Source organism: Rathayibacter sp. AY2B3 (assembly GCF_002931755.1).
Classification (GTDB): Bacteria; Actinomycetota; Actinomycetes; order Actinomycetales; family Microbacteriaceae; genus Rathayibacter.
The window spans coordinates 1-55930 of sequence record NZ_PSUG01000021.1 but is presented as its reverse complement, the minus strand read 5'-3'; the positions used below and the strand labels follow the sequence as shown (position 1 = coordinate 55930).

Here is a 55930-nt window from a genome sequence, read left to right as displayed (position 1 = left end):
CCTTCCTGTCGTCGGTCATGGCGCTCTCCCCGTGCTTGGCGGCGGTGCCCTCGTCGCTGGACTCGAGCAGGACGTCGAGCGCCCGGTCGTCGGCGGTGGTCTGGGCCGAGATGCCCGCAGCGTCCTCGCGGACCGAGGCGTCGGTCTCGTCGTCCTCCACCTGGTCGGCGTTGGCGAGGCGCCAGCGCCGGTAGATCATCGCGAGCAGGAAGGCGGACACCCCGAAGGTGATCACGATCGCCGTGAGGATCAGCGCCTGCGGCAGCGGGTCGGCCATCTCGGCGGCGATCTGCTCGTAGGAGCGCCCGTCGTCGGTGACGAACGGCGCGATGCCCGAGCGGCCGGCCATCAGCAGGATGAGGATGTTGGTCGCGTTCCCGACGAGCAGGAACCCGATCAGGATGCGGGTGAGGCTGCGCTCGAGCATCTGGTAGACGCCGGCCGCGTACATCACCGCCATCACGACGACGAGGACGAGGGTGATGCTCATGCGCCGTCCCCCCTGCCCGGCCCGCCGACGACGGTGGCGCCGGTGGGGAGCGAGGTCTCGAGCCCGTCGACGGTGCCCTGGCCGGGGCCGGGGGTGCTGTCCGTCGAGTGCGTGACGCCGTCGCCCGAGGGGGAGCCCTGCTCGGCCTCCTCGCCGTGGCGGTCGACCTCGCCGCCGAGGCTGCGGAGGATGTCGAGGGCGAGGCCGATCACGATCAGGTACACCCCGATGTCGAAGAGGGTGGACGTGCCCAGGTGGAGCTCGCCCAGCACCGGCACCTCGAGGTCGAGCCAGCTCGACTCGAGGACCTCGAGGCCGAAGGCCAGGGAGGAGACGGCGGTGCCGACGGCGAAGAAGAGCCCGAGTCCGAGGACCTTGCCGGCGTCGATCGGCGCGGCCTCGCCGAGCTCGAAGCGGCCGCCGGCGAGGTAGCGCGCGACGAGGGCGAGTCCGGCGAGCAGACCGCCCGCGAAGCCTCCGCCCGGGGTGTTGTGGCCGGTGAAGAGCAGGTAGACCGACACGATCATCGCGGGGTGGAAGAGCAGGCGCACCAGCACCTCGAGCACGATCGAGCGGTTCTCCGGCCGCAGCGTGCGTCCGGCGACGAGCCAGGAGCCGCGGTCGCCGTCGCGCTCGGCGTCGGCGGAGGAGGCGGTCAGGTCCATCGCGCGCTCGCGGCGGTCGTCCGCGCTCTGCGACTCGAGGCGGGGTGCGCCTCCGGCCCGGCTGGAGAGGAAGATCAGGCTCGCGACGCCGGTGGCGACCACGACGAGGACCGAGATCTCGCCCATCGTGTCCCAGGCGCGGATGTCGACGAGCAGGACGTTGACGATGTTGCGGCCCTTGCCCTCCTCGTAGGCGAGGCGGGGCAGCTCGGCCGAGATCGGCGTCGCGGTCCGGGCGCCGAGGGCGATGGTGGCGGCGAGGGCCATGACCGCTCCGACGGCGATGCCGATGACAGCGCGCAGGCGCTTGCGCATCGGCTGGTGCTTCGCGGCGATGCGGGTCGGGAGGCGGCGCAGGACCAGGACGAAGACCACGAGGGTCACCGTCTCGATCAGCGCCTGGGTGAGGGCGAGGTCGGGCGCGCCCTGCAGGGCGAAGAGGGCGACCATCCCGTAGCCGGTGGCGCCGGCGAGCAGCACGGCGGCGACGCGGTTGCGGGCGATCGCGCACAGCACCGCTGCGAGGATCATCACGGCCGCGACCGCGAGCTGGCCCGGGCTGTCCCAGAAGACGAGGTCGCCCGGCCAGGTGCGGTTGAGGGCGGCCGCACCGCCGACGCCGAGGACGAAGACCGCGAAGATCACCGTCAGGTAGCGGGGGAGCGAGCCGCGCTGGACGAACTCCGTGACCGTGCTGGCGACGCGGTCGAGCCAGCGGACGGTGGCCCAGTAGCCCTCGGCGGAGTCGATCCGGTTGGGCAGCATCGACTGGGCGCGCGCGACGGCGACGCGCTTGGCGAAGAGCAGGAGTCCGACGGCGATCACGAGGGCGCTGAGTGCCAGCGCGGGCTCGAAGCCGTGCCAGAGCGCGAGGTGGTAGCCGCCGTGGTCGGAGGCCTCCGCTGCGGCGGCCGGCTCCGGATCGGCGTCCGGGGCGGCGGAGCGGAGGGTGTCCGCGTAGACGGCGACGAGCGGGTCGAGGACGGAGGCGGCGATCCCGCCGATCACGCTGGCGGCCGCCAGCAGCACCGGGGCGGCGGTGAAGGTCCACGGCTCGGCGTGCAGGTGCGTGTCCTCGAGCCCCTTCTTGCGGGCGAAGGCGCCCCAGAAGAAGCGGGCGGAGTAAGCCGCGGTGAGGATCGAGCCGAGGACGAGGCCGACGAGCGCGACCCAGGCCCAGAACGAGCCCTGCTCGATCGCCGAGATCAGGCTCGTGAACACGGCCTCCTTGGCGACGAAGCCCAGCAGCGGCGGGATGCCCGCCATCGACAGCACGCCGACGAGGGCCGCGCCCGCGAGCACCGGCGCCTGGCGGCCCAGGCCGCTGAGCTTGCGGAGGTCGCGCGTGCCGGCGCGGTGGTCGACGATGCCGACGGTGAGGAAGAGCAGCGCCTTGAAGAGGGCGTGGGCGACGAGCAGGGTCAGCCCGGCCAGCGCGGCGTCGCGCGAGCCGAAGCCGACGGCGACGGTCAGGAAGCCGAGCTGGCTGACAGTGCCGTAGGCCAGCACGAGCTTGAGGTCGTACTGCCGGAGCGAGCGCCAGCCGCCGACGAGCATCGTCCAGACGCCGACGCTCACCACCACGGGCAGCCAGACGGAGTCGTCGGCGAAGCCCGGCGCTAGGCGCGCGACGAGGTAGATGCCCGCCTTCACCATCGCGGCGGCGTGCAGGTAGGCGCTGACCGGCGTCGGAGCGGCCATCGCGGCCGGCAGCCAGAAGTGGAACGGCACCAGGGCCGACTTCGAGAACGCGCCGAGCAGCACGAGCACCAGCGCCGTCGACACGATCGGGCCGGAGGGGGCGGCGGCGACGATCCCGGACAGGCTGGTGGTGCCGGCCTGCACGATCAGGACGATGATCCCGACCAGCATCGCCAGCCCGCCGAGAGTCGTGACCAGGAGCGCCTGGAGCCCGGCGCCCCGGCTCTCCTTGCGCCCGCTGTAGTGGCCGATGAGGAGGTAGGAGAGGACGCTCGTCGCCTCCCAGAAGACGAAGAGGATGATCACGTCGTCGGCCGTCACCAGCCCGTACATCACTCCGGCGAACGCGGACAGGAGCGCGGCGAACCGGCCCAGCGAGGGCTCGTCGCGGCTGAAGTACGTCGCGCAGTAGGCCAGGACCAGGGCGCCCACTCCGCTGACCACGAGGGCGAGGACGATCGAGAGCGCGTCCAGGCGGAAGGAGAGGGCGATGTCCAGCGCGGGGATCCACGGCACGGTCTCGCGGATCTCGCCGCCGTCGAGGATCGTCGGCAGGGCGGTCGCGGTGGCGGCGAAGCTCGCGGCCGGGATCAGCGCGAGCGCGTAGAAGGTCTTCGGCCCGAACCGGTCCACCAGCCAGGGGGTCACCACGGCGATCGCGAACGAGATCACGAGGATGAGGAGCATCACATGTTCCTCCCAAGGTGTACCCAGCGCATAAGTCGGTCAAGAATAACGGAGCGCCCTCACGCGGAACCTGAGTACGCGGAGGCTTGACGGCCCCGTCGCGATCCGCCAGGGCCCTAGCGTGGGGAGCATGGCACGCTCCCTCCTGCCCGACCAGCTCTGCCGACTCCGCGTCCACGACCTCGGGACGGGGGAGTCGACGACCGTCTTCGAATCCGACTCCGTCCTCGTGGAGGCGCCGAACTGGACCCCGGACGGCTCCGCCCTGATCGTCAACGGCGACGGCGGCCTCTTCCGGCTGCCGCTGGAGGGGACGGCAGCGCTCGAGCCGATCCCGCTCGACGGGGTGCCGGCCGAGCTCAACAACGACCACGTGCTCGCCCCGTCCGGCGGGCTCGCCTACGTCTCGGCGCGCGACGGGCACCTCTACGCGGTCGAGCTCGACGGCTCCGCCCCCGCCCGCCGCCTGACCGCCGAGCGCGAGGGCGCACGCTTCAAGCACTACCTGCACGGCGTCTCGCCGGACGGGGCGACCCTCGCGCTGATCGGCGGCGGCGACGCCTCCGGGCGGTGGCGGACCGACGTCTACACGATGCCGGCCGGAGGAGGCGCGCTCACCGCCCTGACCGACGACGAGCCGGCCGACGACGGCGTCGACGTCTCGGCCGACGGCCGCACCCTCGTCTTCAACTCCGAGCGGGCCGGAGGAGGGGCGCAGCTCTTCCGCCTCGGCCTCGACGGCTCCGGGCTCGTGCGCCTGGTCGAGTCGGACACGGTCGACTGGTTCCCGCACGAGTCGCCCGACGGCGCGCACCTGCTCTACCTCGCCTATCCGGAGGGGACGGCCGGGCACCCCGAGAACGTCGACGTCGAGCTGCGGCTGCTCGGCCTCCCGGGGCGCGCGACGCTCGAGCCCGGCCGCGTGCTGGAGCGCCTCCACGGCGGGCAGGGGACGATCAACGTCTCCGGCTGGGCGCCGGACTCGACGCGCTTCGCCTACGCCGACTACCCGCGGCGCTGAGAGTCTGAGTCCTTGCCGCGCATGCGCGGGAGGGGGATCGATCGTGGCGGGGAGCGGGTCTTGAATCGGGGGATGAGCATCGACAGCGCAGCATCCTCCTCCGTCACCCGCTCGCCGCTCGGCGACTCCGGCATCGACGTCTTCCCGCTCTCGCTCGGCGGCAACGTCTTCGGGTGGACCGCGGGGCGGCAGACCTCCTTCGACGTCCTCGACGGCTACACGGCCGCGGGCGGCGACTTCATCGACACCGCCGACGCCTACTCCGCCTGGGTCCCGGGCAACACGGGCGGCGAGTCCGAGACGATCATCGGCGAGTGGCTCGCTCAGCGCTCGGGGAACCGCGACGACGTGGTGATCGCGACGAAGGCGGGCCGCCACCCGCAGTTCACCGGCCTCGCGCCCGACACCGTGCGCGCGGCCGCCCGCGCCTCCCTCGAGCGCCTCGGGACCGATCGGATCGACCTCTACTACGCCCACTTCGACGACGAGGCCGTGCCGATGGCCGACATCGCGGCCGTCTTCTCCGAGCTGGTCGACCAGGGCCTGGTCCGCGCGATCGGAGTGTCGAACTTCAGCCCCGAGCGCGTCGCGGAGTGGCTGCGGGTCGCGGGCGAGGAGGGCCTGCACGCGCCCGTCGCCCTCCAGCCGCACTACAACCTCGTGGAGCGCGGGATCGAGGCCGACCTGCTGCCCCTCGCCCGCGAGGCGGGGCTGGCCGTCGTCCCTTACTCCGCTCTGGCGTCCGGCTTCCTGACCGGCAAGTACCGCGACGGCTCGACCCCCGAGGGCCCGCGCGCCGACGGCGCCTCCCGCTACCTCGACGGCCGCGGCCGCCGGGTGCTGGCGGCGCTCGACGCGGCGGCGGAGGCGCACGGCGCCGAGGTGGCGACGGTGGCGCTCGCGTGGCTCCGCTCGCAGCCCGGAGTGGTCGCGCCGATCGCCAGCGCCCGGGTGATGGAGCAGCTGCCGGCTCTGATCGCCTCGGCCTCCCTCGAGCTGAGCGCCGAGGAGCTCGCCGCGCTCGACGAGGCGAGCCGGGCGTAGCCGCAGACGGGCGGCCGCGGGGGCGCGTCCCCCGCGGTCATCGACGCTCCGCGGAGGTGCTATCGTCTAACGGTGCCAAATCGCGGGCACGTCCCGAGAGGGGCTGTCAGACCCGCGGGTGCGCCCCCTTAGCTCATTGGTAGAGCACTTCCTTGGTAAGGAAGAGGTAGTGGGTCCGATTCCCACAGGGGGCTCCGTTCCCCGCAGGCCAGGCCTGCGAAGAACGCGCGGCGGGGTAGCTCAGGTGGTTAGAGCACACGGCTCATAATCGTGGTGTCGCGGGTTCAAGTCCCGCTCCCGCTACAGCGAGAAGGCCCCGGTTCGCGCGTCGAGTCGGGGCCTTCGGCGTTCCCGGACCCGCGGACCGCGCGGCCCGCTCAGAGCCAGCCGTTCCGCTCGGCGATCCGCACGGCGTCGGCCCGGTTGCGCGCTCCGGTCTTGCCGATCACCGCCGAGAGGTGGTTCCTGACCGTCCCGGGGGAGAGGTGCAGCATCCGCGCGAGGTCGGCGATCGATCCGCCGGTACGCGCGGCGGCGAGCACATCGGCCTCCCGCTCGGTCAGCGGTGTGCCCCCCTGCGCCAGCGACTCCGCTGCGAGGGCGGGGTCCACCACGCGCAGCCCCTGCCCGACCCGGCGCACGGCGTCGGCCAGCCGGGCGGACGGGGTGTCCTTCACCACGAAGCCCGAGGCCCCCGCCTGCATCGCCCGGGTGAGGTAGCCGGGGCGGCCGAAGGTCGTCACGATCAGCACGCGGCAGGACGGCAGCGCATCGCGGAGGAGTGCGGCGGCGGCGATCCCGTCCAGGCCCGGCATCTCGATGTCGAGCAGCGCGACGTCCGGCGTCGAGGCGATCGCCGCGGCGACCACCTCGTCTCCGCGGCCGACCTCCGCGACGACGTCGATGTCCGGCTCCAGGGAGAGCAGAGCGGCGAGGGCGCCCCGCACCAGCGCCTGGTCGTCCGCGATCAGGAGCCGCAGGGCGCTCAACGTCCGCCTCCTGGGAGCGATGCCGTCAGGCGGAAGCCGCCGAGCTCGCTCCGTCCGACGGAGAGCCGTCCGCCCGCCGCCTCGACGCGCTCGCGCAGCCCCGCCAGCCCGGTCGAGCCGGTCCCGGCCGCCTGAGGACCCGCTCCGTCGTCGGCGATCTCGACCTCGCAGGCGGTGAGACGGATGCGGCAGCGCGAGGCTCCCGAATGGCGGACGACGTTGGTCGCTCCCTCCCGGATCACCCACCCCACCAGCTCGCGGTGCTGCGGGAGCACGGTGTCGGTGGAGGAGGGCAGCTCGGCGGTGATCCCCGCTGCGGTCAGAGCGCCGCGCGCGGCCGCCAGCGCCCCGCTCGCCGTCGTGGCGCGGAAGCCCGAGACGGTCGCGCGGACGTCGGCGAGGGCGCCCCGGGCGAGGGTCTCCACGTCCGCGATCTCGGCGCGGGCCCGTTCGGGGTCGGCGTCGAGGACGCGTCCGGCCAGCTCGGACTTGACCGTGATCACCGTCAGCGAGTGCCCCAGGATGTCGTGGATGTCGCGGGCGACCCTGCTCCGCTCGCGCTCGGCCGTCAGCACCTCCAGCTCGGCCCGGGTCTCGCGGAGCTGGTTCACCGTGGCGATCGTGCGCGCGAAGGTGGCCATCATCAGCGAGATGGAGAGGATGATCACCGGCACCACGAACGCGGTCTCGGTGACGCCGTCGCTCTCGAGGCGGACGGCGAGCGTCACGAGCGCGAGAGCTCCGACGAGGACCACGGTGAGGCGCCAGGTGAACACGCACATGCCCACGAGGACCCCGACGTAGGTCCAGAGCCCGGTCACGTCGCGGCCGAGCCACGGGAGGAGCGTGAAGGAGAAGGCGAGCAGCCCGAGGCAGATCAGCAGCCGGCCCCGGGTCGCCAGGGTCCAGGCGAGCGGCGGGGCGACGAGGAACCCGGCGCTGAACGCGGCGATGAGGACGACGCCGGCGACGCGGCCGGGCCACTCCGGGTCGTCGAGGACCGACGGCACGGTCGAGTAGACCCAGAAGAGCGAGAAGACGGCGCCGGTGTACCAGCGGAGCGCCCGCGGCGTCCACAGCGCCGTGCGCAGGGTCGCGCCCGGATCGGCGCCCGCCGCGGCCGGGCGGATCGGCCAGCCGGGCTCGCCGTGTCCGGAGGCGGTGGTGCTGCTCACGCGCTCACCCTAGGACCGAGGCGGCCCGCGCCGCGCATCCCTCATACCCGCTTCGTGTCGCGGCGGAAGAAGAACACCGTGCCGCCCAGGAGCAGACCGAGCCACACGAGTGCGTCGACCAGGGCGCCCAGGTCGAACCCCTCGCCGGTGAGCGGCGCCCGCGCGAGCTCGCTGATCCCGTAGACCGGGGTCAGGGCGGCGATGCTCTGCATGAATCCGGGCATGCTGCTCACCGGGTAGAAGAGGCCGCCGAGGAACGCGAGGACCACGATGACCAGGCTCGTGATCTGCGCCGCGTTCTCGCCCGGCACCATGTAGCCCACCATGAGGCCGAGCGTGGTGAAGACGGCGCTCGCGAGCAGCCAACCGGTCAGTCCGGTCGCGACCCACTGCACCGCCGAGAGCTCGATGCCGCTGGCGGCGCCGGCCGCGAAGGTGGCGACGACGGCGAGCAGGCCGAGCACCATCCCGGCGATCATCTTGATCAGCACGTTGACCACCGGGTTCAGCGGGGTGAGCCGCAGCTGCCGGCTCCAGCCCTGCGCGCGCTCCACGGCGACGGCCGCTCCCGTCTGCGTCGCGGACATCATCGCTCCGTACATCGACATCGACACCATGATGAACGCGGCGACCGAGACGCCGCCCGCCGCGATCGGGGTCGCGGTCAGCGGCTCGTCGCGGAGCGGATAGCCGACGATGAAGAACATCAGCACCGGGAAGAGGAGGGTGAAGAAGAGCGTCCGGCGGTTCCGCAGCCGCCGCAGGATCTCGATGCGCAGGTAGGTCGTGGTGAAGCCTCCCAGCGCCGGCGAGCGGCGGTCGAGGCGGACGCGGTCGGCGGCGGGGGTCGTGGCGGTCATGCGGACGCTCCTTCGGAGGTGAGGGCGAGGAAGACGCTCTCGAGGTTCTGGGCGGTGATCTCGACGTCGCAGGCCCCGGTGCGGGTGAGCAGGTGCCGGGCGAGAGCGTCGGAGTCGTCGGTGTGCACGGCGATCCGGTCGCCCTGCGCCTCGACGCTGGAGACCCGGGGAAGGGCGGCCAGGGCGGCGAGGTCGGCGCCGGGGAGGGTCGCGTGCACGATCCGGCCGGAGACGAGGTTCTTGATGCTGCTCGTCGTCCCGTCGGCGACGATCCGGCCGCGGCTCATCAGGACGATGCGGTCGGCGTACTCGTCCGCCTCCTCGAGGTAGTGCGTCGCGAAGAGCACGGTGCGCCCGCGCGCCGCGTCGGTGCGGATGGCGTGCCAGAACGCGCGGCGCCCCTCGACGTCCATGCCCGTCGTCGGCTCGTCGAGCAGGAGCAGGCCGGGATCCGACAGCAGCGCCATCGCGAACCGGAGCCGCTGCTGCTGGCCGCCGGAGCACAGCCCCACGCGGCGGGAGGCGAGCTCGGCGATTCCGGCCCGCTCCAGCACCTCGTCGATCGGCCGGGTGTCGGCGAAGAGGCTCGCGGTCAGCTCCAGGGTCTCGTGGACGCTGAGGTCCTTGAGCAGGCCGCCGGTCTGCAGGACGGCCGAGACGAGTCCGTGCGCGATCGCCGTGCGTGGCGGGCGCCCGAACACCGTCACCTCGCCGGTGTCCGGGGCCGAGAGGCCCAGGAGCATGTCGAGGGTGGTGGTCTTGCCCGCGCCGTTGGGGCCGAGGAAGGCGACGATCTCGCCGGGGCGGACGGTGAGGTCCACCCCGGCCACAGCAGCGACGGAGCCGAAGCTCTTGGTGAGGGCGGTCGCCTGCACGGCGAGGTCGGTCGAGGTCATGTCCTCAGCCTGCCGAGGCGCCCGCCCGAGTGCCCCGGTCCTCTGTCACCGATGGGGCGTGACATCCGTCACCCCTCGTCCCGGCTCGGGCGCTGGGGCGGGCCCGGCCGGCGGGCAGCGGTCAGACCGCGCAGCCCGCGAAGAGCACGTCGTCGGAGGAGACCAGGTCGTGGAGGGTCAGCAGCCGGTCGAGGTCGTGCCCCGCGGCCAGCGCGTTCGCGCGCTCGGCCGAGGTCTGCGGGGCGAGGCGCCCCTCCATGACGCCGCCGAGGGCGCGGACGGCGCACGCGGCGACCACTCCCTCCGGGGTGCCGCCGACGCCGAGGACGAGGTCGACCCGGCCCGCGGGGTCGGCCGCCTCGATCGCGACCGACACGTCGCCCTCGCCGCGCAGCTCGAGCGCGACCCCGGCCGCGCGCAGAGCCGCGATCAGCCCGGCGTGGCGCGGCTTGTCGAGCACGACGACGACCAGCTCCGCGACGGGCTTCCCGAGCGCCGCCGCCAGCCGTGCGGCGTTCTCGGCCGGAGGGAGATCGAGCGAGACGGCGCCCCGGCCCGGTCCGGAGCAGACCAGCTTGTCCATGTAGAACACGTCGCGCGGGTCGAACAGCGTGCCGCGCGGGGCGAGCGCGATCACGCTCACCGAGCCGGGGAGCCCCTCCGCCGTGAGCCGGGTGCCGTCGAGCGGATCGACCGCCACGTCGCAGGAGGGAGCGGAGGCGCGGCCGAGGCGCTCGCCGTTCGCGAGCATCGGGGCCTCGTCCTTCTCGCCCTCGCCGATCACGACGACGCCGTCGAACGGAGCGTCGGCGAGCACCGCCCGCATCGCCGCCACCGATGCCGCGTCGGCCGCGAGCTTGTCGCCGCGCCCGTACCAGCCGCGCGCCGCCTCCGCCGCCGCGCGCACGGCGCCGGCCACCGCCTCCTGCAGCTCGGGCGAGTAGGCGGGGGAGGCGATCAGCCGCAGCCGACTCATGCCCGGGCCGGCTGCGCCGTCGCGGTGCGGACCAGCCGCTCCAGGGTGCGCAGGCCGTCGGAGGAGAGCACCGACTCCAGGTGCCCCTGCACCGACGCGACGTGCTCGCCCCGCAGGGCGTTGACCACTCCCGTCTCCGGGTCGACCGAGACCTCGAGCCCCAGCCGGGGCGTGCGCGTGACGCCGGGGGCGACGGAGGAGAAGGTGTTGTAGAAGCCGATGGCCGCGTCCTCGCCGAACACGTCCACCGCCAGGCGCACGCCCTGGCGGGGCGCGGGCAGCGGCTCGACCGGGAGGCCCGCCAGCAGCGACAGCATCTGGTGGCTGAGGCAGACGGCGAGCATCGGCCGCTCCGCCTCGAGGCGCGCGGTCATCAGCGCGCGCAGGTGCGCGATCCGCGGCTCGGAGGCGTCGCGGGGGTCGCCCGGGCCGGGACCGAAGACGACGAGGTCGTCGCTCAGCACGTCGGCGACCTCGGACCAGCGCTCGACCCGGGCGTCCATCCCGAGATGGCGCAGCTGGTGGGCGAGCATCGTCGTGAACTGGTCCTCGTTGTCGACGATCAGCGCGGTGTGCCCGGCGAGGCCGGCGATGTGCTCGGGCGCCTGAGGTCGGAGCCAGAACGAGGCGAGCCGCTCGTTGCGCGCCTCGAGCGCCTCCTGCACGCCCGGCTGCGCGTTCAGATCGATGGCCGGCGGCACGTCGCGGTGCGGCAGGAGGCCCAGGGCGGAGAGGACGCCCGACGCCTTCGCGCGCGTCTCGGCGACCTCGCCCTCGGGAGTGGAGTGGCGGACGAGGGTCGCGCCCGCCGGCACGGTGAGGCGGCCGTCCGCGCGGAGGTAGGCGGTGCGGATGAGGATGGGGGCGTCGACCGTGTAGCCGTGCTCCTCCGGCTCGAAGAGGGCGAGAACGCCGGAGTAGTAGCCGCGCGGCTCCTTCTCGTACTCGGCGATCACAGCGCACGCGTTCTCCATCGGCGAGCCGGTGACCGTGGGCGCGAACATCGTCAGCCGCAGGACCTCGCGCACGTCGAGTCCGGTGCGGCCCTCGAGCAGGTACTCGGTGTGGCTGAGCCGCGACATCTGCTTGAGGAACGGGCCGAGGATGCGGCCGCCGTCCGGGCAGACCGCGCTCATCATCTTCATCTCCTCGTCCACCACCATGAAGAGCTCCTCGCTCTCCTTGACGTCGGCGAGGAACGCGAGCACCTCCTCCCCGGTGGGCCCGGCCGCGGGGTGGCGGAAGGTGCCGCTGATCGGGTTCATCATGGCGACGCCGTCGCGCACCGAGACGTGGCGCTCGGGCGTCGCGCCGACGGCGGTGACCGTCTGCGCGCCGCCGACGCCGGGCGTGTGGATAGCGAAGGTCCAGTACGCGCCGGACTCGTCGGTGAGCAGGCGGCGGAACCAGGCCAGGACCGCCTCGACGGGCGGCGCGTCGGTCTGCGCGACGAACGCGCGGTTGATGACGAAGTTGGCGCCCTCACCGCGCCCGATCTCGTCCTCGATCACCCGGCGGACGATGTCGGCGTACTCGTCGTCCGGCACGTCGAAGCCGCGCTCCTCCACCGGGATCTCCCGCTCGGGCAGCAGCCGCAGCACCTCCGCCAGCGGGACGCTCTCGCGCTCGCGCACCACGAGGTTGCGCAGCGGGGCTCCGTCGTCCTTCGCCGCGAAGCCGCGCTCGCGCACCTGCCGGTAGGGCACCAGCGTCAGCACGTCGTCGCCGTCGAGCGGGATGTCGGCCAGGCCCTCGACGTCGAGCACGTCGCCCGTGAACACGTCGACGGCGTCGCGGCCCTGGCGGAGGACCACCGCGAACGGCAGCGTCCCGTCGGAGGCGAGGATACGGGAGAGGAGCGAGGTCATCGTGGTCCTTGAATCGGGTCGTGCCCCACCCGGGCCCTGACATGCAGAACGACCGCCCGGAGGAGGCGGTCGCGTGCGAGGGGTCTGCGCGTCGGTCCGCCTAGGAGGCGGGCCACCAGGGGCTTCGGATCGACGTGCGCACGCGGCGAGTCTAGGGGAGAGCCGGGCGGCGGCCAAGCGGTGTCAGGCGGCCGGACGCTCGGTCGGCTCGCCCCGCAGGGTCCGGAGCAGGAGGGTCGCGCCGGCCGTCGCAGCGGGGGTGGCGACGACGGCGCCCCCGGGGATGAGGAACGCGAGGTAGACGGCGATGCCGAAGCCGAGGGAGACCGCGCGGTGCTCGCCGAGGAGGCGCCGCCGGTCGCGGAGGGAGAGGCCGCGGGCGTCGCCCGCGAACCCGGTGAGCTCGAGCGCGAGGGCCCTCCCGCCGACCAGAGCGCCCGCGACGAGCCCGACGATCGAGCCGACCAGCGGCACCAGGCCCAGCAGCACCAGGACCACGCCGATCCCGAGGGAGGTGGCGACCAGCACGGCGGAGTCGCGGAGCCCGCGGCCGACCCCCTGCCAGAAGGTGCTCTCGCGCTCGTCGGGCACGCCGCCGAGGTCGTCCTCGACCCGCCGCCAGATCCGCTCGTAGAAGGGGTCGCCGACGAGCAGGGTCACCGCGGCGAAGAGGACCACCCCGAGGGCGAGCACGGCGCCGACCACCGCGATCGAGAGCACCAGGCGGACGGTGGAGGCCGTGCCCTCGTCCCAGCCGTCGGCGAACGGGGTGAGCGCGGTCACCGCGTCCTGCACCCGCGTGAGCACCAGGACCAGCACGCCGACGAAGACCAGGCCGACGATCAGGGGCGGGATCGCGCCGAGGAGCATCGCCCGCGGCGAGCGGACCCAGGTGCGGAAGCCGCGGAGGAAGAGCCGGGCACCGAGGCCGAGATCGCGGAGGACGCTCATCCCCTGATCCTCGCAGGTGGGCCCGGAGCGGTGGTCCGGCAGGACGCCCGACCGCACGGACCGGCGCGGAGCCTCACACCCGCTCGAACGGAGCGAGCAGTCCCGCCATCGCCTTCGTCCGCGGCGCCGCGTACTCGTCGCGCCGCGAGGTGCTGACGCCCATCGCGACGAGCCCCTCCACCAGGCGCACCGCTGAGGCGACTCCGTCCACCACGGGCACTCCCAGCTCCCGCGAGAGGTCGCGGCACAGGTCCGCCATCCCGGCACAGCCCAGCACGATCGAGTCCGATCCGTCGACGGCCAGCGCCTCGGCGCACTCCGCCAGGATCGCGCGACGGGCGCCGGAGCGGGGGTCGTCGAGCTCGAGCACCGGGATGTCGCAGGCGCGCACCTGACGGCAGGCGTCGCCGAACCCGGCACGGCGGGCGATGTCCCAGGCGCGGCCGCTGGTGCGCGAGAGCGTGGTGACGACGCTGAAGCCCCGGCCGACGAGCGCGGCCATGTGCATGGCCGCCTCGGCGATCCCCACGACCGGGCCGCTCGCGATCTCGCGCGCGGCGTCGACGCCCGGGTCGCCGAAGCACGCGATGACCGCGCCGTCGCTGCCGACCGCCTCCGCCCGGGCGATCTCGTGCAGGACGCCGGGGACGGCGAGCGCCTCGTCGTAGTGGCTCTCGATCGACGCCGGACCCATCGGCGGGGTGACGGCCGTGATCTCGGTGCCGAGCGAGGCGACGGAGCGGGCGGCCCGGCCGATCGCCGCGGTCATCGCGGTGCTGGTGTTCGGGTTGACGACGGTGATGCGCATGGCGGTTCCTCGGTTCGGGTGCCGGGAGGGGGGAGGGACCCGCCCGGCCGCCGGTCCGCGCGGTGCGGAGCGGACGGTGCGGATCCCTCCTCCGTTCCGATCGTTCAGACGGTCGAGCCGTCGCTGACGTTCTCGAGGTCCTCGTCGAGGCGCCCGATCCGCGGCGCGCGCCGCTCGAGCACGGCCATCGCGACGAACCCGAGCCCGCAGCCGAGGAACCAGCTGTAGTCGCCGAGCCAGGTGAACTCCGCGCCTCCCGCCTCCGCGATCCAGCGCGGCACGAGCACCGAGGCCACGGAGGGCATTCCGCCGATCACGGTCGCCCAGACGGCGTTGGGGTTGAAGCCGCGCGAGAACCAGTAGCGGCCCTTCTCGCTCATCGTGTAGAGGTCGTCGACCCAGACGCGCTGGCGGCTGATCAGGTAGTAGCCCGCGATGAGGACGCCGAACAGCGGTCCGATCAGCGCGCCGAGGATGCCGAGCGTGTAGTGGATGGCGGTGTCGTTCGAGTACCAGTTCCACGGAGTGAGCAGCACCGAGCCGACGGCGGCGATCATGCCGCCCATCCGCCAGCTGATCTTCTTCGGGTTGACGTTCGAGAAGTCGAACGCGGGGGAGATGAAGTTGGCGACGATGTTGATGCCGATCGTCGCGATGACGAAGGTGAGCCCGCCGAGGAGCACGGCGAACCAGGTGTCGATCCGCTCGACGGTCTCGATCGGGTCGGTGATCAGCTCGCCGAAGACCGGCACGGTCGCCGACGCGGTGATCACGGTGAGGAGGGAGAAGAAGAGGAAGTTGATCGGGAGGCCGAGCAGGTTGCCGCGCTTCACGGCGCCGTAGCTGCGGGCGTACCGCGAGAAGTCGCCGAAGTTGAGCATCGGGCCCGAGAAGTAGGAGACGACCAGGGCGACGGCCGAGATCATCACCGGCACCGCGGCGGCGAGGTCGAGCGGCTCGCTGGAGCCGAGGGTGAGCGAGATGTTCTCCCAGCCCGCCTGCGACACCAGGTAGACGGCGAGCACGAGCATCACCACGTAGACCGCCGGTCCCGCCCAGTCGATGAAGCGGCGGATCGACTCCATCCCCCGCCAGAACAGCGCGGCCTGCGCGACCCAGAGGATCGCGTAGGAGAGGTAGCCCAGAGCCGAGAGTCCGAGGAACGACGCCTCGGGCGTGTTCAGGGCGGCCATGCCCGGGAAGAACTTGAGGAAGACGATGTTCAGCGACTGCGCCGCCAGGTAGGTCTGCACGCCGTACCAGGCGATCGCGATCAGTCCGCGGATGATCGCGGGGATGTTCGCGCCGCGGACGCCGAAGATCGCGCGGTTGATGACGGGGTAGGGCACGCCGGTGACCTGGCTGGGCTTGGCGACCAGGTTGCAGAAGACCTGCACGATCACGATCCCCACCACCAGGGCGACGAGCACCTGCCAGCCGGCCAGGCCCAGCGCGAAGAGCGAGCCCGCGGTCACGTACCCGCCGACGCTGTGCACGTCCGACATCCAGAACGCGAAGATGTTGTAGCTCGACCAGCGCTGCTTCCGGAGCGGGGCGAGGTCCTCGTTGGAGAGGCGGTCGTCGTAGCCGGCGCTCGCCGCGGCGGCGGGATCCGGATCGACGGGGGGAGCGGTGACTCGGGGTGCGGTGACGCGGTCGGACATGGGTGGATCCACCTCTCGGGCGGTCGTGCGCGGAGCGGCACGGAGCGGATGTGTCAGGGTGGTCGGGGCGACCGGCCGAGGAGGCGGGGCGTCGCGGGGAGCGTTCCGAGTGAAGTGATCACTTCACGCGGGCCACGCTACGAGTCGGGAGGCCGCCGCTCGTTTCGGCTCCGTTACGGCTGTGTGACGATCCGCGAGAGGGGACGGGCGATGCCCTCCGACGACATCGCGCCCGACGAGGCGGCCGCCCGCGCGATCGCGGACGGGGCCGGACTCGGTGCCCGGCTGCGGGAGCTGCGGCTCTCGGCGGGCCTGTCGCTGAAGGCTCTCGCCGGACGGCTCGGCATCTCCGTGAGCGCCGTCTCGCAGATCGAGCGCGGAGCGATGCAGCCCTCGGTCGGCCGGCTGATCGCGCTCGTGGACGCGCTGGGGGTCCCGCTGTCCGCCGTGTTCGACCAGGGCGCGTCGGCGCCGGTCGAGACCGCGGTCGTCCGGGCGCGCGAGTCGGCGCCCGTGGCGCTCGAGGGCGGAGTGCTGTTCCGCCGGCTGGCGCCGCGTCCGCTGGACGCCGTCGACTTCTTCGAGTCGACCTACCCGCCGGGCTCGACCTCGACGGCGCACCGGCAGCTGCTCCGCCACGACGGGTTCGAGATGGGGACGGTGACGCTCGGGGAGCTGACGGTGGAGTTCGAGGACGAGACGGTCGTCCTGGGGCCGGGCGACGCCATCACGTTCCCGTGCGAGCGGCCGCACCGCATGGTCAACACGGGCTCGACCACGGCGATCGCGACCTGGCTGATCGTCCACCGCTGACACCGCGCCGGTGCTTCGCGCCGGACCCCTGGTGGCACCATCTGGGTATGGGACTCTGGTCCTCGCTCCTCCACAACGGGCGGACGACCGCCTCCTGTCCACACCCCGGTCGGGATCGGGGCGCGGCGGGCCCTCGGTGTCGGTACCGCCTGGTGGGCTGGTCTCCTCGACCGAGGGGTGCGGAACGTGGAGGAGCGGATGGACGGCAGGAACGACGAGGGGTGCCCGCGCTGGTGCGCGGGCGAGCACGACGAGCTGGTCGCGGCGGGGGAGCGTCTGCACCGCTCCGCGGCGAGCTCGCTCCCGGTGGTGCTCTGGGCGGGCGGAAGCGGGGCCGCGGGTGCGACGGTGCACGTCTCCCTGTGCCGCCCGGGGGAGTCGGGGGAGGACAGGCTCCGCCTGGAGGCCGACGGGCTCGGCGAGGTCGACCTCGATCTCAGCTCGGGGTCGCGGCTGGCCGGCGCGGTGCTGCGGCTACTCGGCGCCTCGTGAGGTGCGCGGCGGGTCGGGCGGGAGGAGGTCCGTCAGCTCGATCTCGAGCGCCTCGCAGAGCGCGAGGAGGGTGTGCAGCGTGGGGTTCGCGGGCGAGCCGGGCTTCGACTCGCCCTTCTCGAACTTCTGGTAGGTGTAGCCCGCGAGCCCCGCCGCGTGGGCGATCCGCTCCTGGCTGGCGCCCTTGGCGATGCGGGCCCGGTGCATGTTGGTGCCGAGCTCGCGGGCGTAGGTCGCCCAGTCGCGCTCGGGAGTGGGTGTCGACATGCCCGCCAGCTTCGGAGAAGTTCGGCCGCGGGTCAGCCATACAGGGATGGGAAATTCGCGGTGGTCATACCCGGGTGGCCACCGGCGGGGCCTCCGGAGCCCCGAGGGCCCTCTGGCGGCAGCGCCTAGTATGGCCGGGTGCCAGTGAACCCCGAACTCGTCGGGCGCGTCTTCGCGCCCACGGAGCCCTACCAGGTGGGGCGCGAGAAGGTGCGCGAGTTCGCCCGCGCCGTCTCCGCGACCTCCCCCCTGCACCACGACGTCGAAGCCGCCCGCGCCGCCGGGCACCCCGACCTCGTCGCTCCGCCCACCTTCGCCGTCGTCGTGCAGGAGTTCACGCTCCAGCAGCTGCTCGCCGAGCCCGACGGCGGGATCGACTTCAGCCGCGTCGTGCACGGCGACCAGCGCTTCGTGCTGTCCCGTCCGGTCGTCGCCGGCGACGACCTGACCGCGACACTCTCGGTCGCCGCCATCAAGAAGCTCGGCGCCCACTCGATGGTCACCACCGAGTCCCGCATGGTCGACGCGAGCGGCGAGCACGTCGTCACCGCGATCTCGACCCTCGTGGTCAGGGGAGACGAATGAGCACTGCACTGCCCGCCCTCGACGAGCTGTGCGTCGGCCAGGTCGTCGCCGAGAGCAGCTTCCCGATCGACCGCGGCACCCTGGTGCGCTACGCGGGCGCCTCGGGCGACTTCAACCCCATCCACTACCGCGACGACGTCGCCGCCGAGGTGGGCCTGCCCGGCGTGCTCGCGCACGGCATGCTCACGATGGGCACGGCGGTGCAGGTCGTCGTCGACTGGGTCGGCGACCCCGGACGCGTGGTCGACTACCAGGTGCGCTTCACCCGCCCCGTCGTCGTGGACCCGCGCGACGGCGCCGCGATCGACGTGGTCGCCAAGGTCGGCGCCGTGAACGCCGAGGAGGGCTGGGTCCGTGTCGACCTCGCCGTCTCGGTCGAGGGCCAGTCCGTCCTCGGCAAGGCCCAGGCCCGGGTCCGACTCGCGTGACCTCCGCGCCGCGGCTCTCCGCCCTGACCACCCTCCGCGTCGGCGGACCCGCCGAGCGCCTCGTCGAGCCCGCCACCGAGGCGGAGCTGGTCGAGACGCTCGTCGGCCTGTGGTCGGACGACGAGCCGTGGCTGCTGCTCGGCGGCGGCTCCAACCTCCTCGTGGGCGACGACGGGGTCGAGGGCACGGTCGTGCGCGTGCGCACCACCGGCGTCGAGCGGCTCCCCGCCGACGAGCCGGGGCGCGTGCTCCTGCGGGTGCAGGCGGGCGAGTCCTGGGACGGCCTCGTCGAGACGACCGTGGAGCGCGGCTGGGCGGGCCTCGAGGCCCTCAGCGGCATCCCCGGCACCGTCGGAGCGTCTCCGGTGCAGAACATCGGCGCCTACGGCCAGGAGCTCTCGGACACGCTGGTCGCGGTGGACTTCCTCGACGAGGGCGCCCGCGAGCCCGTCCGGCTGACGGCGGAGGAGCTGCAGTTCGCCTACCGCACCTCCGTGATCAAGCAGGGCCGCCGCGGCGCGGTGCTGGCCGTCGAATTCGCGCTCGAGGAGGTCGGCGCCGAGGGCGACGGCACTCCCGTCGCCTACGGCCAGCTGGCGTCGGCGCTCGGAGTCGCTCTCGGCGACCGCGTGCCGCTCGCGCGGGTGCGCGAGACCGTCCTGGCGCTCCGCGCGGGCAAGGGCATGGTCCTCGATCCGGAGGACCCCGACACCGCGAGCGCCGGCTCCTTCTTCACCAACCCGCTCGTCACGAGTGCGTTCGCCGACTCCCTGCCGCCCGAGGCGCCGCGCTGGCCGGTCGAGCCGACGGCGGAGGCGCCCGTCATCACTCCGCTCGCCGCGGTCGAGGCCGGAGCGCCCGTCGGGCTTCCCGTGCCTCCCCGCGCCGACGGTCTGGTGAAGCTCAGTGCCGCGTGGCTGATCGAGCACGCCGGCGTCTCGCGCGGGTTTGCCCTGCCCGGCTCGCGGGCCGCCGTGTCGAGCAAGCACACCCTCGCCCTGACCAATCGCGGAGGAGCGACGGCCGAGCAGGTCGCCGAGCTCGCCCGGTACGTCCAGGGGCGCGTCCTGGCGGAGTTCGGCGTGCTGCTGCACCCCGAGCCCGTGGTGGTCGGCACCGCGGTCTGAGCCCGCGGGATCTGCGAGAGCAGGCCCCGTGCTCCTGAGGACGCGCGCTCCTCGGCCGCGGCCTCCTCCGCCTCAGCTGTCGCGGCGGATCCAGCGGAAGCCGAAGCGGCAGGCGACGAGTCCCACGACGAGCCAGATCCCGAGCACCAGCGCGACGCCGCCGAGGTCCCACGACCCGTTGACCTCCGCCTCCTCGAACCCGCTCGGCAGGAACACGGCGCGCATGCCCTGCGCGATCCACTTGAGCGGGAAGACGCTGGCCGTGTTCTGCAGCCAGTCCGGCAGCGTCGTGAACGACAGGTACGACCCGGAGATGAACTGCAGCACGAGCAGCGGCGGCACGATCACCGCGGTCGCGCTCTTGCCCGAGCGGGGCAGGGCGGAGACGGCGATGCCGAGGATGGCCGACGTCGCGACTCCGGCCAGGTAGACCCAGGCGAAGGTCGCCCAGCGCCCGCTGTCGGTGGGCAGCGCGACCGAGAACACCGTCGCCGCGACGAGGAGCAGCAGGGCCGTCTGCGCGAGGCTCGTCACGAGCACCTGGCCGAACTTGCCGATGAAGTAGCTGAAGACCGGCAGCGGTGCTCCCGCGAGGCGCTTGAGCGTGCCGTCGCCGCGCTCGACCGCGATGTCGACGCCCAGGTTCTGGACGCCCGAGAGCAGGATCCCGGCCGCGGCCAGGCCCGGCACGTAGTACTCCGCCATCGGGATGCCCGGGTCCTGGGGGTTCGCCTGCATCACGGCGGTGTCGCCGAACGCGACCGAGAAGATCGTCAGGAGCAGCACCGGGAAGAGGAAGGTGAAGAACACCTGGTCCGGTGCGCGGAAGTACGAGCGGATCTCGTAGCGGGCCCGGGCGAGTCCGAGGCGGACGGTGCGTCCCGGACCGGTGGAGAGGGTGCGGGGGCGGGTGGCGGCGGCGGTCACGCGGGCTCTCCGATCAGGTCGACCGCGTCGCGGTCCTCGCGGATGAGGTCGAGGTAGATGTCCTCGAGGCTGGGGCGGACGACCTCGAGGGCCGTCGGCTCCCCGATCCGGGAGTGGAGCTCGGCGACGGTCCGGGCGGGCTCGGTGGTGCGCAGCCGGTGCAGCACGCCGTCCTCGCGCCACTGCACGATGGGGACGCGCGCCTCGTCCCCTCCGATCGCGCTCATCGGGCCGAGGGCCAGGAGCCGCCCACCGGAGATCACGGCGGCGCGGTCGCCGAGGCGGGCGGCCTCGTCGAGGTAGTGCGTGGTGAGCAGGATGGTCGTGCCCTCGCTCTTGAGCAGGGCGATCAGGTCCCAGAAGGAGTGGCGGGCCTCGGGGTCGAAGCCCGTGGTGGGCTCGTCGAGGAACACCAGCTCGGGGCGGCCGATGATGCCGAGGGCGACGTCGACGCGTCGGCGCTGGCCTCCCGAGAGGCGGCCGATGCGCGAGCGAGCCTTGGACGTCAGTCCGACGGCCTCGATGGTCTCGTCGACGTCGCGCGGTCGCGGGTAGAGGCCGGCGAAGTGCGCGATCTGCTCACGGACCGTCGCGTTGCCGGACTCGCCGCTGGACTGCAGGACGATGCCCAGTCGCGCCTTCCACGCCAGGTCGCCGTGGCGCGGGTCGACCCCGAGGACCGAGACCTCGCCGCCGGAGCGGTCACGATAGCCCTCGAGGATCTCGATCGTCGTCGACTTGCCGGCGCCGTTCGGGCCGAGGAGCGCGAAGGTCTCGCCCCGGTGGATGTCGAAGGAGACTCCCGCGACCGCCGGAGCGCCCCCGTAGTCCTTCCGCAGGTCGCGGACTCGGACGGCGTGGTCTTCGCTCATCGTCACAGCGTGCCCTGTCGCACCCCTCCGGCGACAGTGATCCCTGATTTCCGCCTCCCTCTTGCCCTGCCCGCCCCGAGATGGCAGGCACCCTTCATCTTTCGGACAGGCCGGGGGCAGTCCCCGCGATCACCGTGCGAGCGGTGACCGGCGATCCGCGTGTCAGCGGATCGTCGTCCGCGGTACGCATCCCGCTCTCTGCGACGCTCCTGCGTCGTCGAGCCGACCGCGGCCGATCGACGACGCAGGAGGAGAGGGTCTAATCGGTGCCGAAGAGCTTCTGCAAGCGGCGCACGCCCTCGAGGAGCGCGTCGTCGCCGAGGGCGTAGGAGAGGCGGAGGTAGCCGCTCGGTCCGAAGGCCTCGCCGGGGACGGTGGCGACCTCGGCCTGCTCGAGGATGAGGTCGGCGAGCTCGAGGGAGGTCGTCGGGGTGGCGCCGTTCCACTCGCGGTTCAGCAGTCCGTTCACGTCGGGGTAGACGTAGAACGCGCCGCCCGGGGTGGGGCACTCGATCCCGTCGATCGCGTTCAGCTCGGCGACGATGGTGCGGCGGCGGCGGTCGAAGGCCAGGCGCATCTCCTCGGCCGGCTCCTGCGGTCCCGTGAGGGCGGCGATCGCGGCGCGCTGCGAGATGTTCGAGACGTTGCTCGAGAGGTGCGACTGGAGGTTGGAGGCCCCCTTGATCGCGTCGGCCGGGCCCACCATCCATCCCACGCGCCAGCCGGTCATCGCGTAGGTCTTCGCGACGCCGTTGACGAGGATCGTCCGGTCGCGCAGGGCGGGCACCGCCTCGACGATGGAGGTCGCGCGCTCGAGCGGGCTCGCGTCGTCCTGGTCGCCGGTGGAGTAGACGAGGTTCTGGTAGATCTCGTCGGCGATGATCCAGAGGCCGTGCTCCTCGGCCCACTCGCCGATCTCGCGGGTCTGCTCGGCCGAGTAGACGGCGCCGGTGGGGTTGGAGGGGGAGACGAACAGGAGCACCTTCGTGCGCTCGGTGCGCGCGGCCTCCAGCTGCTCGACCGTGACCAGGTACCCCTGGTCGGCTCCCGCGAACACGTCCACCTGCACGCCGCCGGCCAGCTTGATCGCCTCGGGGTAGGTGGTCCAGTAGGGGGTCGGCACCAGCACCTCGTCGCCGTCGTCCAGAAGGGTCTGGAACGCCTGGTAGACGGCCTGCTTGCCGCCGTTGGTGACCACGACCTGCGACGGGTCGACGGCCCATCCGGAGTCGCGCGCCGTCTTCTCCGCGATGGCCGCGCGGAGGTCGGGGAGGCCCGCGGCGGGGGTGTAGCGGTAGTTCCTCGGGTCGAGCACGGCGGCCGAGGCGGCCTCGACGATGTGCTCGGGAGTGAGGAAGTCGGGCTCGCCGGCGGCGTAGGACACGACCGGTCGGCCCTGGGCCTGGAGGGCCTTCGCCTTGGCGTCGACCTTCAGAGTGGCGGACTCGGCGATGGCGGCGATGCGGGCGGAGATGCGCGTGGTGGAGGACACGACAGCCAGCGTATCCTGCGCGCGCACGGGGCTCCGAGGCCCCCCGCCGCTCGGCTGGACACGCCCTGCGGGTCCACGTACACTCGTCCGAGGTAGTCGATCTCTGCCCTCATCCACAGCGCCCGCGAGGGTCGCGGCGGTGGGGCGGCGGGTCGGTCTCCTCCTCGGATGCTCGCAACGGCATCCATAGGGCGGTGGCTCAATTGGTAGAGCAGCGGTCTCCAAAACCGCAGGTTGCAGGTTCGAGCCCTGTCCGCCCTGCACATCGATGCCCGTCGCACGCGGTCCCCGCGACGCTGCGGTCATCGGTCCAGGGCCGCCCATGACGGGCGGTCGGCCACACCGGAGGTTCCGGTGCGGGAAAGGTGCGTGCAGGTGGCCGGGAAAGCAGTCGACGAGCCGAGCGAGGACGTCGTCGCGATCGCCAATCAGCAGCGAGCCGCGCGGCGCAACCCGTTCGCGCGCATCGCCCTCTTCATCCGGCAGGTCATCGCCGAGCTGAAGAAGGTCGTGACGCCCACCCGTAAGGAGCTGGGCAACTACGTCGTGGTCGTGCTGATCTTCGTCGTCATCATGATGGCGCTGGTGTCCTTCCTCGACTGGGTGTTCGCCCTGGCCGTGACCTACGTGTTCGGCACACCCGCCGCCTGACCCGAGAGCATCCGGGCCGCGCGAGCGGAGGGTGCCGGCGACAGCGGGACGCGCCCCGAGGGGCGCGACCGATCGATCGAGAGAGAGTTGTGACGAGTGTCTGACAGAAACCGCGACGACGTCGACTGGGCGACGGCTGCCGAGCAGTCGTCGGAGGTCGAGGAGGAGCAGGAGGGCGACGTCCAGTCGCAGGCCGAGGACGCCGTCGAGCCCGCCGAGCAGGGTGCGCTGAGCATCATCGACGAGAACGAGTCCGAGGACGACCTCGCCTCCGACCTCGAGGCCGCGCTGGACGCCATCGGCTCCGTCGACGACCCCGAGGCCGACTCCGCGGTCGACGAGGCCGCGCACATCGACACCGTCGAGGAGGCCGAAGCGGCCCTCGAGGCCGTCGAGGACGAGGCCGAGGTCGCCGCCGAGGACGCCGAGTCCGCCGGAGAGGACCTCGCCGACATCGACCCGTACGAGGCCTTCCGCACCGAGCTGCGCGGCAAGCCGGGCAAGTGGTACGTCATCCACTCCTACGCCGGCTTCGAGAAGCGCGTGAAGTCGAACATCGAGAACCGCAAGGTCTCGCTCGAGGCCGAGGACTACATCTTCGAGGTCCAGGTCCCGATGGAGGACGTGGTCGAGATCAAGAACGGCCAGCGCAAGATGGTCACCCGCGTGCGCATCCCCGGCTACGTGCTGGTGCGCATGGACCTCAACGAGGACTCGTGGTCGGTCGTCCGCCACACCCCTGGCGTCACCGGCTTCGTGGGCAACGCCCACAACCCGACCCCGCTGCGCTTCGAGGAGGCCTTCACGATGCTGAAGAGCCTCGTCGAGATCAAGGACGTCGCCCCCTCCAAGACCGCCGGCGCCAAGGGCCAGAAGCAGGCCCAGCGCGTGCTGCCCGCCGAGGTCGACTTCGAGATCGGCGAGACCATCACCATCAAGGAGGGCTCGTTCGCGGGTCTTCCCGGCTCGATCAGCGAGATCAAGCCCGAGAGCGGCAAGCTCACCGTGCTCGTCTCGCTCTTCGAGCGCGAGACCCCGGTCGAGCTGTCGTTCGACCAGGTCACCAAGCTCTAGTCCGTCGGACCCGCGTCGACGCCCTCTCCGCTGCGGCGGAGGGGGCGTTCGTCGTCTGCGGCGTCGTGCCCGGAGTCGCCCGCGCGACCTGTGGCGTGTGCGATCCGCAGGCGTTCCGCGCGACCGGTGCGATCTGCAGGCGTTCCGCGCGACCGGTGCGATCTGCAGGCGTTCCGCGCGACCGGTGCGATCTGCAGGCGTTCCGCGCGTGGGAGCGCTTTCCTCCGCCTGAACGGTCAGCCGTGGTCGAGATCCCCTGCACACGGGACAGCCAGCTCCTGCAGATCGCACGCACTCCTGCAGATCGCGCGCACCCCTGCGGATCGGACAGTTGCCCGCGGAGGGCGCCGCAGGCGGACGGTGCCCGCGCCCTGTCGGGGGTGGCCCCGCTCGTGTAAGCTCGTACGGGTTTTCGTGTCGGCGCCCGCCTCTGTGCGCGCCGGACGACCCTCCTCCACCGCGATCCGGCACCGTCGGGTGCGCGGGAGAGCGGCCGGGAGCCCCCGACCGCTCGAACCCTGAGAAAAGGAATCAGAATGGCCCCCAAGAAGAAGGTCACCGGCCTGATCAAGCTCCAGATCAAGGCCGGCGCGGCCAACCCCGCGCCCCCGATCGGTCCGGCGCTCGGTCAGCACGGCGTCAACATCATGGAGTTCTGCAAGGCGTACAACGCGCAGACCGAGTCGCAGCGCGGCAACGTCATCCCCGTCGAGATCACCGTCTACGAGGACCGCTCGTTCACCTTCGTGCTGAAGACCCCGCCCGCGGCGGAGCTCATCAAGAAGGCCGCCGGCGTCGCCAAGGGCTCCTCGACCCCGCACACCGTGAAGGTCGCGAAGCTCACGCAGGCGCAGGTCCGCGAGATCGCCGAGGCGAAGCAGGTCGACCTGAACGCCAACGACATCGACGCCGCCGCGAAGATCATCGCCGGCACCGCCCGCTCGATGGGCATCACGGTCGAGTAGCGCGAAGCGCTGCTCGACGGCGGCAGTCCCGCGCGGACTCGCCGCGGAAGCCTCGAGAACGCGACCGCGACCCCTCACCGGTGTCGCGCGCTGCACCTCGACAACCTCCGCGCACGCTCCGCCTCCCGCGAGCAGCACTCACGGCCGCGATCGCGGCACCACCAGAACTCCATCACCCCCGTGGGAGAGCCCGCCAGGCTCTAGAACCACATTCTCGTTTCAAGGAGAAACAACATGGCACAGAAGTCGAAGGCCTACCGGGCCGCCGCGGCCAAGCTCGAAGAGGGCAAGTTCTACACGGCCGACGAGGCCGTCGCGCTCGCCCGCGAGACCGGTTCCGCCAAGTTCAACAGCACCGTCGAGGTCGCCCTCAAGCTCGGTGTCGACCCCCGCAAGGCCGACCAGATGGTCCGCGGCACGGTCATCCTGCCCCACGGCACGGGCAAGACCGCCCGCGTCATCGTGTTCGCGACCGGTCCGGCCGCCGAGGCCGCGCTGGCCGCCGGTGCCGACGAGGTCGGCGGCGCCGAGCTCATCGAGAAGGTCGCGGGCGGGTACACCTCGTTCGACTCCGCCGTCTCGACCCCGGAGCTCATGGGCCAGGTCGGCCGTCTCGGAAAGGTGCTCGGCCCCCGCGGCCTCATGCCCAACCCGAAGACCGGCACCGTGACCCCGGACGTGGCGAAGGCCGTGACCGAGATCAAGGGCGGAAAGATCGAGTTCCGCGTCGACAAGCACGCCAACGTGCACCTCGTCGTGGGCAAGGCCGCGTTCACCGAGGAGCAGCTCCAGGAGAACTTCAAGACCGCGCTCGACGAGATCCTCCGCCTCAAGCCGTCCTCCTCGAAGGGCCGCTACATCCAGAAGGCCGCCGTCTCGACGACCTTCGGCCCCGGCATCCCGCTGGACGTCAACGTCCTGGCCTGAGCCCGACACGCACCGACGTGAGGAGGGGGTCCGCTTCGGCGGGCCCCCTCCTTCGTCGTCCCGGCATACTGGTCCGGTGATCCGCCTCTCTCCGCCGCGCCTCGCGTGACCGTCCGCCGGGCGTCTCCCGCCGATGCCGCCGCCCTGGCCGAGCTGGCCGCCGCGACCTTCCCGCTGGCCTGCCCGCCGCACACGACGTAGGAGGCCAAGGCCGAGTTCGTGCGCACGGTCCTGTCGGTCGAGCGCTTCCGCGACCACCTCGTCGACCCGCTCCGCTCGCTCCTGGTCGACGACGACTCCGGGGTTCTGACCGCGTACGCGATGCTCGTGCGCGGGGAGCCCGCCGATGCGGACGTCGTCGCGGCGATCCGGGTGCGTCCCACCGTCGAGCTCAGCAAGTTCTACCTCCTCCCCGGCAGGCACGGCTCCGGAGCGGCCTCCGCGCTGATGGGTGCGACCCTCGACGAAGCGCGTGCGCACGGAGCCGCCGGCACCTGGCTCGGCGTCAACGAGGAGAACGCGCGCGCTCAGCGCTTCTACGCCAAGCACGGTTTCGCCGTCGTCGGCCGCAAGCGCTTCCTCGTCGGCGCCCGCTGGGAGGACGACTTCGTCCTCGAGCGCCCGCTCGCCTGACCCCCTCCCGGCGAGATGCCACTTCGGTACGCGACACGCCGCGCTCAGCGTGCTGAAGTGGCATCTCGCGGAGGACGCGGAGGACGCGGAGGAGCTCAGCCCTCGGAGACGGTGAGGACGATCTTGCCGCGGGTGTGGCCCGTCTCGAGCTGCTCGTGAGCCTCGCAGGCGCGGGCGAGGGGGAAGATGCCGTCGATGAAGACGCGGACGTCGCCCGACTCGAGCAGGCGCGAGACCACGCCGAGGGTCGCCCCGTCGGGTGCGACGCGGTAGGTGGAGGCGCGCACGCCCGCTGCGGCCGCCTCCTCGAAGAACCCGGGCCAGCTCCCGGTGGGCGCGTTCACGATCAGGCCCCCGGGCCGGAGGACACTCAGCGAGCGCGAGCCCGTGTCGTCGTGGACGTTGCCGACCAGATCGATGACCACGTCGACGCCGGACAGCAGCTCGTCGAAGCGCTCCGCCGTGTGGTCGATCACCTGCGCGGCGCCGAGCTCGCGCAGCCACTGCAGGTTGCGGGTCGAGCCGGTCGCGATCACCGAGGCGCCGAAGTAGGCGGCGAACTGCACGGCGAAGTGGCCGACTCCGCCCGAGCCGGCGTGGATCAGGATCCGCTGACCCTCGTGCGCCTTGGCGAGCTCCACGACCATGCCCCAGGCGGTGAGCGCCGCGAGCGGGACGCCGGCCGCCTCCACGTGCGAGAGCGTCGACGGCTTCCGCGCGATCGAGACGCTCGGCACGCTGACGTACTCCGCGTAGGAGCCCGAGTAGCGCGGCACCATGACGAAGCCGTACACCTCGTCGCCCGGCCGCAGCGGATGCGCCGGGTAGGGGCTCGAGACGACGACGCCCGAGAAGTCGTGGCCGAGGACGGCCGGGTAGGAGGCGATCTGCGAGGCGACCCCCTGGCCCGCGCGCGTCTTCGCATCGAGCGGATTCACGCCGGCCGCGACCACCTTCACGGTGAACTCGGCGTTGATGGCGGAGGGGGTCGGCACGGTCGCCAGGTGCAGGGCGGAGGCGTCGCCCGGCGCATCGATCACCGCCGCCGTCATCGTGTCGGGGAGGACGACCTCCTCCGGGATCTCGCCGATCGCGAGGCCGTGCCCGAGCGCGCTGGTGTGCATCGTCGCCTTTCCTGTCGCTGAGGCGTGCGGGTGGAGCGTGCCGAGGACGTCGCCCCCGATCCCGCATCCGACGCCGCGTCCAGTCAACCGAGGCAATGAGTCGGCGCTGTTACGGGGGTGTCACCCTCGGGAGAAGATTGGCGCGCGGAGTCGCGGGCGCCCGGTCTGGCACGATGAGGGGATGCGACGCCGACGTTCCCTGCTGGTCGGCGGTGCCCTCCTGGTCCTGGCCGGGCTCGTGGTCCTCCTGGCCGCGCGGATCAGCATCGGCACCAGCCGCTGGGTCTACGTCAGCGAGATGGGCGCGCCGGACCTGCCGACGGCGGGCGCCTTCGAGGTCGCGCTGCTGCTCGTGGCGGCCGGCGGCGCGCTGATCGCCGCGGGCGCCTGGGCGGTGCGCGCCCGCCTGCTGCCCGCCCTCCGCCCGGCCGCGGCGATCCTCCTGGCGGCCGCCTGCTTCGCGCTCGCCTCGCAGGTGACCTGCACGGCGGGCTGCCCGCTGCCGGTCGGGCCGGCCTTCCAGTGGCAGGACCTGATCCACACCTCGGCCGCCGTGCTCGGCTTCGGCGCCGCCTGCGCCGCGATGCTCCAGCTGGCGACGGTGCGGGGGCGCCCGGCGGTCGCGCGCCTCTCGCTCGCCGCCGGGATCTCGGTGGCGGTCGTCGCCGGGACCGGCGGGATCCTGTCGCTGCTGCGCGTGTGGCTGCGGCTCGGCGGGACGCTCGAGTTCGTGGCGACGGCGATCGCGGTGCTCTGGCTCGCGTTCGTCGGCCTGGTGCTCGCGCTCGAGGACCTCAGCGCCGAGCGAGCCAGTCGCGGACGTGCCCGCGGATCCGGTCCTGCTGGGCGGCGAAGCCCTCGTCCCGCGACGGCACCCGCTCGCAGTCCGCATCCGGAAGAGCCCTAGCCCACGCCTCCGCGACCTCGACCGGATGCACGGGGTCGCGCTCCGCCGCGATCACCAGGGTGCGCGCGATGACCTCGCCCAGCTCTGCGGAGTCGCGGTAGGCGGCGTTCCGCGGGATCTGGGCGAGCCGGACGGCACGCTCGGCCGCCCGCGGGGAACGGAACTGCAGTGTCAGCGCCTCCGCCGACGCGGGGGACACCTCGGCGGCGCGCGCGAACAGGCCCGAGGCGCGGAACATCCTCTCGCCGCGCTTCGCGCCGTGGTCGTGCAGGAGCTGCGCGATGACGGGGAACACGGTGAGGTTCTCGGGAAGCGGCTCGGCGGTGAAGGCGGGACGCACGAAGACGGCGCGGTCGATCGGCAGCACGCGTCGGACGGCGAGGCGCAGGGCGATCGCGGCGCCCATCGAGATGCCGAGCACCGTGAGCGGCTTGTGCGCGGCTCCGGCCCGCACGACCTCCTCCGTCACCTCGTCGGCCAGCGCCTCGAGCGCGAAGTCGCCGGGCGCGCCGAGCAGCTCGGAGGCGCCGTGGGCGCGGACGTCCGGAGCGATGACCTCGCTGCCGGCGGGGAGGGCGGAGCGCAGCAGCCCCAGCGGCTGGGAGCGGTCGCCGCCCAGGCCGTGCAGGAGGAGGACCGTCACCGGGCGCGGGTCCGCTCGTGCAGCTCGGCCATCAGCATCCCCGCCAGCCGCACGAGGATGTGGATCTCGTCCTCGTCGCGGTCCACCCAGCGGGAGTTCGGCTCGCCCTCGATGGGCACGAAGTCGCGGTGCTGCTCCCAGACGACGAGCGTGCGCTCCGCGCCGAGGACGTACTGCTGCCAGAAGACCTGCCGCAGGTAGTGGCGCGGAATGCTCCGCCACGGCTTCGTCGTGGTCTTGATCTCGCACAGCTCGAGCCGGCCGTCCTCGCGGAGGCCGATGCCGTCGGGAGTGGCGAGGTGGCGCCGCTCCTGACTCGCGTGGAAGAGGGTGCTGCTGGGCTCGATCGCGTGCTCGCTCCGCACCCAGGCGGCGATCTCGGGTTCGCGGGCGCGGCCGTGGTCGGTGAAGGCGTTGCCGCCGAAGCCGGTGCCGTAGAGCTTGTCGAGCGCAGCCCTGCCGATCGCAGCGGGGGAGGAGAGGCGGGCGACGTCGGTCGCGGTGATGCCTCGCGAGCGGGCGCGGAGCCAGGCGACGCGGTCCGAGGAGTCGGCGACGACCCTCCGGAGGTGCGGGGGCTCGGCGTCCGTGAAGACGGGCTGCGTCTCCCAGGGGAAGGAGAGCTGCAGGTCGGGCACCGATTCATTCTCTGCCCCCTGCGGCGCCCGGTCGAATCGGCACGCCGACGCGCGGCGTCCCGCCGCGGCGGGACTGCTCGCGACGGCGGCTCAGGCGTCGAGGAAGGCGTCGACGTGCGCGGGGGAGAGGAGGTGGCGCCGGACCATCAGGGCGGCACCGCGGACGCCTCCGCCCTGGGCCGCGGCCTGCACGATGTCGAGCGCGCGGGTCGCCAGGGGGAGGGAGCGGCGGTAGACGACCTCGCGGACCCCGGCGAGGACCTCGTGGCTGGCCTGGGCGATGCTGCCGCCGACGACGATGACGGAGGGGTTCAGGAGGTTCACGCAGGTGGCGAGCACCTCGCCGATGTCGCGGCCCGCGGCGCGCGTGAGCTCGACGGTGGTGGGGTCCCCGCCGGTCAGCAGGGTGACGACGTCGGAGGTGCTGGCGGCGTCGATCCCGGACTCGGTCAGACGGCGGGCGATGGCCGAGCCGCTCGCGATCGCCTCGAGGTCGGCCTCGCCGCGGTCGCCGGGGACCTGCACGTGGCCGAGGTCGCCCGCGGCGCCGAGGGCTCCGCGCTGCAGGGCGCCGCCGCTGACGATCCCGGCTCCGATGCCGGTGGACACCTTCACGTAGAGGAGGTCGTCGACGTCGGCGTAGTGGTCGGCGTGCTCGCCGAGCGCGAGCAGGTTCACGTCGTTGTCGACCAGGACGGGCACGGGGAGGCGGCGGCCGACGAACTCCGGGATGTCGAAGCGGTCCCAGCCGGGCATGATCGGCGGCTTCACCGGGCGGCCCGTCGCGTGCTCGACCGGGCCGGGGACGCCGACGCCGACTCCCGCGAGCGGGCCGGCAGCCGGAGTCCGGCCGAGCAGGGCCGCGGCGACGTCGAGGGCGTGGCCGAGGACGGCGAGAGGGCCGTCGGCGATGGCGATGCTCTCGCGGCGGCGGGCGAGGACCGTGCCGTCGAGGTCGGTCAGGGCCACGACGGCGTGCGCCGCGCCCAGGTCGACGGCGAGGAGGCTGCGCGCGCGGGGGTCGAAGGCCACGCGGGCGGCGGGGCGGCCGCCGGAGGAGGGGGCGTCGTCCTGCCGGGCGACCAGGCCGGAGGCGGTCAGGACGTCGAGCTGGGCGGAGACGGCCGCGCGCGGCAGGCCCGTCTCGGCGACCACGTCTGCCCGCGTCCGGGGCGCCCCGTCGGCCAGCAGGAGCAGCAGCTCGCCGACCGCGCTGACGGTGATGCGGCGGCGCGGGGACATGGCCAGAGTCAACCACAGCGCCCGCGCTTCTGCGCGGTGGGCGCCCGACTTGGCGGGCGTGCAGGGCTAGTTTTGCTTGTCCGTGAGCAAAAGTCCGCGTAGGGTTCGAGGCACACCTTCCGATGCGATCAGGAGCCCCACCGGTGGCCACACCCTCAGACCTCTCTGTCCAGCTCTACTCGGTGCGCGAGCCGCTCGCGGCCGATCTGCCCGCCACCCTCGAGCGCCTCGCGGCGATCGGCTTCACCACGGTCGAGCTCTTCGGGTTCGTCGACCTGGCCGACGCCTACCGCGCGGCGCTCCCGGCCAGCGGTCTGCGCGCTCCCAGCGCCCACGCGCGCCTCCTCGGCCCGCAGGGTGACGCCACCGTGGACGAGATCCTCGACACGGCCGCCTCGTTCGGCGTCGAGACCGTGATCGACCCCTTCGTCGATCCGACCCGCTGGACCACCGCGGACGACGTCGCCCGCATCGCCGACGAGCTGAACGCGCTGGTCGACTCCGCAGCCGCCCGCGGCCTGGTGCTCGGCTACCACAACCACGCGTTCGAGTTCGAGAACCGCGTCGACGGCCGCAGCGCCTTCGAGCACCTCGCGGGCCTGCTCGACCCGCGCATGGTCCTCGAGCTCGACACCTACTGGGCGGCCGTCGGCGGCGACGACCCGGTCGAGGTGCTCGAACGCCTCGGCGGCCAGGTGCGCTTCCTGCACGTGAAGGACGGACCCGTCTCGGCCGACACCCAGGAGCAGCTGCCCGCGGGCGAGGGCGCGATGGACGTCCCGGCGATCCTCGCCGCCGCTCCGCAGGCCCTGCCCGTGCTGGAGTTCGACGCCTACGCCGGCGACATCTTCGAGGGCCTGGAGTCGGCCCACCGCTACGTCTCGGGGCTCGGCGCATGAGCGGCACCGGCCGCGTGGGCGTCGGCGTCATCGGCGCCGGCAACATCAGCACCCAGTACCTGACCAACCTCACCGTCTTCCCCGACCTCGAGGTGCTCTTCGTCGCCGACATCGACCTCGAGCGGGCGAGGACCCAGGCCGAGGCGTTCGGCGTCCCCGCCTCCGGCACCGTCGAGGAGCTCCTCGCACACGAGGGCATCGAGATCGTCGTGAACCTCACGATCCCGGCCGCCCACGTCGAGGTCGCGCGCCGCGCGGTCGAGGCGGGCAAGCACGTGTGGACCGAGAAGCCCTTCTCGCTCGACCGCGACAGCGGGATCGAGCTGCTCGCGCTGGCGAAGGAGAAGGGGCTGCGTGTGGCGACCGCTCCCGACACCTTCCTGGGCGCGGGCCTCCAGACGGCGCAGCGCGTGATCGAGAGCGGAGCCATCGGCACGCCGCTCTCCGCCCTCACCCTCTTCCAGGGCCCCGGCCCCGAGTCGTGGCACCCGAACCCGGAGTTCTTCTTCGCCGAGGGCGGTGGGCCGCTGCTGGACATGGGCCCGTACTACATCACCACGCTCGTGCAGAACCTCGGCCCCGTCGAGAGCGTCACCGCCGTCTCGTCCCAGGCCCGCGCCACCCGCGTGGTCGGCTCCGGCCCGAAGGAGGGCACCGAGTTCCCGGTGACCATCCCGACGCACATCGGCGGGCTGCTCCGCTTCGAGTCCGGGGCCTCGGCCCAGGGTGTGTGGAGCTTCGACTCGAGCCTGCCGCGCACCGGCTTCGTCGAGATCAACGGCTCCGAGGGCACCCTCGTCCTCCCCGACCCGAACCAGCACGACGGCGAGATCACCCTGCACCGCCGCGGGTCCGCCGAGCCGGAGGTCCTCGCGGCGACCGGCTCGACCGCCTCCCGCGGCACCGGCGTGCTCGAGCTCGCCCGTGCGATCCGGGCCGACCGCCCCGAGGCCGCCTCCGGGGACCTGGCGTACCACGTCACCGACGTGATGCTCTCGCTCCTCGAGGCCGCCGAGACCGGCGAGAAGGTCCTCGTCACGAGCTCCGTGACGCCCCGCCCCGCACTTCCCGAGAGCTGGGACCCGACCGAAGCGACCCTCTCCTGATGCCCGCACCCCTGCGCGTCGGCGTGCTCGGCGGCGGCTTCATGGCGGCCGTGCACAGCCGCGCGGCCCGGAGCGCCGGAGCGGTGCTCGCCGGCGTCGCCTCCTCCACCCGCGAGAAGGGCGAGCGGGCGGCGGCCGAGCTCGGCGTCGAACGCGCCTACCCGGACGCCCGGGCCCTGATCGAGGACGACAGCATCGACCTCGTGCACGTCTGCACCCCGAACGCCACGCACGCCGCACTCGCGCTCGCGGCGATCGAGGCGGGCAAGCACGTGGTCTGCGAGAAGCCGCTCGCCGCGACGCTGCGGGAGGCGGAGTCGCTCGCCGCGGCCGCGTCCTCCGCCGGCGTGGTGGCGACCGTCCCGTTCGCCTACCGCTTCCACCCGATGGTGCGCGAGGCCCGCGCCCGTGTCGCCTCCGGCGAGACCGGCCGCCTGGTCACGGTCCGCGGGAGCTACCTCCAGGACTGGCTGCTGGGCGCCTCCGACGACAACTGGCGCGTCGACCCGGCCGCCGGCGGCCGCTCGCGGGCCTTCGGCGACATCGGCTCGCACCTGGTCGACCTGCTGGAGTTCGTCACCGGCGACCGGATCGACTCGCTCGCCGCGATCACGAGCACGGTCCACGCCGAGCGCGGCGGCCGCCCGGTGCGCACCGAGGACGTGGCCGGCCTGATCGTCCGGCTCGAGGGCGGCGCCGTCGGCACGCTCCTCGTCTCGCAGGTCACCGCGGGCCACCGCAACGAGCTGGTGCTCGAGGTCTCCGGGCTGGAGGAGTCGCTGCGGTTCGAGCAGGAGCTCCCCGAGACGCTGTGGGTGGGACGGCGCGACAGCGCCCTGCTGGTGCCGCGCGACGCCTCGATCCTCGCGCCCGACGCCGCCCGGCTCTCGATCGTGCCGAGCGGCCATCCGATGGGCTACCAGGACGCCTTCACGGCGTTCGCCCGCGACACCTACGCCGCCGTGGCGGGCGCCGACGTCGAGGGTCTGCCGACCTTCGCCGACGGCCTCCGCGCGGCGCGCATCACCGAGGCCGTGCTCGACGCGGCCGAGACAGGCGCCTGGGTGACCGTGCCCGCCGCCGACGACCGGACGGAGATCGCCGCATGAGCGACGAGAAGACCTACCCCGCCACCCGTCCCGTGACGCTGTTCACCGGGCAGTGGGCCGACCTGCCCTTCGAGGAGGTCGCCCGCCTCGCCGCCGAGTGGGGCTACGACGGACTCGAGATCGCGGCCTCGGGCGACCACCTCGACCTCAAGCGCGCGGACGAGGACGACGCCTACGCCGCCTCGCGCCTGGAGGTCCTCGACCGCTACGGCCTCGAGGTCTTCGCGATCTCGAACCACCTCACCGGCCAGGCCGTCTGCGACGACCCGATCGACTTCCGCCACAAGGCCCTCGTGCGCGACTACACCTGGGGCGACGGCGACGCGGAGGGAGTGCGGCAGCGCGCCGCCGAGGACATGAAGCGCTCGGCGCGGGTCGCCCGCAAGCTCGGCGTGGACGTCGTCGTCGGCTTCACCGGCTCGAAGATCTGGCCCTACGTGGCGCAGTTCCCGCCGGTGCCGGCCTCCGTCATCGACGAGGGCTACGAGGACTTCGCGACCCGCTGGAACCCGATCCTCGACGAGTTCGACGCGAACGGCGTGGTCTACGCGCACGAGGTGCACCCGTCCGAGATCGCCTACGACTACTGGTCGAGCGTGCGCACCCTCGAGGCGATCGGGCACCGCCCGGCCTTCGGCTTCAACTGGGACCCGTCGCACATGATGTGGCAGGACATCGACCCGGTCGGCTTCATCGTCGACTTCAAGGACCGGATCTACCACGTCGACTGCAAGGACACCCGCCTGCGCCCGAAGAACGGCCGCGCGGGCGCGCTCGGCTCGCACCTGCCCTGGGGCGACCCCCGCCGCGGCTGGGACTTCGTCTCGACCGGTCACGGCGACGTCCCGTGGGAGGACGCGTTCCGGGCGCTGGAGTCGATCGGCTACTCCGGCCCGATCTCCATCGAGTGGGAGGACGCCGGGATGGACCGCCTGCACGGCGCGAAGGAGGCCGTCGGCTTCATCCGCTCGCTGCTCTGGAAGACCCCGACCGCGTCGTTCGACGCGGCGTTCTCGAACCAGTAGCCGGCGGCCCTGCTCGGAGGGACGCCGCCTCGATCCGCAGCGCACTGCGCGGACCCTGGCGGCGTCCCTCCGACGAGGAGAGGGAGCGTCAGCCCGCGGCCTTGGCGGCGCGCTCGGACTTGATGCGGGCCTGCTCGCGGCGGACCTCCGCATAGCGGTTCTGCTCGACGCGCAGCCACTCGGGGACCTCGTCGAGCAGGGCCTGGATCTCGGGAGTGGTCAGCGCCTCGGTGACGCCGCCGCGGGCGAGCCCCGAGATGGAGACGTTCAGCCGCGAGGCGATGACGGAGCGGGGGTGCGGCCCCTCCTCGCGCAGCTGCACGAGCCAGGCGGGCGGGTTCGCCGCGAGCTCGTCGTACTGCTCCCGCGTGATCGCCGACTCCTGGAACTCCTCCGGGGTCGCGGGCAGGTAGACCTGCAGCTTCTTCGCCGCGGTCGCAGCCTTCATCGTCTGTGTCGCCTTGGCCATGCGGCAACCCTACCGGCGCGGCGCGGACCACCTACCCTGAGGGGATGAGCGAGCAGCCCGAGACCGTCGACCCGCAGGCCGCTCCCGAGGCGGAGGGGCGTCCGGAGGGCGCGGCGGGCGCAGTGGACGCGGTCGGCGCCGAGCCGGACGACACCGACGGCGTCTTCGAGGGCCTCGACGCCGACGACTCCGACGACTCCGACGACTCCGACGACGCCGACGCCGACGTCGAGGACGCCGACGCCGTCCCCGCCGGCCCCGTGCTCGCCGTCGCCCTCGTGCCCGGCGTCACCCCCACCAAGTGGACCCGTGTCTGGGGCCAGCGCCGCTCCGATCTCCCGCTGCGCATCACCGTCGTCGCCGAGCGCGAGCAGGAGCGGGCGCTGCTCGAGGGCCGCGCGCAGCTCTCGTTCGTCCGCGGCGACGTCTCCTCCTCCGCCCTCAGCTCCATCCACCTCTACGACGAGCAGCCCGTCGCCGTCGTCGGCCGCGAGCACGCCCTGGCCGCCGCGGAGGAGCTCGACATCGCCGAGCTGGCCGGCGAGCACCTCCTCCAGGACCCGGCGGACGTGCCGGAGTGGGCCGCCGTCGCCGAGGAGCTCGCCGACGGCTCGCGGCGCCCGCTGCCGCGCATGGCCGGCCTCGACGATGCGGTCGAGCAGGTCGCGGCCGGCGTGGGCGTGCTCATCGTGCCGCAGTCGGTGGCGCGCGTGCACAGCCGCAAGGACGTGACCGCGGTGCCGTTGACCGGCGTCGCTCCCTCCTCCGTCCGCCTGGCCTGGGTGACGGACGACAAGGGCGACGACGTCGAGGACTTCATCGGCGTCGTCCGCGGACGCAGCGCGAACACCACCCGCGGGACCGCCGCGACACCGAAGGTCGAGTCGCGCGCGAAGGCCGCCAAGGCGAAGGCGCGGGAGGCGCGCGAGAAGGCGGAGAGGGCCGGAGGCGGCAAGAAGAAGCCGGCACGCGCCAAGGCGGCCGCGCCGGCCGTGCGGCGGACCCGCAAGCCGCGCGGCCGCTGACCGTGGCCGACGACGCCGGCTGGTCGCTCCGCCCCGCGACCGCGGAGGACGCCGCGGCGATCGCCGAGCTGCGCGCGGTCGTCATGCGCCCGTCGCTCGAGACGCTCGACCGCTACGACGAGCACCGCGTGCGGCACCGCTTCCTCGACGGCTACCGGCCCGAGCTCACCCGGGTGATCGAGCTCGACGGCGCCTTCGCCGGGAGCATCGCCGCGCGGGTCGAGCCGGACGCGGTCTGGATCGAGCACTTCTACCTGGCGCCTCAGGTGCAGGGCCGGGGGATCGGCGGCGCCGTCCTCCGTCGCGTGATGGCGGAGGAGGCGCGGCCGGGACTGCCCTTCCGCCTCGACGTGCTGAAGCGCAGCGACGCCCGGCGCCTCTACGAGCGGCACGGCTTCCGGTTCGAGCGCGCTCTGGAGTGGGACGACATCCTCGTCGCGCCGCCCGTCTCCTGACCCCTGATCGGGGAGGGCGACGGGGCGCGGACCGCCGCTAGCATGAGCGCGATCCCCTCCGCCGGGTCGGCCGCAGGGCGACCTCCTCCTGGAAGCAGGCACTCCGCCGTGTCCCCGCTCGTTCTGAGGTCCGCCGCCTCCGCGGTCCTCGTCGCCGCCCTGGCGATCACCTCCAGCCCGCTCGCCTCCGCCGCACCGGCCGCCGCGCCGTCGGTCGCCTCCGTCGCCGCCTCCGACGCGCCCCGCTCGATCGTGCTCCCCGAGGGGCAGCCGCTCTGGCAGCCCAGCGCCGAGTCCCCCCTGCCCGCCGCGACCGACCAAGCGCCGAGCGCCGCCCGCGCGAGCGCTGCCGCGTCGATCAGCGGCCGAGTCGTGGTCGAGGAGGCCGACGGCTCGATCGCGACCACCACCCCTCGTGGCGCCCTCCTGAACGTCGAGGTCTGGTCGAGCGAGGCGGGGCTCCTCGGGAACCGCTCCGTCGCCGGCGACCTCACCTTCAGCATCGACGGGCTCACCGCCGGGCAGACCTACTACCTGCTGATCAAGGACAACGCCGACCTGTACGCCGACCTCTGGTCCGGCGGCAGCGCCGTCGCCCGCAGCGCCGAGCCGCTCCAGGCCCCTGCGGCCGGCGTGCAGCTGCGCACCGCACGGCTGGGCTCGCTCGAGGGCCGCCTGAGCGGCGTCGCGGGCGACCAGCGCGTCGACATCTGGTACCGCGACCCGGGCACCGACGGCTACTTCCGCACCGGCGAGCTCGATCTGATCACGGGCGGCGACAACCCGTACTCGTTCCAGCAGGTCGTCCCCGGCGACTACCTCGTCCGGGCGTCGAGCCAGAACGACGTGATCGACGACAGCTACTGGGACCACGTCCTGCGCTCCGGCGACGCGGGCGACGTGCGCGTCCCGGTCGGCGGATCGGCCGCCGGGATCGACCTCTCGCTGAGCAGCGACTACCAGCAGTACACCGGCCGCCTCGCCGGATCGGACCGCTACGCGACCTCGGTGGAGGCGACGAGCTACTTCTCCCCGGGCATCCCGGTGCTCTACGTGGCGAGCGGGGCGAACTGGCCGGATGCGCTGAGCGCCGGCCCGGCCGCCGCCGCCCTCGGAGGCGCGCTCCTGCTCACCGATCCCGACCGGCTGCCGCGGGTCGTCTCCGACGAGATCCGCCGCCTCCGCCCGGAGCGGGTCGTGGTCGTCGGCAGCGAGCTGAGCGTGAGCGCCGGGGTCCTCTCCGCGATCCGCTCGATCGTCGGCGGCACCGAGCGCATCGGCGGGACGGACCGCTACGACACCTCCCGCCGGATCGTCGCGGACGCCTTCGGCACCGGCCCCTTCTCGAACATGTTCGTCGCGACCGGCACGAACTTCCCCGACGCCCTGTCGGCCGCGCCGATCGCCGGCTGGCGTGCGCAGCCCGTCCTGCTGGTCGACGGAGCGACCTCGAGCGCCGACTCCGCGACCGAGACCGCAGTGCGGGACCTGGCCCCGGAGCACGTGGAGTTCCTCGGCGGCGACCCCTCCATCCGGGACGCGTACGTGGCGGACTTCGCGCGTCGCGGCCTCGCCCCCTCGGTCTCGAGGATCGCCGGACGCGACCGCTACGAGACGAGCGTCGAGCTGAACAGCGCCTACCCCCAGTCGCTGCTGCAGGACAGCGTCTTCCTCGCCGCGGGGTCCTCCTTCGCCGACGCCCTCTCGGGAGCGACGACGGCGGCGGCCCTGGGCTCGTCCGTGCTGCTGACCGAGCGCGACTGCGTGCACGACTCGACGCTCGCCTTCATGGCCTCCAGCTCGAAGAACTACGCGTTCCTGCTCGGCGGGGAGCCGACGCTCACCGAGGACGTGGCGAACCTCCGCAACTGCGAGTACGACTTCTGAGACGCGTGCTCCCGGGATCCGGGGCTAGGGTGCGAGCATGCCCACGAGCGATGAGACCTGGACCCTGGCCGAGCACGACGTACCGGTGTACCGCAGCGGTGAGGGCGGCCGGGTGCTGATCCTGATCCACGAGGTCTGGGGGGTCGACGGGCACATCCGCTCGGTCGCCGACCGCTACGCGGCCGAGGGGTACAGCGTCGTCGCCCCCGAGCTCCTGGCCGACAGCGGCCTGCTCGAGCAGCTCGACGAGGAGCAGCGCGCGGACTACGACCACCCGGTGCGGCGCCTGCCGCGCCAGGTCGAGCTGCGCACCTTCTTCGCCCCCGTCTTCACCCCGGAGCACGCGACGCGCACCGTCGCGATCCTCCGCGCCCTCGTCGAGCGGCTCCTGCGGCAGGAGGGCGCGACCAGTGTCTCCGTCACCGGGTTCTGCTACGGCGGCACCTTCTCGTGGGCGCTCGCGCTCGCGGAGCCGCGTCTGGCGGCGGCCGTGCCCTTCTACGGCCACGTCACCGCCTCCGCTGAGGAGCTCGGCGCTCTGCAGGTGCCGGTGCTGGCCTTCCTGGGCGACCAGGACGCTCCCCTCGTCGAGCAGGTGCCGCGCCTCCGCGAGGCGACCGAGGGCAAGGACGTCGAGGTCGTCGTCTACCCGGGAGCGGGCCACGCCTTCTTCAACGACGCGAACGAGCAGACGTACCAGGCCGAGGCGGCGACCGACGCCTGGCCGCGGGCGCTCGCGTTCCTCGGAGCGCACGCGGGCTGAGCGGGCTGCGCGGGATCAGCGGGTGAGGATCCACGCCAACAGGTAGCTGCGCGAGTCGGCGCTGTCGATCGAGGAGTCCGGCAGTCGCTCCGCCCGCGCGAGAGCTGCGGCCGGATCGCTCGTCGCCTGCAGCATCAGCACGTAGTCGGCGAGCGGCGCGCCTGAGGCTCCGGCCACGAGCTCGTCGACCCGCGAGGGGTCGGGGAGGAACGCGGTCGACGGCGGCATCGGGATCAGCTCGATCCCCAGCAGCGCCGAGGGGGTCGCGTCGAAGAAGGTGGCGTAGTCGCGCTTGCCGCCCCAGTTGATCGCGACGAACGGCGCTTCGAAGCCGACCGGCGTCTCCGGGCTCAGCCAGAGGTCAGCGGCGGCCTGCGTCTCGAGGGAGAGCAGCCAGCGCGCCTCCTCGAGCAGCGGCGCGTTCCCGGAGGCGGCGGCCCAGAGGGCGAGGCCGTTCCAGGCGTTGACCGCCTCGGACACCGACTCCTGGTCGTTGCCGTCGCGGGCTGGAGCGAGCCCCGAGGCCCAGGAGTGGCCGCGGTACGCGTCGAACACGCGCAGCCGCGGGAACTCGGCGGTGTCGACGGGGGAGGCGAGATCCAGGGCGAGCAGGTCCGCGACGGTCCGGTACCGCTCGAGGAGGGACGGGTCCTCCGCGGTCAGCATCCCGACGGCGGAGAGCAGGTAGCCGTAGTGGAAGTGGTGGTCGTTGAACGCGTCGGACCCGAACGAGGGCGCGGAGCCGACGACGCCTCCGAGCACCGGGTCGTAGACGACGCACTTCACGGCGCCCGGTGCGCAGCCGCGCGGGTCGAGCCACTGGTCGAGCTCGGCGGCGATCCGGTCGTGCAGGTCGGCCGCCACCTCCTCCAGGCCGAGGTCGACGGCGAGACGGTGCAGAGCAGCGGCGCGGTAGAGCTCCTTGCCGGCTCCGTAGGTGTCGGGCGCGGCGAAGCGGGTGGCCGCGGCGTCGAGCGGCACCTGCGTCCGGAGCGTCGTCCGCTCCTCGACCGTCAGGGAGCCGAGATCGAGCGCCCCCGACTCGACGAGGGAGGGCGCGGCGCTGGAGAAGGAGGTTCCCGCACGGAGCCCCACCCGGCCGTAGAGCGTGTCGTAGCCGATCGCCCCCTCGGCCCCGAGGCCGAAGAACGTCTCGGCGCCGCCCTCGGTCCGCAGCGCGTAGGTCGTGGTGGTGGTGCTCGCCGTGACGTCGTGGGAGACGCTCGCGCCCTCGAGGGGCACTGCGCGACGCCGTAGCTCGTCGATCCGCGCACCGCTCGCTCCCGGGGGCACCGCGAAGAGGAGCAGCGTGCCGTCCAGCGTCATCCGGGGGAACGTGTCGAGGGCGGCGGCGGGCGCCACCAGCCCGTACCGCTGTCCGCCCGCGGTGACCAGGAGCAGTTCGTCGGCCGCGCGCTCGGGAGCGGTGGCGCCTCCGATCAGCACCGTCTGGGCGCTCTCGGTCCGGTAGGAGGCGTAGGGCCAGCCCTCAGCCGCGACGAGCTCACCGGCACCCGCGAGGCTCCAGTGCGCGACGAGGTCGTCGTGAGCCGACAGTGTGACGGCGCTCGAGGGGACCGTCACGGTGAGGTCGTCCCGGGCGAGGGCGTAGACGGTCCGCGGAGCCGCCTCCACGATCGGGAGGCCCACCGTGAAGCCGTCGGCGCGCGGAGTGACGGAGAGGATCCCCGTGTAGAGCGGGAGGTCCTCCCCGAACACCGGTCCGGACACCCACGAGTTCGTCGGCGGGCGCACCCCTTCGGCGAGCCGCGGCGTCCCCGCGTAGGGGCCGGGGACCTGCGGCAGCTCCCGCGCGTGCACCGACGCCGCCGCGGCCCAGTCGGACGCGGAGCCGTCGGACGTGCATCCGGTGAGGCACGCGAGCGCGAGGGCGAGAGGGAGGGCTGCCCCCGCCCCGCGCCTCACCGCGCGAACCCGCCGGGCGTGAAGAGCCTGCCGAGCTGGGCGACCAGCCAGCCGCCGAAGCCGTCGCCGTCGTCGCGGAGCCGCACCTCCGCTGCGACGGGAGCTCCGACCACGGTGTAGTCCTGCGTCGTGATCTCGTCGGTGCGCGCGCGGATGACGGTCGTCGCCCGCCCCTCGTGGAACCGCTCCACCTCGACGTCGTAGATCTCGGCGTCGACGGTCGTCCCGTCCGGCATCGCCACGGCGACGGTGCCGCCGATCGGTACCCGCGAGTAGTCCCGGGCGCCGAGCACGAACTCGCTCTCGAGGTGGATCGAGTCCGAGATCGCGACGACCGCGATCATCTGGTCCTCCTCGACGAAGGAGCCGATCTCGGCGTCGACCGACGTGACCACGCCGTCCAGCGCCGCCGTGAAGACCATCAGGCCGCCCTCCTCGATCCGGTAGCCGACATCGGCGCTGGTGAACGTCTTCGTCTGCATGTCGGACTCGAGGACCGTGCTCTGCAGGCTGAAGAGCACATCGCCCTTCTCGACCGTGTCGCCGCGGGAGATCGTGAGGTCCTGGATCGTGCCCGCGTAGGGCGTGCCCAGCGAGTACTCGTCGGTGACGAGCTGAGCGCTCGCCGCCCGCACGGTGAGCGACGAGTTGTTCGCGTAGACCAGGCCGGCGGCGGCGACGCCGAGCGCGAGGGCGCACGAGGCGAGGAAGCCGAGCCAGCGCAGCGCGGTCATGCCGCACCCACGGCGAGTCCGAGGCGGCCCGCGGCGGCGGGGCCGCTCAGAGCGACCACCTCGGCCCGGGCGGCGCGCTTCAGGAGGACGTGCTCGCGCGCAGCGATCACCGCGAACGCTCCGAGCGTGAGGGTGTTCAGGACGTTCCAGGCGAGCGCCACCGAGTACTCCGCGGTCCACTCCGCCTTCAGGAAGCCGACGACGGAGGTCGCGGCCAGGAACACCAGGAAGACCATCTGCACCTTGATGAAGTTGAAGGGCGAGGCGGCCTGCCCGGTCGCGCCCGTCGAGGTCCAGGCCGGCTTCCGGCCCGCGAGAGCGAGGAAGAACGCCTTCGTGTACATCGGGAAGGTGACGGTCGACAGCAGCAGCGTCTCCCACCGGAACGAGCCGATGATGAACAGCGCGAGTCCGATCTGCAGCACGTAGAACCCGCAGTAGAAGAGGATCCACTCGACGAGCGGCACCTCGAGGCTGACCGGCGTGATGTTCAGGTAGATCTGCAGCGGGGGCAGCACGATCAGGCCCAGCGGCACGATCCCGGTGAAGTAGAACGTGACGGTCATGAAGTACTGCACGCGCTGATCGGTCGTGAGCCGGCGCTTCGGCGAGAACGGGTTGTGCTTGAGCAGGATCTCGAACCCGCCGACGGCCCAGCGGACCTGCTGGCGCACGAAGGCCTCGATCGTCTCGGGCGTGCGCCCGACCGCGAGGGTCATCGGAACGAAGATCGAGCGCCACCCGCGCTCGTGCACGAAGATCGACGTCCAGATGTCCTCGGACTGCGAGCCCTCGTACATCCCGCCGATGTCGTCGAGGGCCTTGCGGCGGAAGACGGCGTTGGTGCCCACGCAGAAGGCGGAGTTGTACTTGTTCTTGCCCGGCTGGGTGAGGGCGTAGAAGACGATCTGCATGTAGGCGGAGCCGCGCGAGATGAAGTTGTGCGCGTTCCCGTAGACCTGCGGGGCCTGCACGAAGGCGACGTCGTCGTGGGCGAAGAACGGGAGAGTCTCCTCCAGGAACTCCGGCACGGTCACGAAGTCGGCGTCGATCATCACGGCGAAGTCCGAGTCGGTCAGACGGAGCGCGTGGTTCACGTTGCCGGCCTTGGCTCCCGCGCGGTCCTCGCGCACCACGTAGCGGACGCCCAGGCGCTCGGCGATCGCGGCGACCTGCGGGTCGTCGCCGTCGTCGAGGAGCCACGTCACGTGGGTGCCGCGCATGTCGCGGGCAGCACGGGCCGTCTCCTCGATGATCGCGGGGTCCTCCCTGTAGGTCGTGATGAAGACGTCGACGGTGATGCGGCGGCGGCCGAGGTAAAGGTCCTCGCCGATCGGGATGCCGTCGACCGGGCTCCCGTAGAGCGTCGCTCGGGCGGAGTGGAAGGCGGAGTCGCGCGGGTCGTACGTGCTCGAGAGGGCGGTCCACATCGTGAGCGCGGCCTGGCCGATCAGGTAGAGCTCGCAGATGATGACGATGGCGAACGGGAGAGGGTCGCCGATGTTGCGCGGGTTGAGCAGGAACGCGCCGTAGAGCAGAGCGCCGGCGCCGGAGAGCAGCACGATCATGATGAGCGAGGGCGACTGCTGCTTGGCGCGGCTGGTGACGGCACGGGGGCTGGCGACGCGCTGCTGGCGCGTCAGGAGCGGGCGGATCTCGGGTGGAGCGGGAGGACTGGACCGGGCGGGGGTACTGGGGTTCATGGGTGAGCTCTTCGGGTAGGCGGAAGCGGAGGCCCGATGCGTCGTCGGTCGGGGGTGCCGGACGTCGCGCCGGAGAAGCGCCTGTGCGCGCGTTCGGCTCAGGTCGCTGACGCGCCGCGGTCCGTCGGGTACGGCGCGGGCGTCGATGCCGCGGCACCGTCGGGTACGGAGTCGCGGTGCGGAGGCCGCCCGTCATCGGATGTCGGCGGCGGTCCCCATGTTCGACCTGGGAGAGCGCCGGGACAAGAGCCGGAAGCGGACGTGTCCGCTAGCGGACACGCCGTTCCGGCACGACCGCTCCGCCGCTGAGCGCGGCGACGGCCGGCGTCAGCGCGGCCGGACCGGCAGCCAGCCCTGCCGGGCCGCGAGCACGCCGGCCTGGAAGCGGCTCTCGGCGCCGAGCAGATCGAAGAGACCGGCGATGTGCCGACGGCAGGTGCGCACGCTGAGGTCCAGCCGTGCCGCGAGCGCCTCGTCGGTGAGCCCGGCGGCGAGGCCCTGCAGGATCGATCGCTGCACCGCGGAGAGGGAGGGCTCCGCTGGACGCTCGGGCAAGCTCCGGCCGTGGCAGCATCCGGTCAGACCGCCTCGCGCAGCCTCCCGCCCGCGAGGTGGAGGCGTCGCTGCGCACGGCGCGACGGCGGAGTCGCAGGTGTCGTCGACTCCTGCTCCCCGGGCGCCCGCTCTTCCCGGGGCGGTGCCCGCGGTCGTAGGCTCGCGCACATCCGCAACGGGGGAGGGGCCGACGATGACCGCCACGAGAGAGACCGCCGCCCCACCCGAGCTCAAGCGGGTGCTCGGCCCCAAGCTGCTGCTGCTGTTCGTGGTCGGCGACATCCTCGGCACCGGGATCTACGCGCTCACCGGGCAGGTCGCGGCCGAGGTCGGCGGGGCCGCGTGGCTCCCCTTCGTGATCGCGTTCGTCGTCGCCACCCTGACCGCCTGCTCCTATCTGGAGCTGGTGACGAAGTACCCGCAGGCGGCCGGCGCCGCGCTCTACGCGCACAAGGCGTTCGGGATCCACTTCGTCACGTTCCTCGTCTGCTTCACCGTGATGGCGAGCGGGATCACCTCGGCCTCCGCCGCCTCGGGCGCCTTCGCGAGCAACTTCGCGATCGGGTTCGGCCTCGGCGACGGTGCGGGGACGCGCCTGAGCATCGCGCTGGTGTTCATGGTCTGCATCGCCCTGGTCAACCTGCGCGGTGTCGCCGAGAGCGTCGGGCTGAACGTGGTGCTCACCCTCATCGAGCTCTCGGGCCTGCTGCTGGTGATCTTCGTCTGCTTCTTCGCGGTGTTCGGCGGGCAGGCCGACTTCTCGCGGGTGGTCGCGTTCGAGGCACCGGAGGACAAGTCGCTGCTGCTCGCGGTGAGCACCGCGACCTCGCTGGCGTTCTTCGCGATGGTCGGCTTCGAGGACTCGGTGAACATGGCGGAGGAGACGAAGGAGCCCAGCCGCATCTTCCCGCGCGTGATGCTCACGGGTCTCGGCATCACCGCTGTGGTCTACGTGCTCGTGTCCACGCTCGCCGTCGCGATCGTTCCCGTGGGGGAGCTGGCGGGCAACGACACTCCGCTCGTCACGGTCGTCGAGGCCGCGGCGCCCGACTTCCCGATCTCGACGCTCCTGCCCTTCATCTCGCTCTTCGCCGTGGCCAACAGCGCGCTGATCAACATGATGATGGCCAGCCGCCTGCTCTACGGGATGAGCCGCCAGGGCGTGCTGCCGCCGTTCCTGCAGAACGTGCTGCGCGGACGGCGCACGCCGTGGGCCGCGATCCTCTTCACGACGGTGATCGCCCTGCTCCTCACCGCCTACGTGTCGCGGGACCCCTCCGACCCCATCGCGGTGCTGCTGGGCGGGACGACCTCCCTCCTCCTGCTGGCGGTCTTCGCCGTCGTCAACGTCTCCGTTCTGGTGCTGCGGCGCCAGCCGGTCGAGCACCGGCACTTCCGGACCCCCACCGTGCTGCCGGTGCTGGGCGCGATCGCCTGCGTCTACCTGGTGCTGCCGATCACCTCGGGGCGCGACACGGCCCAGTACGGGATCGCGGGGGTGCTGCTCGTGATCGGCGTCCTGCTCTGGGCGGCGACCTTCATCGACCGACGGGTCCGCGGCTACGCGCGCACCGCCGCGATCGCTCCGGAGGAGCTCGACGCCGATCCCGCCGAGGACTCATCGGGAGCGCACAGCGAGGGCATCGGCCGGTCATAGCCGATCCATAGGGAACTCCCGATACTGGAGTCATGAGCACCCCGGCCCCCTCGAAGCACCTCGCCCCCGCGCAGCGCACCCGCCTCAAGCGGGCCGACGGGACGCCGATCCGCGTCCTCGTCGTCGACGACGAGAGCACCCTCACCGACCTGCTCCAGATGGCGCTGCGCTACGAGGGCTGGGAGGTGCGCACCGCCGCCGAGGGCCGCGCCGCGATCACCATCACCCGCGAGTTCCGGCCCGACGTGATCGTGCTCGACGTGATGCTCCCCGACATCGACGGCCTCCAGGTCCTGCAGCGGGTCCGCGCCGACGGCAGCGAGACCCCGGTCCTCTTCCTCACCGCGAAGGACGCGCTCGACGACCGGATCGCCGGGCTCACCGCCGGCGGCGACGACTACGTCACCAAGCCCTTCTCCCTCGAGGAGCTGGTCGCGCGGATGCGCGGCCTCATCCGCCGCAGCACCCTGCTCGCCAACGACGCGGACGACCCCGAGGTCGTCGTGGGGGACCTGGTGCTGAACGAGGACAGCCACGAGGTCCGCCGGGGCGGCGACGAGATCGAGCTGACCGCCACCGAGTTCGAGCTGCTGCGCTTCCTGATGCGCAACCCGCGCCGTGTGCTCAGCAAGGCCCAGATCCTCGACCGGGTCTGGTCGTACGACTTCGGCGGCAAGTCGAGCGTGGTCGAGATCTACATCTCGTACCTGCGCAAGAAGATCGACGCCGGCCGCTCGCCGATGATCCACACGGTGCGCGGCGCCGGCTACCTCCTGAAGCCCGCCGACCAGTGAGCCGCCCCGGCCGCCCGTCGCTCGGCGACTTCGCGACCCGCTCCGCCCTCCGCCGCTCCCGCCACGGCCGGCGCGCGCCGTGGACCCTGCGGCGGCGGATGGTCGTCGCCGTGGTCGCGCTCGTCGCGGTGACGGCGGGCGTCGTGGGAGCGGTCAGCGTGCTCTCGGCGCGCTCGATCCTCTACGGCAGCACGGATGCATCGCTCAGCCAGTCGATCACGCGCCTCCAGGACTTCGACGGGCCGAGCCGCTTCGGCGGGCCGAGTGCGATCGAGCAGGCCACGACCTGCCCGAGCGGATCCTTCGGGAGCGGCCCGAGCCAGAACCTCAGCACCATCACCGCCGTCCAGGGCTCGGACGGCTCCTTCATCGGCGCCTACGTCGATGCCGACGGGGTCTGCCGGCAGTTCTCTGACCCCGCCGACTCGGTGCTCGCGGCCGCCGTCGCCGCGGGGGGCGAGGAGGCGACCATCGAGCTGTCCGGGAGCCTCGGGACGTACCGCGTGCGCGCGGCCGCGGTCGAGGGCTCCGTGGTGGTCGTCGGCGTCCCCCTGGGTGAGGTCGCCGAGACGCTCGCCTCCCTCACCTGGGTGGTCGTCGTGGTGGTGCTGCTGGCGATGCTGCTCGTCGCCCTCGTCGCCACCGTGATCATCCGCGTGGCCCTGCGGCCCCTGGAGCGCGTGGAGGCGACGGCGACCCGCGTGGCCGAGCTGCCGCTGGACCGCGGCGCCGTCGAGCTGGTCGAGCGGGTCCCGGAGGAGGACGCCGACACCCGCACCGAGGTCGGCCGCGTCGGCGCCGCCTTCAACCGCATGCTCGACCACGTCACCGGTGCTCTGGAGTCGCGGCAGGCGAGCGAGGACAAGGTGCGGCAGTTCGTCGCCGACGCCTCGCACGAGCTGCGCACCCCCCTCGCGGCGATCCGCGGCTACGCGGAGCTGCCCCGGCGCGGCGGGACCGAGCTGTCGGAATCGGCGGCCTACTCCCTCGACCGCATCGAGTCCGCCGCCACCCGCATGACCTCGCTGGTCGAGGACCTCCTCCTGCTCGCCCGCCTCGACGAGGGCCGCGACCTCGAGAAGGAGCCGGTGGATCTGACACTGCTCGTGATCGAGGCGCTCTCGGACGCGCACGCCGCGGGCCCCGACCACGAGTGGGACCTCGAGCTCCCCGAGGAGCCGATCGAGATCCGCGGCGACGCCTTCCGGCTGCACCAGGTGGTCGCCAACCTGCTGCGGAACGCGACCGTGCACACGCCCCCCGGCACCCGGATCGTGGCAGCGCTCGCCGAGGAGGTGGCGGAGGGGCGGCCGATCGCTGTCGTGACGGTCACCGACTCCGGCCCGGGCATCGCGCCGGAGCTGGTGCCGGTGCTGTTCGAGCGCTTCGCCCGCGGCGACTCCTCCCGAGCCCGCACAACCGGATCGACGGGGCTGGGCCTGGCGATCGTGGCGGCGGTCGTCGACGCCCACGGCGGGCGCGTCCTCGTCGCGTCCGAGCCGGGGCGCACGAGCTTCCGCGTCGAGCTGCCGGCGGGCTGAGGGCCGCTGTGCGGTCTGCAGGCGACTGTGCGGTTTGCAGGGGACTGTGCCGTTTGCAGGGGACTCTACGGGTTGCAGGCGACTGTGCCGTTTGCAGGCGATCGTGCGGCCTGCAGGGGATCGTGCCGTCTGCAGGGCATCCGAGCGAGATGCCTCGTTCTGCGAGCAGAACGTCTCCGGACTCGGCCGATCCCCTGCGAATCGCACCTGTGAATCACCCAGCGTCCTGCAGATCGCACGCACACCTGCAGATCGCACACACGCCTGCAGATCGCACGCGCTCCTGCAGATCGCACACCTGCAGATCGCACGCGCTCCTGCGCACCGCACCCGCCCCGGCAGTCCGAGCTGAGACCCCGGCCCGCCCCGCCTTACACCGAGACGCCGAGCCGGCGGCGCGCGTCGTCGAGGGTCCGCACCACGGCGACCACCTCGTCGAGCGGGTGCAGCGGCGACTCGCTGCGCCCCTCCGTCACGTACTGCGCGACGTGCAGCGCCTCCCAGGCGAGGCCCTCGCCGCCCTGGAGCGGCGTCCGGTCGATCCACGATCCGCTCTCGGAGCCGCGGGTGAGCGTCACGCCGCCCGGCGTCCAGAACGACGGATGCACGTCGATCCGCCCCGCGCGCCCCGCGACGCTCGCCGCGTGCCGGGTGTCGGCGAGCACGGTCGAGGTGGCCACCGACTGCACCCCGTGCGCGTGGCTGCCGACGATCGTCGCGGTCGCGTCGACGCCGGTCGAGGTCAGGCTGCCGGCGACGACGGTGCTCTGCGGGGTGCCCGCCACCATGGAGACGAAGGAGGAGGCGTAGACGCCGACGTCCAGCAGGCCGCCGCCCGCGAGCGCCGGGTCGAAGATGCGGCTGGAGGGGTCGAAGTCGAAGGCGGCGCCGAAGTCGGCCGAGACGACAGCGGGCGCGCCGACCGCTCCGTCCGCGAGCAGCTGCCGCACGACGTCCATGTGCGGCAGGTAGCGCATCCACATCGCCTCCATCGCGAACACTCCGGCGTCGCGCGCGGCGTGCACGATCATCTCGGCCTCGCCCGGGGTCGGCGCGAACGGCTTCTCGACCAGGATGTGCTTGCCCGCGGCGATGGCGAGCAGCGCCTGGCGGGCGTGCTCCGAGTGCGGGGAGGCGATGTAGACGACGTCGACCTCCGGATCCTCGACCACGGCCTCGTAGCCGGCCGAGGCCCGCTCGATCCCGAACCGGCTCGCGAACCGCTCCGCGCGCTCCAGCGAGCGGGAGCCGACCGAGACCACGCGCTGCCGGGTGTGCTTCTGCAGCGCCTCGACGAAGGAGCCGGCGATCGAGCCGGGGGCGACGACGCCCCAGCGCAGGACGGGGGAGTCGAGGAGGGAGGGGAGTCGGGGCTCGGGGAGCGTCAGTGCCATGCGTCCACGCTAGGGCCCCGCGCCCGGCGGGGGCGAGGGGGTGCGCGGCGGTCCCCTAGGGTGTGACGGCACGCGCAGTCGCGGGCGGAGGAGGACGTCATGCCCGAGTGGTACACCCTGGGCGTCGTCGCCCTCGTGATCGTCGCGGTGGTCGTCGCGATCGTGCGCTTCCGGTTCAACCCGGTGCTGGCGCTGGCCGTCGGAGCCGCTGCGATCGGCCTGCTCACCGGTCTCGGCCCCGTCGACACCGTCTCCACGATGACCACCGGCTTCGGCGAGGTGATGATGGAGGCGGGCCTCCTGATCGGGTGGGGCGTGCTCATCGGCGCGATGCTCAACGAGATGGGCGCCGTCGTCCGGCTCGTCGAGGGCCTGATGCGCGTCTTCGGCCGCCGCGGCATCCCCTACGCGCTCGGACTCTCCTTCGCCACCTACCTGCAGACGATCTTCGTCGACGCGCTGATCGTGATCGCCGCCCCCCTCGCCCGGCGGATCGCACCGCGGCTGGGGCGGGCCGGCACCGGCATCGTCGCCGTCACCTTCGCCGTCGGGCTCGAAACGGGCATCGTGATGATGGTGCCGGGGTTCGCCGCCGTCGCGCTCGCGGGGCTGCTCGGAGTCCCCCTGGGCGTGATGATGCTCGGCGGGTTCGCGGTGGTGGCGCCGACGGTCGTGGTCACGATCCTGCTGATGTCGCTCGCGTTCCGCCTCGGCTTCTGGGACCCGGCCCGCGACGAGCAGCTGGTCGTGCGCGACGATACGACGGGCCTCGCGACCGTGGGAGCGGGATCCTCCGCGGAGTCCGCTCGGCTGCCGACGTTCGGCGCGAGAGCGCTGCCCGGGGCGTCCTCGGGCGCACCAGGAGGGGCGGTGGACGCGTCGCACGACGACTCGGACGGAGGGAGCCCGTCCCCCGCCGAGCCGGACGGCGCTCGCGAGCGCCCGCTCCTGCTCCTCTTCGCTCCCATGCTCCTCGCCCTGCTGCTCATCGCCGCGCAGGCGGTGCTCACCGTCTCCGGGATCGAGCTGCCGGTGCTGCAGTTCCTCGGGAACCCCGTCATCGCGCTCCTCCTCGCCGTGATCGGCACCGGAGTCGTCGGCCGGTCCACCGTGGGCACTGCGCGGATGGAGAAGGCGGTCGCCAAGGGCTTCCAGGACGGCGGGCAGATCTTCCTGCTCACCGGCGTCGGCGGGGCGCTCGCCGCGGTGATCGCGCAGGGCGACCTCGGCGAGATCCTGAAGGGCTACTTCTCGACCTCGGCGACCGCGCCGCTGCTGCTCGTCTGGGTGATGGCGGCCGTGCTGCACATCGCGGTCGGCTCGGTCACCCTCTCGGCGATCACGGCCGCCGGAGTCGTCGCGCCGGTCGCCGCCACGCTCGGCCTCGACCCGCTGCTGATCGCGCTCGCCGCGGGCTCCGGCGCGCTGTTCTGCATCCACGTCACCTCGAACACCTTCTGGCTGCTGCAGAGCTTCCTCGGCCAGTCGGTCCGCGGCGCCCTCAAGTCGGTGACCGTCGGCGTCTCCCTCGCCTCCGTCCTCGCACTCGGCGCGACCCTCGTCCTCTCCCTCTTCCTCTGACCGGACCGGCCGTCCTCCCTCCGCGAGATGCCAGTCCGGTATGCGACACGCCCGCCGAGGCGTACCGATGTGGCATCTCGCGGACCTGACCCGGCCGACACGCGACGGAAACATGGAGCCTCTATCTTCCTGAGAGGGTTCACATCCGATTCGGAGATCCAGACGCCGACGGGGGCCCGATCCGTTCCGTCACGCCTCGACAAGGGAAGAACTCCGCTTGAGATCTCGAACCGCCCTCGCCTCCGGATGCGCCGCGCTCGCGCTCGCCGCCGGCGGCCTCCTGGTCGCGCCGCCCGCGACCGCCACGACCGCGGCACCCGCCGACTACACCCGCGTGGACATCGTGCGTCCGCCGTCCGCCCCGATCGCGGTGCCGACCAGCTACCCGCAGCAGACCCCGCTGACCGAGGTGCCCGTCGACCCGACCGACGCCTCGCTCCTGCGCGGAGTCACCCCCTACGACGCCATCGCGCCGCAGCTCAACGCGCTCGCCGCCCGCTCCGACCGGGTCTCGACCCAGGTGGTCGGGAAGTCCGGCCTCGGCCGCGACATCTATCTGGTCACCGTCACCGCTCCCGAGACCGAGGCCGAGACGGCGCAGCAGGCCGAGTGGCGCGACCGGCTCAAGTACGAGCCCGCCGCCGCGGCCGCCGACGTCGAGCTGATGGACGGGTACAAGGTGCCGGTCTGGTTCAACGGCAACATCCACGGCAACGAGTGGGAGGGAAGTGACGCGATCCTCGAGTACATCGAGGGCGTCGCCACCGCCGAGGACGCCGAGACCGAGACGCTGCTCGAGGGCAACCGCCTCTACTTCACCGTCACGAACAACCCCGACGGCCGGGCCCTCGGCCAGCGCGCCGTCGCCGCGGGCTACGACCCGAACCGCGACATGATCACCGGAGCGACCAGCGAGGCGGCCGTGATCCGCGACCTCTCCAGCGTCCTCCAGCCCACGTACTTCATCGACATCCACGGCTACACCGGGATCCTCCAGGTCGAGCCCTGCGGCCCGCCGCACGGCGAGAACTACGAGTACGACCTCTTCCTCCCGCACGCCTACGCGACCGCACTCGAGATCGAGCGCCGCGTCGTCGAGGCCGACGTGCCCGGCAACACTTACCTCGCCGAGGACGGCAGCGCCACCACGGACAACACCGGGAAGATCCTCATCCCCTACCGCGACATCCGCGCGGGCTGGGACGACTGGCCCCCCATCTTCGCTCCGCAGTACGTCGCCTTCCAGGGCGCCATCACCAACACGGTGGAGCTGCCGCTGGGCCGCACGGCGAACACCACTCCGGAGGAGATCGCCCAGGGCCAGGCCAACGCGGACATCGACGTCGAGGTCGCCGGGATCGTCATGGACGCCTCCGTCGACTACATCGAGGCCAATCGCGACGCCCTTCTGAGCAACCAGGTCGCCATCTTCGAGCGCGGCGTCACCGGCGCCCCCGCCGTCGAGATCCCCGCCGACGTCTCCGCGGCCGACCTGCCCGCGGGCATGCCGACCGAGTGGACCGAGATCTGGGACGAGACCGACGTCTACACGACCGAGTACCCGCGCGCCTACATGATTACGGTCGACGGCACGCAGCGCTCCGTCTCGGACGCCGAGACCCTCGTCGAGCAGCTCCTCGCCCACGGCGTCGAGGTGTCGCGGACCACGTCCGCCACGAGCGTCGGAGGCGTCTCCTACCCGGCGGGCACCTACCTCGTCGACATGCACCAGTCGGTCCGAGGCCTCGCCAACGTCCTCCTCGCCGACGGCAGCGACATCTCGAGCCGCGTGCCCGAGATGTACGACGTCTCGGCCTGGAGCCTCTCGCTCCTCTGGGGCGCCGACGTGCAGGCGATCGGCTCCACCACGGACGCTCTCCCGGCCGTCGGCCTGGAGCCGGTGACCGCCGTGGCTCCGACCGGCTCCGTCCCGGCGGGCGCCGACTACCTCGCCTTCGAGCCGCGCGGCGTCCTGGAGTACCAGGCCGTCAACGCGCTGCTGGCCGACGGAGTCGCGCTCGAGCAGTTCGAGGACGGCACCATCGCCCTGCGCGCCGACGCCGCCGGACTCGCCGCCGCCGAGGGGGCCGCCGCCGTCTTCGGCGTCGACTTCACCGCGACCACCGCCGACCGCGTGCGCGCCGAGGACGGGAAGGCGCTCGACACCCTCCGCATCGCCTACTCCGGCACGAACGAGGACCGCGACGCGCTGGCCAAGCTCGGCTTCGCCGACGCGGTCGCCGTGGACGCGGACGCGCTCGCCTCGGGCACCGCGACTCTGGACGGCGCCGACGTGCTCTACGTGGGACGGGCCCTCTCCTTCACCCCGGAGCAGGCCGCGGGCCGCGCCGTGGTCGAGGGGTTCCTCGCGGCGGGCGGCGACGTCGTCGGCCGCGGCGGCGCAGGAGCGGCCTTCGTGTCCGACTTCGGCCTGGCCGAGCTGACCGCGCAGACCGGCACCAGCGGCTCCAACGGCATCGTCTCGGTCGAGACGCCGGCCGGCGGAGTCCTCGGCGACTACCCGCAGGACACCGCCTTCGTCTCGCCCGCGCTGTGGTTCGGCGGCTTCGACGAGTCGGTCGCGGTCGAGCAGAGCTACTCGGAGGACGGCACGTTCGTCGCCGGGCACTGGGTCGACTCCGAGGGGCAGTCCCGGAGCGACGCGGCCGGTCAGGCCTCGGCCGTCTCGTTCTCGACGGAGTCGGGCACCGAGGGCTTCCTCTTCGGCACCTCGCCGGTGTTCCGCAACCACCCGGTCGGAGCCTTCAGCGACGTCGCCCGGGCGCTGCTCGCCGTGGCGCCGGAGGGCGCCGCCGTCGAGCTGCCGGGGACCCCGGAGCCCACGCCGACGCCGGAGCCGACCGGCTCGCCGGAGCCGACCGCGACGCCTGAGCCGACCGCGACTCCGGAGCCGACCGCGACTCCGGAGCCCACGGCGACGCCCGAGCCGACCGCGACGCCCGAGCCGACCGTGAGCCCCGAGCCCACGGCGACCCCGGAGCCGACGGTCGTGCCGACGGTCGTGCCAACGGCCGGACCGACCGCCACGGCCGCGCCGATCACCGCGCCGACCGGCCCCGGCGGCCTCCCCTCCACCGGAGTGGAGACCGGCTCCTGGCTGCTGCTCTCGGGAGGTGCTGTCGCCCTCGGCCTCGGCTCGCTCCTGATCGCCCTCGCAGTCGACGGAGGCGGGGGTGGAGGCGAAGGAGACGATCGCGGGAGGAGCGTCGGATCCGGTGACCGGCTCGGTGCCGGACGGTGCGGTGGAGGCCGTCGGTGCGGGGGCGTCGGCGCCGTCGGCCGCCTCGGCGGAGCCCGGAGCGGCGGTGGTCGGCGGAGCGGCCCCGGACGGCTCCGAGGACGGACCCGTGGACGCCGTGCCGGCGCTGGGCGCTCCCCCGCCGGCGGGCCGGACGAGCAGCACGATCGCGAGGACGACGGCGACGAGTCCGAGGGCGGCGAGGACGATCCCGGTGGAGCGGGCGGAGCGGGACGGCATCGGTCCTCCTGAGACGGGACGGGCTGGAACGGGTGGGAGAGACGGGGCAGGACGGGAGGAACGGGGCAGCCGGGTCGGACGGCGCGGGCCGGAACAGCTGCAACCGACAGGCCGCGGGCCGCGCCGTGGTCGAGGGGTTCCTCGCGGCGGGCGGCGACGTCGTCGGCCGCGGCGGCGCAGGAGCGGCCTTCGTGTCCGACTTCGGC

51 protein-coding genes and 3 tRNA genes (1 of these 54 cut by a window edge) are annotated in these 55930 nt (G+C 72.9%); 29 read left to right on the top strand and 25 right to left on the bottom strand.

Annotated elements, in window-relative coordinates:
• Both C5C24_RS08845 and C5C24_RS08840 read right to left on the bottom strand, forming a co-directional pair.
• Positions 1 to 490, bottom strand: partial view of a Na(+)/H(+) antiporter subunit C gene (locus C5C24_RS08845; protein ID WP_104223614.1) — the 5' portion only. 11 nt of this gene lie to the left of the window's left edge; the window shows 490 of its 501 coding nt (coding positions 1–490); its start codon is at positions 488 to 490; its stop codon lies off the left edge, out of view.
• On the bottom strand, positions 487 to 3543 hold the full coding sequence (locus C5C24_RS08840) for a Na+/H+ antiporter subunit A (protein WP_104304789.1): 3057 nt from the start codon (positions 3541 to 3543) through the stop codon (positions 487 to 489). Before C5C24_RS08840 ends, C5C24_RS08845 begins: the two co-directional genes overlap by 4 nt.
• 130 nt (positions 3544 to 3673) lie before the next feature.
• Between C5C24_RS08840 and C5C24_RS08835 the strand changes: the two genes are divergently transcribed.
• From C5C24_RS08835 to C5C24_RS08820, 4 genes are all read left to right on the top strand, one after another.
• A complete protein-coding gene (locus C5C24_RS08835) occupies positions 3674 to 4564 on the top strand; it encodes a PD40 domain-containing protein (RefSeq protein ID WP_104304788.1) in 891 nt (296 codons plus the stop codon).
• A 72-nt stretch (positions 4565 to 4636) separates the two neighbouring features.
• Positions 4637 to 5608, top strand: coding sequence for an aldo/keto reductase (locus C5C24_RS08830; protein WP_104304787.1), 972 nt, complete (start codon positions 4637 to 4639; stop codon positions 5606 to 5608).
• A 122-nt stretch (positions 5609 to 5730) separates the two neighbouring features.
• Positions 5731 to 5802 (top strand) — tRNA-Thr (locus tag C5C24_RS08825).
• Between the two features lie 35 nt (positions 5803 to 5837).
• Positions 5838 to 5911 (top strand) — tRNA-Met (locus C5C24_RS08820).
• Between the two features lie 74 nt (positions 5912 to 5985).
• On the opposite strand, the gene C5C24_RS08815 is transcribed toward C5C24_RS08820, so the two are convergent.
• The 9 genes from C5C24_RS08815 to C5C24_RS08775 form a co-directional block, all read right to left on the bottom strand.
• Positions 5986 to 6597 (bottom strand): response regulator, encoded by a 612-nt coding sequence (locus C5C24_RS08815; protein WP_104277353.1) that lies wholly within the window; start codon positions 6595 to 6597, stop codon positions 5986 to 5988.
• Positions 6594 to 7772: a sensor histidine kinase gene (locus tag C5C24_RS08810; RefSeq protein ID WP_258065116.1), complete on the bottom strand. Its 1179-nt coding sequence runs from the start codon at positions 7770 to 7772 to the stop codon at positions 6594 to 6596. Before C5C24_RS08810 ends, C5C24_RS08815 begins: the two co-directional genes overlap by 4 nt.
• Positions 7773 to 7813: 41 nt before the next feature.
• Complete coding sequence (locus tag C5C24_RS08805) at positions 7814 to 8632, bottom strand: ABC transporter permease (RefSeq protein ID WP_104277355.1); 819 nt, start codon at positions 8630 to 8632, stop codon at positions 7814 to 7816.
• Positions 8629 to 9528: an ABC transporter ATP-binding protein gene (locus tag C5C24_RS08800; protein WP_104304786.1), complete on the bottom strand. Its 900-nt coding sequence runs from the start codon at positions 9526 to 9528 to the stop codon at positions 8629 to 8631. The genes C5C24_RS08805 and C5C24_RS08800 overlap by 4 nt, the downstream gene beginning before the upstream one ends.
• A 121-nt stretch (positions 9529 to 9649) precedes the next feature.
• Positions 9650 to 10504 carry a fructose-bisphosphatase class II family protein gene (locus tag C5C24_RS08795; RefSeq protein ID WP_104304785.1) on the bottom strand — a complete coding sequence of 285 codons (855 nt, stop codon included), beginning with the start codon at positions 10502 to 10504 and terminating at the stop codon, positions 9650 to 9652.
• Positions 10501 to 12372: an anthranilate synthase family protein gene (locus C5C24_RS08790; RefSeq protein WP_104304784.1), complete on the bottom strand. Its 1872-nt coding sequence runs from the start codon at positions 12370 to 12372 to the stop codon at positions 10501 to 10503. The genes C5C24_RS08795 and C5C24_RS08790 overlap by 4 nt, the downstream gene beginning before the upstream one ends.
• 183 nt (positions 12373 to 12555) lie before the next feature.
• Positions 12556 to 13323 carry an EI24 domain-containing protein gene (locus tag C5C24_RS08785; RefSeq protein WP_104277359.1) on the bottom strand — a complete coding sequence of 256 codons (768 nt, stop codon included), beginning with the start codon at positions 13321 to 13323 and terminating at the stop codon, positions 12556 to 12558.
• A gap of 73 nt (positions 13324 to 13396) precedes the next feature.
• A complete protein-coding gene (locus C5C24_RS08780; RefSeq protein WP_104304783.1) occupies positions 13397 to 14131 on the bottom strand; it encodes an aspartate/glutamate racemase family protein in 735 nt (244 codons plus the stop codon).
• 104 nt (positions 14132 to 14235) lie between these two features.
• On the bottom strand, positions 14236 to 15795 hold the full coding sequence (locus tag C5C24_RS08775; protein ID WP_104304782.1) for an NCS1 family nucleobase:cation symporter-1: 1560 nt from the start codon (positions 15793 to 15795) through the stop codon (positions 14236 to 14238).
• Positions 15796 to 16005: 210 nt separating this feature from the next.
• Here C5C24_RS08775 and C5C24_RS08770 point away from each other — a divergent pair, with 210 nt between their 5' ends.
• The gene (locus C5C24_RS08770) at positions 16006 to 16608 is read left to right on the top strand and encodes a helix-turn-helix domain-containing protein (RefSeq protein WP_104277362.1); all 603 of its coding nucleotides are present in this window, start codon (positions 16006 to 16008) and stop codon (positions 16606 to 16608) included.
• Positions 16609 to 16806: 198 nt separating this feature from the next.
• On the top strand, positions 16807 to 17100 hold the full coding sequence (locus C5C24_RS08765; protein WP_104304781.1) for a DUF6907 domain-containing protein: 294 nt from the start codon (positions 16807 to 16809) through the stop codon (positions 17098 to 17100).
• Here C5C24_RS08765 and C5C24_RS08760 read toward each other — a convergent pair.
• Positions 17083 to 17367: a helix-turn-helix domain-containing protein gene (locus C5C24_RS08760; RefSeq protein WP_104223625.1), complete on the bottom strand. Its 285-nt coding sequence runs from the start codon at positions 17365 to 17367 to the stop codon at positions 17083 to 17085. The genes C5C24_RS08765 and C5C24_RS08760 overlap by 18 nt on opposite strands.
• Before the next feature lie 138 nt (positions 17368 to 17505).
• Here C5C24_RS08760 and C5C24_RS08755 point away from each other — a divergent pair, with 138 nt between their 5' ends.
• The 3 genes from C5C24_RS08755 to C5C24_RS08745 are packed head-to-tail and all read left to right on the top strand — an operon-like array spanning position 17506 to position 19507.
• Entirely contained in the window at positions 17506 to 17952 is a 447-nt protein-coding gene (locus tag C5C24_RS08755; RefSeq protein ID WP_104304780.1) for a MaoC family dehydratase N-terminal domain-containing protein, read from the top strand.
• Positions 17949 to 18380, top strand: a complete 432-nt coding sequence (locus C5C24_RS08750) for a MaoC/PaaZ C-terminal domain-containing protein (protein WP_104304779.1) — start codon at positions 17949 to 17951, stop codon at positions 18378 to 18380. Before C5C24_RS08755 ends, C5C24_RS08750 begins: the two co-directional genes overlap by 4 nt.
• Positions 18377 to 19507, top strand: a complete 1131-nt coding sequence (locus C5C24_RS08745) for a UDP-N-acetylmuramate dehydrogenase (protein ID WP_104304778.1) — start codon at positions 18377 to 18379, stop codon at positions 19505 to 19507. Before C5C24_RS08750 ends, C5C24_RS08745 begins: the two co-directional genes overlap by 4 nt.
• Before the next feature lie 72 nt (positions 19508 to 19579).
• Here the strand turns inward: C5C24_RS08745 and C5C24_RS08740 are convergent, their stop codons facing one another.
• The 3 genes from C5C24_RS08740 to C5C24_RS08730 all read right to left on the bottom strand — a co-directional run bounded on the left by C5C24_RS08740 (position 19580) and on the right by C5C24_RS08730 (position 22807).
• The gene (locus C5C24_RS08740) at positions 19580 to 20434 is read right to left on the bottom strand and encodes an ABC transporter permease (protein WP_104277367.1); all 855 of its coding nucleotides are present in this window, start codon (positions 20432 to 20434) and stop codon (positions 19580 to 19582) included.
• On the bottom strand, positions 20431 to 21306 hold the full coding sequence (locus tag C5C24_RS08735) for an ABC transporter ATP-binding protein (protein ID WP_104277386.1): 876 nt from the start codon (positions 21304 to 21306) through the stop codon (positions 20431 to 20433). The genes C5C24_RS08740 and C5C24_RS08735 overlap by 4 nt, the downstream gene beginning before the upstream one ends.
• Positions 21307 to 21565: 259 nt before the next feature.
• The gene (locus tag C5C24_RS08730; RefSeq protein ID WP_374955328.1) at positions 21566 to 22807 is read right to left on the bottom strand and encodes a pyridoxal phosphate-dependent aminotransferase; all 1242 of its coding nucleotides are present in this window, start codon (positions 22805 to 22807) and stop codon (positions 21566 to 21568) included.
• A gap of 179 nt (positions 22808 to 22986) precedes the next feature.
• Here C5C24_RS08730 and C5C24_RS08725 point away from each other — a divergent pair.
• The 6 genes from C5C24_RS08725 (at position 22987) to C5C24_RS08700 (ending at position 27048) form a co-directional block, all read left to right on the top strand.
• Positions 22987 to 23059 (top strand) — tRNA-Trp (locus tag C5C24_RS08725).
• 114 nt (positions 23060 to 23173) lie between these two features.
• Positions 23174 to 23449: a preprotein translocase subunit SecE gene (gene secE, locus C5C24_RS08720; protein WP_068208793.1), complete on the top strand. Its 276-nt coding sequence runs from the start codon at positions 23174 to 23176 to the stop codon at positions 23447 to 23449.
• Between the two features lie 96 nt (positions 23450 to 23545).
• Positions 23546 to 24523, top strand: coding sequence for a transcription termination/antitermination protein NusG (nusG, locus tag C5C24_RS08715; protein WP_104277368.1), 978 nt, complete (start codon positions 23546 to 23548; stop codon positions 24521 to 24523).
• Positions 24524 to 25059: 536 nt separating this feature from the next.
• Complete coding sequence (rplK, locus tag C5C24_RS08710; protein ID WP_104223632.1) at positions 25060 to 25488, top strand: 50S ribosomal protein L11; 429 nt, start codon at positions 25060 to 25062, stop codon at positions 25486 to 25488.
• Between the two features lie 234 nt (positions 25489 to 25722).
• Complete coding sequence (gene rplA / locus C5C24_RS08705) at positions 25723 to 26415, top strand: 50S ribosomal protein L1 (protein ID WP_104223633.1); 693 nt, start codon at positions 25723 to 25725, stop codon at positions 26413 to 26415.
• Positions 26416 to 26634: 219 nt separating this feature from the next.
• A complete protein-coding gene (locus C5C24_RS08700; RefSeq protein WP_308470819.1) occupies positions 26635 to 27048 on the top strand; it encodes a GNAT family N-acetyltransferase in 414 nt (137 codons plus the stop codon).
• A gap of 95 nt (positions 27049 to 27143) precedes the next feature.
• On the opposite strand, the gene C5C24_RS08695 is transcribed toward C5C24_RS08700, so the two are convergent.
• Positions 27144 to 28172 carry an NADP-dependent oxidoreductase gene (locus tag C5C24_RS08695; RefSeq protein ID WP_374953941.1) on the bottom strand — a complete coding sequence of 343 codons (1029 nt, stop codon included), beginning with the start codon at positions 28170 to 28172 and terminating at the stop codon, positions 27144 to 27146.
• 181 nt (positions 28173 to 28353) lie between these two features.
• Here C5C24_RS08695 and C5C24_RS08690 point away from each other — a divergent pair, with 181 nt between their 5' ends.
• A complete protein-coding gene (locus C5C24_RS08690) occupies positions 28354 to 29079 on the top strand; it encodes a DUF998 domain-containing protein (RefSeq protein ID WP_104282046.1) in 726 nt (241 codons plus the stop codon).
• Here C5C24_RS08690 and C5C24_RS08685 read toward each other — a convergent pair.
• The 3 genes from C5C24_RS08685 to C5C24_RS08675 all read right to left on the bottom strand — a co-directional run bounded on the left by C5C24_RS08685 (position 28967) and on the right by C5C24_RS08675 (position 31602).
• A complete protein-coding gene (locus C5C24_RS08685) occupies positions 28967 to 29722 on the bottom strand; it encodes an alpha/beta fold hydrolase (protein WP_181110033.1) in 756 nt (251 codons plus the stop codon). The two genes, C5C24_RS08690 and C5C24_RS08685, sit on opposite strands and share 113 nt — an antisense overlap.
• Positions 29719 to 30351, bottom strand: coding sequence for a YqaJ viral recombinase family protein (locus tag C5C24_RS08680; protein WP_104238303.1), 633 nt, complete (start codon positions 30349 to 30351; stop codon positions 29719 to 29721). Before C5C24_RS08680 ends, C5C24_RS08685 begins: the two co-directional genes overlap by 4 nt.
• 99 nt (positions 30352 to 30450) lie before the next feature.
• Positions 30451 to 31602, bottom strand: coding sequence for an ROK family transcriptional regulator (locus C5C24_RS08675; protein ID WP_104223637.1), 1152 nt, complete (start codon positions 31600 to 31602; stop codon positions 30451 to 30453).
• 143 nt (positions 31603 to 31745) lie between these two features.
• Here C5C24_RS08675 and C5C24_RS08670 point away from each other — a divergent pair, with 143 nt between their 5' ends.
• From C5C24_RS08670 to C5C24_RS08655, 4 genes are read left to right on the top strand one after another with little or no spacing between them, the layout of a single operon-like run.
• A complete protein-coding gene (locus C5C24_RS08670; RefSeq protein ID WP_258065114.1) occupies positions 31746 to 32501 on the top strand; it encodes a sugar phosphate isomerase/epimerase in 756 nt (251 codons plus the stop codon).
• Positions 32498 to 33607, top strand: a complete 1110-nt coding sequence (locus tag C5C24_RS08665; RefSeq protein WP_104304775.1) for a Gfo/Idh/MocA family protein — start codon at positions 32498 to 32500, stop codon at positions 33605 to 33607. The genes C5C24_RS08670 and C5C24_RS08665 overlap by 4 nt, the downstream gene beginning before the upstream one ends.
• Positions 33607 to 34716, top strand: a complete 1110-nt coding sequence (locus tag C5C24_RS08660) for a Gfo/Idh/MocA family protein (RefSeq protein ID WP_104304774.1) — start codon at positions 33607 to 33609, stop codon at positions 34714 to 34716. The genes C5C24_RS08665 and C5C24_RS08660 overlap by 1 nt, the downstream gene beginning before the upstream one ends.
• Positions 34713 to 35741: a sugar phosphate isomerase/epimerase gene (locus C5C24_RS08655; RefSeq protein ID WP_181135510.1), complete on the top strand. Its 1029-nt coding sequence runs from the start codon at positions 34713 to 34715 to the stop codon at positions 35739 to 35741. The genes C5C24_RS08660 and C5C24_RS08655 overlap by 4 nt, the downstream gene beginning before the upstream one ends.
• 88 nt (positions 35742 to 35829) lie before the next feature.
• On the opposite strand, the gene C5C24_RS08650 is transcribed toward C5C24_RS08655, so the two are convergent.
• The gene (locus C5C24_RS08650) at positions 35830 to 36210 is read right to left on the bottom strand and encodes a DUF5997 family protein (RefSeq protein WP_104282051.1); all 381 of its coding nucleotides are present in this window, start codon (positions 36208 to 36210) and stop codon (positions 35830 to 35832) included.
• A 44-nt stretch (positions 36211 to 36254) separates the two neighbouring features.
• Here C5C24_RS08650 and C5C24_RS08645 point away from each other — a divergent pair, with 44 nt between their 5' ends.
• The 4 genes from C5C24_RS08645 to C5C24_RS08630 all read left to right on the top strand — a co-directional run bounded on the left by C5C24_RS08645 (position 36255) and on the right by C5C24_RS08630 (position 40340).
• Positions 36255 to 37235: a LysR substrate-binding domain-containing protein gene (locus C5C24_RS08645; protein WP_104304773.1), complete on the top strand. Its 981-nt coding sequence runs from the start codon at positions 36255 to 36257 to the stop codon at positions 37233 to 37235.
• 2 nt (positions 37236 to 37237) lie between these two features.
• On the top strand, positions 37238 to 37690 hold the full coding sequence (locus tag C5C24_RS08640; RefSeq protein WP_258065112.1) for a GNAT family N-acetyltransferase: 453 nt from the start codon (positions 37238 to 37240) through the stop codon (positions 37688 to 37690).
• Between the two features lie 108 nt (positions 37691 to 37798).
• On the top strand, positions 37799 to 39577 hold the full coding sequence (locus C5C24_RS08635; RefSeq protein ID WP_104304772.1) for a cell wall-binding repeat-containing protein: 1779 nt from the start codon (positions 37799 to 37801) through the stop codon (positions 39575 to 39577).
• Between the two features lie 37 nt (positions 39578 to 39614).
• Entirely contained in the window at positions 39615 to 40340 is a 726-nt protein-coding gene (locus tag C5C24_RS08630; RefSeq protein ID WP_104304771.1) for a dienelactone hydrolase family protein, read from the top strand.
• 15 nt (positions 40341 to 40355) lie between these two features.
• Here the strand turns inward: C5C24_RS08630 and C5C24_RS08625 are convergent, their stop codons facing one another.
• From C5C24_RS08625 to C5C24_RS18415, 4 genes are all read right to left on the bottom strand, one after another.
• Positions 40356 to 42266: a glycosyl hydrolase gene (locus C5C24_RS08625; RefSeq protein ID WP_104304770.1), complete on the bottom strand. Its 1911-nt coding sequence runs from the start codon at positions 42264 to 42266 to the stop codon at positions 40356 to 40358.
• Positions 42263 to 43000 (bottom strand): biotin/lipoyl-binding protein, encoded by a 738-nt coding sequence (locus C5C24_RS17925; RefSeq protein WP_181135509.1) that lies wholly within the window; start codon positions 42998 to 43000, stop codon positions 42263 to 42265. Before C5C24_RS17925 ends, C5C24_RS08625 begins: the two co-directional genes overlap by 4 nt.
• Positions 42997 to 44703, bottom strand: coding sequence for a glycosyltransferase family 2 protein (locus C5C24_RS08615; RefSeq protein ID WP_104304769.1), 1707 nt, complete (start codon positions 44701 to 44703; stop codon positions 42997 to 42999). Before C5C24_RS08615 ends, C5C24_RS17925 begins: the two co-directional genes overlap by 4 nt.
• Before the next feature lie 327 nt (positions 44704 to 45030).
• Entirely contained in the window at positions 45031 to 45222 is a 192-nt protein-coding gene (locus tag C5C24_RS18415; protein WP_258065110.1) for a response regulator transcription factor, read from the bottom strand.
• 229 nt (positions 45223 to 45451) lie between these two features.
• Here C5C24_RS18415 and C5C24_RS08605 point away from each other — a divergent pair, with 229 nt between their 5' ends.
• From C5C24_RS08605 to C5C24_RS08595, 3 genes are read left to right on the top strand one after another with little or no spacing between them, the layout of a single operon-like run.
• Positions 45452 to 46915, top strand: a complete 1464-nt coding sequence (locus C5C24_RS08605) for an APC family permease (protein WP_104304767.1) — start codon at positions 45452 to 45454, stop codon at positions 46913 to 46915.
• A gap of 32 nt (positions 46916 to 46947) precedes the next feature.
• Entirely contained in the window at positions 46948 to 47709 is a 762-nt protein-coding gene (locus C5C24_RS08600) for a response regulator transcription factor (protein ID WP_104223650.1), read from the top strand.
• Positions 47706 to 49250, top strand: coding sequence for a cell wall metabolism sensor histidine kinase WalK (locus C5C24_RS08595; RefSeq protein ID WP_219812851.1), 1545 nt, complete (start codon positions 47706 to 47708; stop codon positions 49248 to 49250). The genes C5C24_RS08600 and C5C24_RS08595 overlap by 4 nt, the downstream gene beginning before the upstream one ends.
• 371 nt (positions 49251 to 49621) lie before the next feature.
• Here the strand turns inward: C5C24_RS08595 and C5C24_RS08590 are convergent, their stop codons facing one another.
• Entirely contained in the window at positions 49622 to 50644 is a 1023-nt protein-coding gene (locus C5C24_RS08590; protein ID WP_104282056.1) for a Gfo/Idh/MocA family protein, read from the bottom strand.
• Between the two features lie 99 nt (positions 50645 to 50743).
• Here C5C24_RS08590 and C5C24_RS08585 point away from each other — a divergent pair, with 99 nt between their 5' ends.
• Both C5C24_RS08585 and C5C24_RS08580 read left to right on the top strand, forming a co-directional pair.
• Positions 50744 to 52225 (top strand): GntP family permease, encoded by a 1482-nt coding sequence (locus C5C24_RS08585; RefSeq protein WP_104304766.1) that lies wholly within the window; start codon positions 50744 to 50746, stop codon positions 52223 to 52225.
• A 217-nt stretch (positions 52226 to 52442) separates the two neighbouring features.
• On the top strand, positions 52443 to 55736 hold the full coding sequence (locus tag C5C24_RS08580; RefSeq protein WP_104304765.1) for a M14 family zinc carboxypeptidase: 3294 nt from the start codon (positions 52443 to 52445) through the stop codon (positions 55734 to 55736).
• Positions 55737 to 55930 lie beyond the last annotated feature (194 nt).

Coding starts and splice junctions, on each gene's coding strand:
- C5C24_RS08630 (WP_104304771.1), top strand. CDS start 39,615: ATGCCCACGAGCGATGAGACCTGGACCCTGGCCGAGCACGACGTACCG.
- C5C24_RS08645 (WP_104304773.1), top strand. CDS start 36,255: ATGAGCGAGCAGCCCGAGACCGTCGACCCGCAGGCCGCTCCCGAGGCG.
- C5C24_RS08750 (WP_104304779.1), top strand. CDS start 17,949: ATGAGCACTGCACTGCCCGCCCTCGACGAGCTGTGCGTCGGCCAGGTC.
- C5C24_RS08650 (WP_104282051.1), bottom strand. CDS start 36,210: ATGGCCAAGGCGACACAGACGATGAAGGCTGCGACCGCGGCGAAGAAG.
- C5C24_RS08795 (WP_104304785.1), bottom strand. CDS start 10,504: ATGAGTCGGCTGCGGCTGATCGCCTCCCCCGCCTACTCGCCCGAGCTG.
- C5C24_RS08840 (WP_104304789.1), bottom strand. CDS start 3,543: ATGCTCCTCATCCTCGTGATCTCGTTCGCGATCGCCGTGGTGACCCCC.
- C5C24_RS08655 (WP_181135510.1), top strand. CDS start 34,713: ATGAGCGACGAGAAGACCTACCCCGCCACCCGTCCCGTGACGCTGTTC.
- C5C24_RS08830 (WP_104304787.1), top strand. CDS start 4,637: ATGAGCATCGACAGCGCAGCATCCTCCTCCGTCACCCGCTCGCCGCTC.
- C5C24_RS08770 (WP_104277362.1), top strand. CDS start 16,006: ATGCCCTCCGACGACATCGCGCCCGACGAGGCGGCCGCCCGCGCGATC.
- C5C24_RS08790 (WP_104304784.1), bottom strand. CDS start 12,372: ATGACCTCGCTCCTCTCCCGTATCCTCGCCTCCGACGGGACGCTGCCG.
- rplK (WP_104223632.1), top strand. CDS start 25,060: ATGGCCCCCAAGAAGAAGGTCACCGGCCTGATCAAGCTCCAGATCAAG.
- C5C24_RS08835 (WP_104304788.1), top strand. CDS start 3,674: ATGGCACGCTCCCTCCTGCCCGACCAGCTCTGCCGACTCCGCGTCCAC.
- C5C24_RS08600 (WP_104223650.1), top strand. CDS start 46,948: ATGAGCACCCCGGCCCCCTCGAAGCACCTCGCCCCCGCGCAGCGCACC.
- C5C24_RS08785 (WP_104277359.1), bottom strand. CDS start 13,323: ATGAGCGTCCTCCGCGATCTCGGCCTCGGTGCCCGGCTCTTCCTCCGC.
- C5C24_RS08800 (WP_104304786.1), bottom strand. CDS start 9,528: ATGACCTCGACCGACCTCGCCGTGCAGGCGACCGCCCTCACCAAGAGC.
- C5C24_RS08760 (WP_104223625.1), bottom strand. CDS start 17,367: ATGTCGACACCCACTCCCGAGCGCGACTGGGCGACCTACGCCCGCGAG.
- C5C24_RS08805 (WP_104277355.1), bottom strand. CDS start 8,632: ATGACCGCCACGACCCCCGCCGCCGACCGCGTCCGCCTCGACCGCCGC.
- C5C24_RS08735 (WP_104277386.1), bottom strand. CDS start 21,306: ATGAGCGAAGACCACGCCGTCCGAGTCCGCGACCTGCGGAAGGACTAC.
- C5C24_RS08775 (WP_104304782.1), bottom strand. CDS start 15,795: ATGTCCGACCGCGTCACCGCACCCCGAGTCACCGCTCCCCCCGTCGAT.
- C5C24_RS08690 (WP_104282046.1), top strand. CDS start 28,354: ATGCGACGCCGACGTTCCCTGCTGGTCGGCGGTGCCCTCCTGGTCCTG.
- C5C24_RS08660 (WP_104304774.1), top strand. CDS start 33,607: ATGCCCGCACCCCTGCGCGTCGGCGTGCTCGGCGGCGGCTTCATGGCG.
- C5C24_RS08695 (WP_374953941.1), bottom strand. CDS start 28,172: ATGCACACCAGCGCGCTCGGGCACGGCCTCGCGATCGGCGAGATCCCG.
- C5C24_RS08615 (WP_104304769.1), bottom strand. CDS start 44,703: ATGAACCCCAGTACCCCCGCCCGGTCCAGTCCTCCCGCTCCACCCGAG.
- C5C24_RS08585 (WP_104304766.1), top strand. CDS start 50,744: ATGCCCGAGTGGTACACCCTGGGCGTCGTCGCCCTCGTGATCGTCGCG.
- C5C24_RS08780 (WP_104304783.1), bottom strand. CDS start 14,131: ATGCGCATCACCGTCGTCAACCCGAACACCAGCACCGCGATGACCGCG.
- C5C24_RS08665 (WP_104304775.1), top strand. CDS start 32,498: ATGAGCGGCACCGGCCGCGTGGGCGTCGGCGTCATCGGCGCCGGCAAC.
- C5C24_RS08675 (WP_104223637.1), bottom strand. CDS start 31,602: ATGTCCCCGCGCCGCCGCATCACCGTCAGCGCGGTCGGCGAGCTGCTG.
- C5C24_RS08590 (WP_104282056.1), bottom strand. CDS start 50,644: ATGGCACTGACGCTCCCCGAGCCCCGACTCCCCTCCCTCCTCGACTCC.
- rplA (WP_104223633.1), top strand. CDS start 25,723: ATGGCACAGAAGTCGAAGGCCTACCGGGCCGCCGCGGCCAAGCTCGAA.
- C5C24_RS08605 (WP_104304767.1), top strand. CDS start 45,452: ATGACCGCCACGAGAGAGACCGCCGCCCCACCCGAGCTCAAGCGGGTG.
- C5C24_RS08765 (WP_104304781.1), top strand. CDS start 16,807: ATGGACGGCAGGAACGACGAGGGGTGCCCGCGCTGGTGCGCGGGCGAG.
- C5C24_RS17925 (WP_181135509.1), bottom strand. CDS start 43,000: ATGACCGCGCTGCGCTGGCTCGGCTTCCTCGCCTCGTGCGCCCTCGCG.